Here is a 41,172-nt window from a genome sequence, read left to right as displayed (position 1 = left end):
GCATGCGACCACCCCCAACAGAGGAAGCACCCCAACCACCACCGGACGACGACCCCCCGCCCTTCTAGTCCTCCGCAGGAAGTCGCTGGCTGCGGCACGGGCGGCGTCCCTACCCTGCGCGGCGTGGAGATCCAGTGGCGTGGGCCGTTCACCAGCAGCGAGGCCAACCAGCTGCACGCGGAGGCCTTCGGCACCCGGGTCTTCAGTGACGCCGAGTGGAACTGGCCCGACCAGGTGGCCGCGCACAGCCTCGGCTGGGTCACCGCCCGGGACGGCGAGGCGCTGGTCGGCTTCGTCAACGTGCTCTGGGACGGCGAGGTGCACGCCTGGCTGCAGGACGTGATGGTCGCGGCAGCCAGCCGGCATCAGGGCGTCGGACGCCGGCTGGTCGACGCCGCCCGCGACGGCGCTCGCGCGGCCGGCTGCGACTGGCTCCACGTCGACTTCGCCGACGAGCTGGCGCCCTTCTACCTCGACGCCTGCGGCTTCCGCCCCACCCCAGCAGGGCTGATGGCGCTGTGAACCCGCTGCCTGCCGGCACACCAGCGAGCCGGGCTGCTTGACTGACCGTCATGGACCTGCCCGTGATGCCCCCGGTCAAGCCGATGCTCGCCAAGCCCGCGGCAAAGCTGCCCACCGGCGAGGGCTGGTTCTACGAGCCGAAGTGGGACGGGTTCCGCTGCATCGTCTTCCGGGACGGCGACGAGGTCGAACTGGGCAGCCGCAATGAGCGCCCGCTGACGCGGTACTTCCCCGACGTCGCCGAGGCGGTCAAGGCCCACCTGCCCGAACGGTGCGTCGTCGACGGCGAGATCGTCGTCCCCCGCGGTGACCGGCTGGACTTCGAGTCGCTGCTGCAGCGCATCCACCCGGCCGCCTCCCGGGTGACCAAGCTGGCCACCGAGACACCGGCCTCCTTCGTCGCCTTCGACCTGCTCGCGCTGGGTGATGAGTCGCTGCTGGAGACCCCCTACGCCGAGCGGCAGGCCCGGCTGCGCGAGGCGCTGGCCGGCGTCCGGGCGCCGGTCTACGTCTCCACCGTCACCGAGGACGCCGAGGTCGGGCAGCGCTGGTTCGCCGAGTTCGAGGGCGCCGGCCTCGACGGCGTCATCGCCAAGCGCGGTGACCAGGTCTACGCCCCCGACCAGCGGCTGATGACCAAGGTCAAGCACGTGCGGACGGCGGACTGCGTCGTCGCCGGGTTCCGTTGGCACAAGAGCGGCCCGATCGTCGGATCGCTGCTGCTCGGGCTCTACGACGACGCCGGGAGCCTGCAGCACATCGGCGTCGCCGCCTCCTTCCCGATGGCGCGCCGGGCGGAGCTGGTCGAGGAGCTCGCTCCCTACCGGGCCGAGGCGCTGGACGGGCACCCCTGGCAGGACTGGGCCAACGCGCAGACCGACGCCGACGGCGAGCACCGGATGCCCGGCGCCACCAGCCGCTGGAATGCCGGCAAGGACCTGTCCTGGGTGCCGTTGCGTCCGGAACTCGTGGTCGAGATCCGCTACGACCAGCTCGAGGGCAGCCGGCTCCGGCACACCGGGCAGTTCCAGCGCTGGCGGACCGACCGGGACGCCCGGTCGTGCACGTACGACCAGCTCGAGGTGCCGGTGAAGTACGACCTCGCCGAGGTGCTGGGCGGCTGACCGGGCCGGGCCTGGCGGGTTCCCGGGACTCGCTGAGCGGTTCCTCACGGTCCCGCGGGCTGCCGCATCCCGGCTGGGCTCCTACTCTGGTTGATCATGACCGTGCACCGCCGCCTGGCCGCCACCGGAGGAGCCCTCCTCGCACTCGCCCTCACGCTCGCGGGCTGCACGTCGTCCGGGGACGACGCGGAGGAGGCCGCCGCCAGCTCCTCCGCGGCGGCCGCGAGCTCCGCGGAGGCGGCCGCGGCCAAGCCGATCGAGTGGCGTGACTGCAGCAGCGACATCGCCGCCCTGATCGCTGGGCGTCCCGGCGCCGACCGACCGCTGTCCTTCCAGTGCGGTACGACGACGGTCCCGGTCAGCTATGCCGACCCGACCGGTGGCACGCTGACGCTCTCCCTGGTCAAGGCCACGCTGGCCGGCCAGGCCAACCGGATCGGCTCACTGGTGGTCAACCCGGGCGGGCCGGGCCAGCCCGCCACCTTCGAGGCCATCCAGTCCGCGCTGACCCTGCCGACCGACGTCCTCGGCCGTTTCGACGTCGTCGGCGTCGACCCCCGAGGCGTGGGGCTCTCCGACCCCGCGGTCACCTGCATCGGCGACCAGCAGAAGGACGAGCTGTTCGCCGCCGACCCCCGCGCCACCGATGCGGCCTCGCTGGCCACCGCGTTCGGCCGGGTGGACGCCGTGGCCGCTGGCTGCACGGAGAAGTACGAGGACGCACTCGGCGCCTTCGACACCGTGGACACCGCCCGGGACATGGACCTGGTCCGCCAGTCGCTCGGCGACGAGCAGCTGACCTACCTGGGCTACTCGTACGGGACGACGCTCGGCTCGACCTACGCCGAGCTGTTCCCCGACCGGGTGCGGGCGATGGTCCTCGACGGCGCCGTCGACCCCGATGTGGGGCAGCAGCAGTTCGCCGAGGGGCAGGCGCAGGCCTTCGAGGCAGCGTTCGACGCCTTCGCCGCGAACTGCACCGCACTGGTCAGCGGCTGCCCGCTCGGCTTCGACCCGCGGCTGTTCGTCACCGACCTGCTCGACCAGGCCGCGGCCGCCCCGATCCCCAGCAGCCGACCGGGCGAGACCCGGCAGGCCACGCCCGGACTCGTCCTTGAGGGCATCCGGTCGGCGCTGTACCAGCCCAGCGCCTGGCCCCAGCTGACCCAGTCGCTGGCGAACGCCCGCAACGGCGACGCCGCCGGGGTCCTCACCCTCGCCGACACCTACACCGGCCGGAACGACGACGGCACCTACACCAACGTCGTCGACGCCAACGTCGCGGTGACGTGCGCGGACACCGACGAGGAGTTCACCCAGCAGCAGGTGAGCGCGCTGGTCACCGACTGGGCCACCCGCTACCCGCTGTTCGGGGCGGACGCCGCGCTGGGTCTGTACACCTGCTCGGCCTGGGACGCCCCGCGCACCCCGCTGCCGGACCGGGACGCCGCGGGCAGTGCGCCCATCGTGGTGGTCGGCACGCAGGGCGACCCGGTGACCCCCGCGGTCGGCGCCGCTGACATGGCCGCGGACCTGACCAGCGGGGTGCTCCTCACCTGGCAGGGCACCGGGCACACCGCCTACCCCAGGACCGAGTGCGTCACCGCGGCGGTCAACGCTTACCTGATCGACCTCGTCGTCCCACAGGACGGACTGACCTGCCCGGCCTGATCGCGTCCTGGGGTCGACCGGCTGGCGGCATCGCCCGGGTTCTCCGGCGTGGTCCGGCGTCTGCAGGAGCTGCTCACCCCCTGAGGGGAGGGTGCTGCCGCGGCGGCCGACGGCGGGGCAGACTGCTCTCCCCGGGCACGCCCCGCCCGCCGGAGAGAACGGAGCCCCTCGTGGCCAGCAGCAAGGACGCCGTGGTCCTGGACGTCGCCGGGCACGAGGTGCGGGTCAGCAGCCCGGAGAAGCCCTACTTCGGCGACAAGGGCATCCGCAAGATCGACGTCGTCAACTACTTCGTCTCCGTGGGCGAGGGCATCCTGTTCGCGCTGCGCGACCGGCCGACGACGCTGGAGCGCTGGCCCGGTGGCGTGTTCGAGGGTGCCCGGCTCTCCACCCGGATGGACAACACCGGCGACGCGTTCTACCAGAAGCGGGTGCCCAAGAACGCGCCCGAGTGGGTGCCGACGGCGCACATCACCTTCCCCAGCGGGCGGACCGCCGACGAGATCGCGCCGGACTCGGTGGCCGTCGTCGCGTGGTGCGCGAACCTGGGGACGCTGACCTTCCACCCGTGGCCGGTGTCGAAGACCGACGTCGAGTCCCCCGACCAGATTCGCATCGACCTCGACCCGCAGCCGGGCACCGACTTCTCCGACGCGGTGTGGGTGGCCCCGCACGTGCGCGAACTGCTGCACGAGCTCGGCATGGAGGGCTGGCCCAAGACCTCCGGCGGCCGCGGCGTGCACGTGTACGTGCCCATCCAGCCGCGGTGGACCTTCCCCGAGGTGCGCCGGGCGGTGATCGCGTTCGGCCGCGAGCTGGAACGGCGGATCCCCGACCGCGTGACGATGAACTGGTGGAAGGAGGAGCGCGGCGAAAAGATCTTCATCGACTACAACCAGATGGCCAGGGACCGGACGATCGCGTCGGCTTACTCCATCCGGGCGAAGTCGCACGCCCCGGTCAGCGCCCCGCTCGACTGGGACGAGCTGTCCGACGTCTCACCGTTCGACTTCGACGTCCTCACCATGCCGGCCCGGTTCGCCGCCGTCGGCGACAAGCACGCCGGGCTGGCCGACCACGCCTTCGGCATCGAGCCGCTCATCGAGCTGGCCGACAAGCAGGAACGCGACCTCGGGCTGGGCGAGATGCCCTATCCCCCGGACTACCCGAAGATGCCGGGCGAGCCGATGCGGGTGCAACCCAGCCGTGCCAAGCGTCCTGACAGCGAGAACGGCACCTGAAGTCGTGGTTCGAGGGCTAGCTGTACTGACCGGGGACGTTGGTCGAGGAGCTGTGACGACAGGATCTGATTGAGATCTTGTCCGGGGAGGACCTCCGGGCGTGGACTGGAGCTCCCGAAGGCATCCACCCACGACCCCGAGGTCCGTCCTCGTGTCCCACGCCGATTCCGACGCCGACCGACCCGACGCCACCGGCTGCACCCCCGCTGGACGTCGTCGACGTCGTCCACCGGGACCGGCGCGGTCACCGGCCAGCAGCCGGCCAAGAGCTCGGCGCGCACCCTCGCCTCGTCACTCCGGGCGACCCGCAGCAGGAACGCTCCCTTGTTCCCACCGGCAGCTGCGCCAACCCGACGGAGCGCTCCGTGAGCCTGTCGTCGACGGCCATGGGAGCGCTGCGTCCGCGGCCACGGCAGGCCGGTCGGCGTCGATGCGCGGGAAGTCGACGACCATGCGCAGGGCGGCGCTCGACTGGCCCGGTCCCGGAGGGGACGAGTGGCTCGACCGCCTTCTCGTCGACCTCACGGTTGCCGACCTGGACCAGCCACGCCGAGTGGAGCAGACGCAGGTCCCCCGCCATCAGTTCGGCGCGGCGAGGCACTGACCCACCCGGGGCACCGGCTTGGAGTGGGTGAGGGTCGACCAATGGTGGCCAAATCGCGGCACGAAGCAGAGAAGCTCGTTTGGATTCCTCCCACGCAAGCCTCTGAGCTGGGGTTTTTCCCGTCGACTGACAGGATTCGGGCCTGCGACCCTTGACCTTGAGCTCCAGGCGAGCCATCCACCAGCGTCCCTGCTCGTGTCGGTCGCCGGCCACCTCCTGAGTCCACTGTGCGCGACTGCGGGCACGCTGGGAAGACGATCGGGTCGCCCGTCTGACCGGGCGAGACGCGCGGCTGCGCGGACCACCGAGACGGGCCGCCTCCTCACCGGGGGCAGCGGATGTGCCGCCGCCCCCGGTGGAGGAGCGGGGTGTCACGAGATCCGATCGGCGTCCGTCCGCGTCACGCCGCCTCCTGCTCCACGGGGTCGGCGGACTCGACGAGCCGCTCGAGCTCCTCCAGGTCGAACGCGTGGCCCATCGCGAGGAACCCGGCACGGTTGGGGTGCAGGTGGTCGCCGGGTCCACCCACCGACGAGTTGGTGTCGTAGGACGGCAGGAGCCGGCCGGGGTTGGCCGGGTCCTCGGTGGCCGCCGCGAAGTCGGCGACCGCGTCGAACATCCCGCTGGTCCGGATGAAGTCGTTGACCGCGCGTCGCCGTGCGTCGGTCTCGGCCGTGCCGTAGTTCGCCAGCCCCTCCTCGGCGCCGCCCGAGGGCGTCAGCGTCGCGCCGATGATGGGGATCCCGCGGGCGTGGACCCGGTCGATGATCTCCTGCATGCCGGCGATGACCTGGTCGGCGGTCGCGCCGCCGCCGCCGATGTCGTTGATGCCCTCGAAGAGGATGACCGCGCCCAGGCCGGGTTGACTGAGCACGTCCTCGTCGAGCCGGTCGATGGCCGGAGGGCCGTCGCACGGCTGACATCCGCCCGGAAGACGCCCCACCCGGGTGACCATGTTGCCGGCAATGCCCTGGTTGACCACTGAGAGCACGCGGTCGTCACGCTCGGCCAGCAGGCGGCGCTGCAGCACGTCCGGCCAGCGGTCGTTGCCGTTGATGGTGGAGAAGAACCCGTCGGTGATGGAGTCGCCGAGGGCGACCACCGTCGCGGCGTCCTCCCGCTGGACCTCCAGCCCGGTCAGGAAGAACCAGCTCGTGGTGGAGTGCGGGAACGCCTCGTCCGTCACGTCGTCGGTGTGGTCGCCCGCACCCGGGTCGGAGACGTAGGAGGTGGTGAAGGACGCCGCGTGCCAGGTCATCGGTCCGCTGTCACCCTGCACGTGGAGGCTCACCGCGAGGTTGGACCGCTGCGCCTCCTCGTCGCTGAGTGTGATGGCGACCGGGTCGCTGTACAGCTCCTCACCCGGCTGCAGCGTCACCGACGGCTGCCCGTCGAAGGCGAGCCGCCGGCTGCTGCCCGGGACGACCGTGGCGCCGCTCTGCTGCAGGGCGACCGTCGCCGGGCCGAAGGTCACCGGCTGGGTGCCGAATCTGTTGCTCAGCCGCACCCGCCACGCGTCACCGCCGATGCTCGGGTGCACGACCATGCGCAGGGTCTGGTCGTGCGCCTGCTCGTCGGGGAAGGCGTACTCGAGCAGCGGCTGCTCGATCCCGGGCGCCACCTCCCCGAGCGGCCCGGGCTGCCCCACCGCGTAGCCGATCGGGTAGACGCCCTGCGGCGAGGTGGTCCACGACCCCACCCACGGCGCCGCACCGGAGTCTTGCGATGCCGCCGCGGGACGTGCGTGCAGTGGCGTCACCCCCGAGGCCGGTGCCGCGAACAACAGGCACAGGATCGCCGCGACGGCGGCTGTGGTCACAGGTCGCACTCTCATGCTGTTCCCCCTTGAAGCAGCGACCCCCCGGGGGGTCCAGAGCGTGCCGGAAGCATAGGAAGGCCACAGGAGTCTGACAATGGCCCTCGTCCGACGCCGCCGAGCCCTCCCGTCCTCCAGTGAGGAAGGGCGGGGTGTGCGACTGACGACCTCGTGCGGGGTCAGCGGGATGCCTTGCTGTGCCCCGCTCCCGCGGACGGTGTCGGTGAACGGGACATCTACGCCTCGCTCGTGGCCCATCCGGCGCTGCGCATCACCATCTACGACGCCACCCCGTTCCGCCCAGCTGCAGCAGCTTCGCCGTCACCCTGGGAGCCGCCCGGAATCCCCTCACCGCCGCCGGGGGCGCGGCACCTATCGGACGTATGTGGCCCTACGCGTCGACGAGGTGAAGTACGCGGCGAGCCTCGTCGAGATCCCACACCCACACCCACAGCCGATAGGGCGGGTCGATCCGATGGTGGCTGAATCGACCGAGCTTCTTCCGGTCGCGGATGTCCACGCACGCACCCAGCCGTTGCTCCGACCAGCGACATCTGTGCGAACTGACATGAGTTGGCCGACGGGTCGGCCAGGGCGGCGATGGTCGCCACGGCAGCGCGTGACGCGGGCCGGGCGTTGCAGGCGACCTCAGGTGAAGTCACCATTCAGGTACGCAGGTACCGAGTTTCTCCAACATCAGACTGCAGTGCGTGCTGAGCGGATCCCCAGTGCCGAGCAGCCGGTTGGGTCAGGAGGCGATGGGTTCGATGTCGCGGGTGCAGAACATGCAAACCGAGGCATCGACCGGGACGAAGCTCTTGCAGTGATCGCACTCGCGACTGCCCTGCGCCCCGGCCGCCTCCCTGCCGGTCGCGCGACGAATCGCCTGCACCAGGAGCATGATCGTGAACGCCAGTAGGAGGAACGACACGAACGCCGTCAGGAATGCCCCGTAGCGGATCTGAGAACCGTTCACCGTCAGGACCAAGGCATCGAAGTTCGGCGCGCCGAAGATGGCGGCGACCAGAGGGAGGATGACGTCGCCAACCAAGGACTCCACGACGGCTGCGAAGGCGACGCCGATGGCGAGTCCTACGGCGAGGTCGACCAAGCTGCCTGAGAAGGCGAAGTTCTTGAAGCTGGTCAGCAGCGCGCGCATGACATCTCCTCGCCAGGAAAGCCGAGCCCGCAGACTAACGAATGTTGATCGTGACTGTCGGCGGCGCCACCACGACCAGTCCGCGGTGTCGTCTGGATCGGGTCGTTGGGCGCGGATGAGCCGTTGAGCAACCGCCGGAGCTCGGGCACGGTCAGCGCAATGAGCTGCTCGGTTCCGGCTGCGGGGCCCCCTCTTCTGCGGTAGCGCGGGTGGCACTCAGACAGGCGTGGGCGAACATGGCCAAGGTGATGTGCCGATACCAGGCGGTGTAGTCGCGCATCTGAAAGGTGGCCGAGCCGGCCTCGTTCTTGGCCGCCTGGAAACACTCCTCGATGCGCCAGCGACCGCCGGCCACGGCGATCAGCTGCTCGAGGGTGGTCCCGGCCAGCCCGGCGCAGACGCAACAGGCCAGTTCGGCCGGCTCGTCAAAGCCTGTCGGGATGGCGCGCCGGGCGAGCACATGGCGCGCCCGACCGGGGTCGAAGCTGGCCAGCAGTCCAGGCGCGCCCAGTCGTCGCGGTACCGGTCCCAACCGGAGGTAATCCGGAACTGCTGAACGGGCATCAGCTGGACCACAGGGACGGACCCCTGACCGGGAACACCGGGGCGCAGGGTGCCGGGGCGCGAGGAGTTGCCACCGTGACCGCGCCTCGGCCGCGGAGGGCATGGTGACTGCATGGTCCTGTGCGCCCACGGACCGAAGGGCAGGTGCTGGCGCCCAGTGCTCACGTCAGCCCAACAGAGGAGCGGGCGCATCGGACGGGAGATGTCTCCACTGCCGCCCCGCGGGCGGTGTCTCGCAGCGGTCCATCAGCGACAGGGTGACTGCGTGGCAGGGCCGCTTTCAGCGAGCCAGTATCCGGGCCCGCCCGACTCGCAGGGCGAGGTACAGCCATACATGTCAGCCGACCGCCACGATGTGCGTCCAGTTCGAAGCGACGCCGCTGCTGTGCCGCTCCACCAGATGTCCGGAACTGTCGATGTGCCCGACCGAGAAGGTCCCGTCGTGGCTGCGGTAACACAGGACGTTGTGGCCGACCGCCACGATGTGCGTCCAGTTCGGGGCTGCGACGTTGCTGTGCGTCTCGACCAGGTGCCCAGAACTGTCGATGTGTGCGACGAAGAAGGTCCCGTCGTCGCTGCGGTAGAACAGGACATTCGAGCCGATCGTCACGATGTGCGTCCAGTTCGGAGCTGTGCTGCCGTTCTGGCTCCCGCTGAGATGCCCAGAAGTGTCGATGTGCGCGACGAAGAAGGTCCCGTCGTCGCTGCGGTAGAACAGGACGTCGGAGCCGATCGTCACGATGTGTGTCCGGTCGGGGGCTGCGCCGCCGCTCTGGTCCTCGAGGAGGAGCACCGAGCCGTCGATGTGACCGACGGACGATGTTCCGTCGTCACCGCGATAGAACGTGACGTGCAGGCCCATCTCGATTCTCCTCGTGCCGTGTGGCTCATGCCTCCCACCGCGGCGAACGGCGCAAGAGCGGATCCGCTCACCCCCTCGCCCTTCGTCTCGGTGATCGGCGGGAAGTCAACGCCTCGGCCGTCACCGACCTGTCACGCTGGGCATCAGAACGGTGAGTGTTGCGATCGGCGTCGACCGTCTCCATCGAAGTGGGAGCAGCCCCGTCCGCAGGGCCGAGAACTGCTGCGGCTCCGTCACCCGCGCCGCAGCGGATCTCCCGACGCCTCCACGTCCGGGCGCTGGGTCTACATCGCCACCACGTCGGGCACCGGCCCCTCGAGTGCGATGCGAAAACGCGCTGAACACGTGTGCAACCCGCCCGCGAGCGGTCGGCTCGAAGGTACGACAGTGCCCCTGTACGGCTGGCACGGTCGAGAGGATGCTGCTGCGCCACCGAGCAGTTCTCTGCGTCACAGAGGGGCCCGACATGGCGAATACCGCGCTGGGGATGCGGAAACGAACACTGGTGCAGTCCATGGGCGCGAGCGCTGCCCTCTTCGGGATCGCCGGCGTCCTCGCCCCGCAAGCGCTCGGAACGGCCTACGGCGTCCCGCCGTCGCCCCACACCACGCAGCTGCTCCGCCTGTTCGGAAGCCGCATGCTCGCTCTCGCCGCGTGGACCTTCACCGCCCGGACGAAGGAGGAGACCGATCGTGTGCTGGGCGTTGCGGCGGCCATGAACCTCGTCGACGTGCTGATCGGGCTCGCCGCGGCGCGCACTACGGGGACCACTGCGGTGCGAGCCGCAACCACGAGCGCGATCTTCGCCGCCCTCGGCCTGGCCGTCCGCTCGCTGGAGGACTGAGCCGTCGGCTCAGCGCTCGCCAGGTGGGTGTCGTACTGGGCCGCGAGAACGAACCTGCTCGTGCTGGAGACACCTCCAGCGGCCCAGTGACGTCGAGGATCTGCGCGGAGTCGAGGGGTGACGGTGACCATCCGCTGTCACTCATGGAGGATCCATCGGCCGACCGTGGACCCACCGCGTCGCGCACAGCTGATGTCGCCTGCTCGTCGTCCTCCTTCGCGCGGTGAGGGGCCCACAGTGGAACTACCAGGCCTCCTCTCCACCCCGATCGCCATCCCGGACCAGACGGCACGACTACGCACGAGCGCATCGCCGGGTCGTCGGCCGCAGCACCTCGGCGGGGTGCGCTCGGGGATGGACTGAACGGTCGCCATCGGGGAGTCATCGCTGGCTGCTGACCGCCGCCCTCGACCTGCGGGTCATCGGCCGAGGAAGGCCAGGACGGCCAGCACGCGCCGGTTGTCGTCCGCGCCCTGCTGCAGGCCGAGCTTGGTGAAGACCCCGCGGACGTAGGCCTCGACGGTCTTGGGACTCAGATGGAGCCGCTCGGAGATGGCCTGGTTGGAGCGGCCTTCCGCCATCACCGACAGGACGTCGCGCTCGCGGTCGGTGAGGTCGTCGAGGGGATTGCGCAGCCGCTTGCGGGCCACCAGGCTCGCCACCACGGACGGATCGATCACCAGGCCGCCCGCGGCGACGCGGCGGACGGCGTCGCTGAGCTCGCCGAGGTCGGAGACGCGCTCCTTGAGCAGATAGCCGGCTCCCACTGCGCCGTCCTCGATCAGCTGGAGCGCGTAGGCCGCCTCGACGTGCGCGGAGAGCACCAGGACGCCGATCGCGGGATGGTCGTCGTGGATCGCCCGGGCCGCGTCGAGCCCCTCTGTGGTGTGCGTCGGAGGCATCCGGATGTCGACGACGACCACGTCAGGTGGATCGGCCCGCACCTGTGCGAGCAGCGACGGTCCGTCCCCTACCCGGGCGGTCACCTCGAATCCCGCCTCGGCGAGCAGCCGGGACAGTCCCTCCCGGAACAGGACGGCGTCGTCGGCCACGGCAATGCGCATCTGGGGACCTCCCGCGCCGGTCCGCGAATGGTACTGACGATCCGGTGCAGGCCAGCCCCCTACGCGCCCGGCGCGCGGCCGAGAACCATGAGGTCATGGACCCGCGGCTGCTGATCGTCGACGACCAGTGCTCCTGGACGTGCAGCTCCCCGACATCGACGGCTTCCGCGTCTCCGAAGCGCTCACCGCGATGGCCGGGGCACCGGCCGTCGTACTGGTTTCCAGCCGCTCCCGCGACGACTACGGAGATCAGGTCACGGGAAGCGGCGCCCGCGGGTTCGTCGCCAAGGCGGAAGTGAGCGGGAACACCCTCCGCGCGGTGCTCGCGCAGGTGACGGCGAACAGACCGTGAAGGGCGGGACCACGGGGCCAGCCCTGTAAGGACCGCAGGGACCACCTGCTGGTCCCGGGCGGGTGCACGGCGAACTCTCGAGACCGTCGAACCGATCCGCTGTTGCTGGAGGCTCTGATGTCCCGCACCCTGCGCCCGATCCCGACGCTGTTCCGAGCCGGAGTAGCCGGCGCGGTCGCCGTCGTCCTGCTGACCGCCTGCGGCGGTGACAGCGGGAACACCGCGACCGACTCGCCGCAGACCTCCAGCGCCGCCGGTGACAACGAGTCCGCCCCGACCGCCGCGCCGGATGCAGCCGACTTCTGCAACCAGGCCGCCACCATCGACGAGCGAGTCGACACCGCCCTCTCCGACCTGGACGACGGCGACGCGTCGCTCTCCGACGCGTTCCACCAGATCGCCGTCGAGCTGCGCGGCATCACCGCGCCAGCCGCGATCACCTCCGATTGGGATGCGATGGCGGCCGGCCTCGACCGGATGGCCGATGCGCTGGGCGACGTCGACGTCACCGACCTCGGCTCGCTGGAGTCCCTGGACGAGGCCGAGGGCGACCTCACCGCCTCCAGTGACAGCGTGGACACCTACCTCAGCGACGAGTGCGGGATCTGACCGTGGGCCGTCCCGAGACCCAGGTCGTCGTCGGCGGCGCCCCGATCTGCTCATCCACACCGTGCGCACGGTGACCGGGCGACCGGCGCTAGTGCGAGACGTCCGCCTGGTCCCGGTGGGGCAGCTCGGCGGTGACGACAGTCCCGCCGTCGACCGGACTGGCCAGCCGCAGCCGTCCGCCGAGCGCCTCGACGCGATCGGTGAGACCGCGCAGGCCTGAGCCGCGCGTCGGATCGGCACCACCCACGCCATCGTCGGCGATCTCGATGACGACCCCGCCGTCGTCGCGGGTGACCCGGACGGTGACGGCCGTGGCGTTCGCGTACTTGGCCACGTTCGTGAGCGCCTCGGACGCCACGAGGTAGGCGGCGAACTGCACCGGCTCCGGCAGCCGGTCACCAGGGACGACGGACAGCGTGGTGGGCACCGCCGAACGGAGGACCAACGCGTCGAGGGCGGGCTCCAGCCCACTGTCGAGAGCTGCCGGGTGGATTCCACGGGCCAGCTCCCGCAGCTCCTCCAGGGACCGCGACAGCTCGTCGCCTGCCGAGGTCAGAAGCAGCTCGGCGTCCCCGGGGTCGCGGCGGATCTGCCGCTGGATCAGCGACAACTGGAGGGCGAGGGTGACCAGACGCTGCTGGGCGCCGTCGTGCAGGTTGCGTTCGATGCGGCGCCGTTCACCGTCGGCGGCGGCGATGATCCGTTCCCGCGATGCCTCGAGCTCCGCCAGCCGCGCTTGAGCCTCGGCGTGCAACTGGGCGTTCTCCAGGGCCAGGGCCGCCGCGCCGCCGATCGCCTCCACCAGTTCAGGGTCGTCGTCGAGAGAGCTGTCGTAGACGAGGACCGCGACCACGTCACCGTCGCGCTCCACCCTGGAGAACGACCGCTCCCCGTCCGCATCAGGCAGGACGACGGAGGCACCGTCCCCGTCGACGTAGCCCAGATCGCCGTGACGCGGGTACGCGATCAGCAGGGCCGGATCACCCAGCGCGCGCGCCAGCGCCGCCTGCAGGTCGCCTGGACGCATGGTGCGCAGGCCGCGGAACAGGTCGGCGAGGCCACCGCGCGCCAGGCGGGAGCGCAGCAGCCCCCAGAGGAACGCCGCCGGAACGCTGACGAGCGAGCAGGCTGCGACCCACAGCAGGAGCTGTGAGCGCTCTCCGGTGACGAGGCCGACGACCACCAGCAGGGCGAACAGCAGCAGGCAGGCCGCCCCTGCCACGCCCGGCAGCAGCGCCCGGCGACCCGGTGCCGACGCCGCGCGCCACCGGGCAGCGAGCACCCCGGCAGTGGCGACCGGTACGGCCACGAACACCGCGCGCTGGGCGGTGTCGACGACGCCGGCGATCCGTTCATCCGGGGCGACGAGGAAGAGGTTGCCCTGCTCGGGGGAGAACATCAGCCACAGCGGAGCGAGGACGAGCAGCTCGAACACGATCACGCCGACCAGCGCCCTGTCCGACCTGGTCCGGAGCCGCCCGCCGGTGAGCAGCGTCAGCACGAGCGGCACGAAGAAGAGGACCCAGAGGTCGGGCAGCCAGAGCGCGACGGTCCGGGCGAGCGGCGCCCCGAGCTGGCTGAACAGGGGGGTCACGAACAACGCGAAGCCGGTGGCGGTCATCAACCTGCCGCTGTGATTGTCCGGGCGCCGGTGCCAGGCGATGAGCCCGCACGCCGCGAACGACCCGCCCACGAGGCGGAAGACGACGTCGACTGGCTCGAACGGCACGTGCCGGAACAGGACCGGCGCGAGCGCACCGAACTCCGCCGCCGCAGCAGCGGCCCACAACCCGAGCCAGAAGGTACGGCGCCGGACCGGCGTCGCGAACCGGTTCGCCAGCCGCGCGCTGCCGTGACTCAGCGGCCCCGCGACCAGCTCGCTCGTCATCACGCCGCCCGGGACGATCCTCGACAGGCTCCTCGCCGGCGTGCCCTCCCGCCCCCGTCGACGTCGGCCGCGCAACCCTATCCGGTGCGACAGCCGTGCAGGGACAACTGGCTGGCCGAGGCGGCGAACCGCGGCCCCTGCCGGATGGGCAGAGGCCGCGGAGGAGGAACGGTGCCCGTCAGCGCCGGACCGCCTCGGCCGGCTCGACCTCGACCACCGTCCGGGGCGGGGTCCGCCACGCCGTCCGGTCGAGCAAGATCGTGGCGGCCACGGCGACCACCAGGGCCCCGAGGTAGACGACGTCCGCGCGCCGCTCGTCGACCCCCTCGAAGCCGAGCATCCCGTAGGTGAACGCGCCCTGGCTGGCGTGGAACAGGAGGGCCATGAGCAGACTCCCGCCGGTGCGGTTGAACAACCAGACGTAGAGGAAGGTGATCGCCACGGTCGACGGCAGCCCGACCAGCGCCAGGTCACCGAACACGACGAGGGGCACGTGCCATCCGGCCACCAGGACGCCGAGCACAGCGGCAGCGGCCAGCGGGGACAGCCGGGACTGGAGAGCAGGTGTGGCGTAGCCCCGCCATCCCGGCTCCTCGCCGAGCGCCCCGTCCAACGGATTGACCAAGCGCACCGCGAGCACGAGGGCCACGTCCACCCAGACGATCGACGAGAAGTCCGGCGTGGGGGCGCCGAGCCAGGAGTTGACCACTCCGGTCACGACAACGAGCACCACCGGGAATCCCAGCGCCACGGCGTACCAGACCCAGCCCACGCGCCAGTGGAGCAGCCTGGACAGCAGTATCCGGAAACCGGCCCGGCCGTCGGTGAGGGCGATGACCACGACCGCGGCGACCAGCGGCCCGCAGGTCAGGAACATCGACTCGGGCAGCACCCTCGCGGCGTAGAAGGGCCACGGCGCCCACGCGACGAGGTAGGCCAGGAGGAAGAACGCGGTCAGACGGTGCTGCTGGACCCAGGTGACGGTGCGGGACATGGCGACCTCCGGTGCACAGGTGGACTGACCGACCCAAGGCTTCGCCCGGCCAGCGGGAGGCCACCAGCAGGACAGCCCCGTGCCTCCGACAGGGCTGACCCGGTAGACCGGAACGAGAAGGCACTGCGAACCTCGACCAACCGCCACACCGGTCCGGACGGCCATCGCTGGACGGGCAGACGGAGACCAACTCGACAACCGACAGGGCACGGGCTCGCGGAAGACTCCCGTACCGGGGACCGTGACCGGCGGCCAGGACGTCACGAGACGCGTCGCTGCCGCTGAGCAGCCGGTCCGGAACCACCACCCCAGCGCGGCCGTGTGCCTCCGGCGGACCGCCTCGGGCCCGGCTCGTCCTCCTTGCGGGTGGCGCGCCGACGACGGGCCAGGGCCACGCCGGCCGCACCGAGCAGTACGTGCCCGACGCGGCCGGCTGAGGACGTCCTGGTAGATCGCGCTTCCGGCAGGGGTCGGGTCAGCTCGCCGGCGCGGCGGACATGTCGGCCCCGGCCGGTCGGAACGACTCGGCCGTCGCGGCGCGCGGGGTGGGGATGGTGTCAATCCCTTCCATGGCCTTGCTGAACTCGACTGCCCGGTTGTCCATGAGCGCTCGCGGATCGAACGAGGAGTGCGCCATGACGCCGTGGATGCGGCGGCGCTGCATGCCGAAGTTCCCCGCGTCGTAGAGCGGCAGGATGGACGCCTCGCGCAGGTGACGCTCGAACATGTGCTTGCGGTCCACAGAGTTCACCCCGACGACCTGCATGCACTTGTAGACACAGTCGAAGAGCATCTCCGTGCACAGCACCTTGTTCATCGCCCCGATGAGCTCACCGTGATAGTCGTGCTCGTCGAGGTAGTGCGCGCCCTTCCAGCAGAAGTACCGCGCCGCCTCGATCTTCGTCGCCACGTCACCGAGGACGTACCCGGGGTACTGGTACTCGACGATGGGCTGCGGACCGCCTGCGGTGTAGGTCTTCGCCCAGTCCAGCGCCTCCTCGTAGGCCGCGCGCGCCACCCCGACGGCCGCGATCCCGGCGACAGGGCCGGACCACGCGAAGTTTCGGTTGATGAGCAGGTCGCCGTTGCCGCGCGTCCCCTCGATCAGGTTGCCCGCGGGAACCCGCGCGTTGTCGAAGACGATCTCGCAGTTGGGAGCCAGTCGCTGACCCGACGTGCTGATCGACGAGTAGGTGACGCCGGGCGTTCCGCGTTCCACGATGAGAGCCGACAGGGCTCGGGTCCCCCCGGCCTCCCGGTCGGTGCGGACGACGACCAGGTTCAGGTCGGCGCCCTGGTTGTCCCAGCCGCCGACGTTGCAGGGCCAGTACTTGCGACCGTTCACCACGTACTCGTCGCCGTCCAGCGTCGCGGTCACCGACATGCCGGCGCCGTTCACCGCTGGGGCGTCGAAGTTGGCCGTCCCGCCGGGCGAGCCGGGGGGCTCACTGGCCGCATAGCCGACGATGAACTCACCGGAGGTGTCCGACGTGGCCCGGGAGATGAAGCGTTCTCTCTGTTCCTCCGTGCCGTAATACCAGACGGGCATGAGCCCCAGCCCGTTCACCAGGATGGTGGTGGCGAAACCGGGATCGACCGCGCAGATCTCCTCAGCGGCGATGACGAAGTCCACGTTCGAGAGGCCGCCGCCGCCGTACTGCTTGGGGAGCATCGAGAACGCGATGCCGCGCTCCACCGCCTCGCGGTAAGCCGGCTTCGTGAGGTTGAAGGCGCGCAGTGGATCGGGCTCTTCGTCTGCTTCCCGCACCACCGGCCGGAGGACGTTCTCCGCAAAGTCGCGAGCCGCCTCTTGGAGGACCTTCTGCTCGGGCGTGAGCGTGAAGTCGATGGCCATGACGATCTCCCCCTACGAGATGTGAGGGCGACGAAACGACGATGACGGGATGTGCCCGTTCCGTCGGTCGAGGCCCGACCGGACCCGGCCGACTGTCCTCACCGCCGGAGGGGGCCGGAAGTGCCCCGGCGCGCGGCCACGGCGACCCAGGCAGACGGAAGCGGGCCGCGCACGCTCCGCGCGCGTTCCCCCTCGGCAGGGTCACCTCAGCTCGGGAACAGGCACCGCTACTGGCACGCGCGATGGACCCGTCGCCGCGCTCACTGGCGGCAAGCCGTGGACCGGCGTGACCGGATCGGCGCGGACCAGGTCAACGCCGCGGTCGACGACGACCATGCCGACCCGCGTTCCGACCCCCCTTCATCGCCGACGACCGCGGCGGCGTGACTGAGGCCAACCTCATGCCGTCGAGCGCACGCGTAGCTGGGAGCGCAGCTCGGCTGTGCAGACTGGCAGGCCACTCAGCGCAGTTTCGAGCTGTTCGCCCGCCACGTGATCCCGGCCTTCCAGCCCTCTCAGAAGCGGCTGCTCGCCTCGGAGGCGTGGGCGCGCAGCAAGCACAGCGAGCTCGACGCCAAGAACGGCGCCGCCATCCAGGCCGCGACCGACCGGTACGCGCAGGAGAGGGCCAGTCAACAGCCCACGGGCGCCGGCCAGTCCTGACCAGCGGGTGGCTCCCCGGCGGGGTGTTGCCCGAACCCGACGCACCGACGACCCGATCAGCCGTCGTGCGGGGCGCGTTGCTGTACTCGGCGCGACCGCCGGCCTCACCGCCGCTGCCCGAGGAGGTCGCTGAGCACCTCGAGCCCGAAGGCGTATCCCCGTATGCCCGCGCCGGCGATGACGGCATGCGCGACATCTGAGAGCAAGGAGGTGTGCCGGAACGGCTCACGCTTGTGCACGTTGGTGATGTGCACTTCGACGAAGGGCAGCTCCGAGGCCGCCACCGCGTCGCGCAGCACCACAGACGTGTGCGTCAGCCCAGCGGCGTTCAGCACGAGGCCGGCATGCGTGCCCCGGGCTGCGTGCAGCGTGTCGATGAGCTCACCTTCGGAGTTGCTCTGGAAACAGGTGACGTCGAGCCCCAGCTCACGGCCCTTCGTCGCCACCAGCTCCTCGACATCACGCAGGGTGTGCGTCCCGTAGATCGCTGGCTCACGGGTGCCCAACATGTTCAGGTTCGGGCCGTTGAGCACGAGGACCCGGAGCCGATCGGCGTCGATCATGGAGCAGCACTCCTCACAGACGTGCGTTGGCAGAGGTGACGACCTGACGTGCCCACCGTGAGCCGGTCCACGAGGAACGTCGTGGTCCGCACATCACCGCCGGGGTCAGTCGGCTCGAGAGGTCCGTGCCTGCCGGTGCGCGGCCATCCGGACGGGTGCGTCGGCGCTGCCGTAGCCGTCGTACCCGCCCAGCCGCTGGACCACCTCGAAGAACACCCGGTCACCGAGCACGAGGGTGGCCAGGTGGAGGTAGCCGCCACGCTCGTCCTGGTCGTACATCAGGCCGTGCTCGCGGATCGCACCGAGGAGTTCCGGCGCGAGCTCGAGCCGGGCTTCCAGGTCGTCGGCGTAGTTGGCCGGTACCGGGAGCAGCGGCGCGTCGGCTGCCCGCAGCCGGGCGGCCGTGGACGCGATGTCGTCGGTGGCGAAGGCGACGTACTGGGGGTCCGGCACCGCCGGCGACCAGCCGCCGCGGCGCAGCGTGGCGACGCTCAGCGCGAGCCGCACCGCGCGCTCGGGCCCGGTGACCGCGCGGCTGCGCACCAGTCCGAACGGGGCGGCGAACTCGGTGACCGCCTGAGGCGCCAGCCCGAGCACAGCACGGTAGAACAGCCCGGCCTCGTCGAAGGCGTCGAAGGGCTGGGTGAGGCCGACGTGGTCGATGCTGGCCAGCCCCGCGGCGCCCCCGTCCGGCTCGTCGGTGGGCAGGAAGTCCGCGGGCCACCCGCCGGGGCCGGTCCGGGTGAAGAACACCTGGGTGCCGTCGGGCGCCTCGACCGCTGACAGGTGGGCCTCGGCCGTGCCACGGTCCCGGGGCAGGACCGGCGCGTGCAGTGCCTCCGCGCGGGCAGCCGACGCGCCGGGGTCCACGCTCTCCAGCCCCAGCGCGGTGACCGCGGCGATGCCGGCGGCAGCCGGGCGGACGACGGAGGCATTGAGGAGCACCCGGGCGCGCCCCTGCTCCCACAGCTGGACCGGCTTGGAACGGTGCTGTCCGGTGTGTGCGAAGCCGAGCTCGTGCAGTGTCTGCGCGACCTGCGGTCCGGAGACCCCGTCGACGCCGAGCTCGACGAACGAGTGGCCGGTCAGCTCGGGGGCCGCAGGGACGGCGGCCGGGCCGGGCAACTGCTCCTCCAGCCACATCAGCGAGCGGAGCGCGTCCACCGCCGTGCGGGCCGGGTCCGACTGCCGGAAGACGTCGTTGAACACCTCGAGCGACAGCGGCCCGGCGTAACCGGCGTCGAGCACGCAGCGCAGGAACTCGGGCAGGTCGAAGGCTCCCTGTCCCGGGAAGAGCCGGTGGTGGCGGCTCCACTGCAGCACGTCCATCCGCAGGTGCGGGGCGTCGGCGAGCTGCAGGAAGAAGAGCTTCTCGGCGGGGACGACGGCGAAGCCGGCCGGGTCCCCGCCGCGGGACAGCACGTGGAAGCTGTCGAGGCACAAGCCCAGCGCCGGGTGGTCCGCCCGGGCGACCGCCTCCCAGGAGCGTTCCCAGGTGGAGACGTGCCGGCCCCATGCCAGGGCCTCGTAGGCGATCCGCAGCCCGCGCTCGCCGGCCCGGGAGGCCGCGATGGCCAGCTGCTCGGCGACCTGGTCGACGTCGGCGACGGCGTCGTCGGACACCGACGAGCAGACCAGCACGGTGTCCACGCCGAGGTCGGCCATGACGTCGAACTTGCGGTCGGCACGGCGCAGGTTGCGGGCGAACGTGGCTGGGTCGGTGGAGTCGAGGTCGCGGAAGGGCTGGTAGAGCTCGATGCCCAGGCCGAGGTCGGCGCACCGGGCCGCCAGCTCGCGGGGGCGCCACGGGGAGGCGATCAGGTCGGGCTCGAACACCTCGATGCCGTCGAAGCCGGCCCCGGCAGCAGCGGCGAGCTTGTCCTCCAGCGTGCCGGACAGGCAGACGGTGGCGACGGACCGACGGAACGGCATCCGGTCAGCCGACCCGTGCGTCGGGAACGGGCTCGCCGACCAGGGTGGTGAAGTGGGCGAGCATCCGGTCGGCGTCCGGCTCCACGTCGGTGAACAGCCGGAACGCGTCCACCGCCTGGTAGACCGCCATGCCCCCGCCGTCGAGCACCCGGCAGCCCGCGGCCCGGGCGGTGCGGACGAGCTCGGTCTCCAGCGGTCGGTAGACGACGTCGGCCACCCACAGTGGCGGCCGGAGCAGGGCGGCCGGCACGGGCAGGCCAGGGTGCGCGGCCATCCCGGTGGGCGTGGCGTGCACCAGTCCGTCCGCCGCTGCCAGCGACGGCTCCAGGCTGTCGAGGTCGCCGCTGACCGCCCGGTCGGCGGCGAAGCGCGCCGACAGCGCGTCGACCAGGGACCGGGCGCGTTCGCCGTCGACGTCCAGCACGGTGAGCCGGCCGACGCCGAGCGTCAGCAGAGCATGGGCGACGGCCGCGCCGGCCCCGCCGGCACCGAGCAGGACGACGTCGTCGAGGGCGGCCTCGGGCAGCCCGCGGTCGAAGGACCGGGCGAAGCCGGACCAGTCGGTGTTGTGCCCGATGGCCCGCCCGTCCCGGAAGACGACCGTGTTGACCGCTCCCAGCGCTGCGGCGTCGGCGGTGAGCTCGTCGAGGTGCGGCAGCACGAGCTGCTTGCACGGGTGGGTGACGTTGAGCCCGTCGAACCCCGCGAGCCGGGTGGCGGCCAGCAGGTCCCCGACCGCCTCCGCGGGCAGCTGCAGGTCGTCGAGGTCGAACCGCCGGTAGAGGTAGCGGATGCCGAGCTGGTCAGCCTCCCGCTCGTGCATCGGCGGGGTCAGCGACGGGCCGATGCCGCTGCCGACCAGGCCGACGAGAACACTGCGGGAGGGTGGGGTCACGAGGGCCTCCGACTGGTAACCAGTTGGTGAGTTGCGTCTCCAGAGGACCACACCCGGAGCGCCGGCGCCAGCCCCGACGCGCCGCGCTCCACACGCCGGGTCACGAGCCGCCCAGCCGCCGAGCCCGTGCCCGGGGGTGCTCCAGCATCTCGTCGACGAGCGCGTGCAGCCGGCGCAGCCGTGGTGCCGGGTCCTCGGCCAGCAGCCCTTGGGAGTCGTCGCCGCCGAGCGCGACCGGGACGTGCGGCGGGAGGGTGGCCAGCAGACCGGCGGCGGCCCCTGCGGCCGCCTCCACTCCCCGGGCGCTCAGCCGGACGTAGCCGAGGTGCTCCCACACCAGCTCGACAGCCTCCTCGACCTGGTCGGCCGTGGTCGACGTCGCCGCGACGTCCAGCACCAGCCCGCCCCGGGAGGGGGCCACCACCGCGAGCGCGTCGGTGAGCAGATCGAGCCGGTCGGCCGGCACCGGGGCCAGCAGCGGGCGCAGCCGGTAGGGCCGGGCCTGGTCGGCCAGTTGCCCGAAGAGCTCCACCCGCTCGGCGAGGCCGCGGCCGGCCGGCGTGCTCGGGGCGCCGAAGCGGGCGGTCACGAAGCGCGCTCCGAAGCGCGCACCGAGGTCGAGGACCCGGCCGTGTGCGGCGTGCACGTCGTCCGCCGGGAGCGGGCCGTCCAGGCGCACCCGGCCGACGTCGAGGACCGTCACCCGGGTCTGCAGCAGCAGGTCCACCAGGCGGGCGAGGTTCTGCTCACCCGTCCCACCCGACCACCAGTGCTCGACCTCCTCGGCGGCCCCGACGTGCAGGCCCAGGGAGTCCCAGCCGGTGCCGGGCAGCAGCTCGGTCAACTGCAGTGGATCGAGCGGGTGGACGACGGACTGGTGGACGACCATGCGGTTCACGTCGGTGCCGCCTCTCTGCGCCGTGCGGCGCCCGGGTGCGGTCCGCGAGCGTACTGACCGAGCACCCGGGCCGCCGTCCTAGGCTCCGTGCGTGACCGCGCAGCCGTCCGACGCCGAGGCAGTCCACCGCGACCCCGCCGCCGCCGGTCCCGGTGAGCGGACCCGGGACGCCGACCGCACCCGGGCCGACATCCTGGCCGTGGCCACCAGCGAGTTCGCCGACCGGGGCTACGCCGGTGCCCGGATCAACGAGATCGCGGACAAGACCAGCACCACCAAGCGGATGATCTACTACTACTTCGGCGGCAAGGAGCAGCTCTACGTCGCCGTCCTGGAGCAGGCGTACAGCCGGATCCGCAGCCTGGAACAGCAACTGGACGTCGAGCACCTCGACCCGGTGGAAGCGATCCGCGAGCTCGCCGGGCTCACCTTCGACCACCACGAGTCGCACCCGGAGTTCATCCGGCTGGTCAGCATCGAGAACATCCACCACGCCGAGCACATCGCGCACTCGGAGGTCCTCACCGGGCTGGCCAACCCCGCGGTCGACGTGCTCGGCACCATCCTGGAGCGGGGCTGGACCGCCGGGCTCTTCCGGGACGACGTGGACGCCCTCGACGTGCACCAGGTGATCAGCGCGTTCTGCGTCTTCCGGACCGCCAACCGGCACACGTTCGGTGCCATCTTCGGCCGCGACCTGCTCGACCCGGCCCGGCGGGACCACCAGCGGAGCATGCTCGGCGACCTCGTGGTCGCCTACCTGACCGCCGGCTGACCCCGCCCGGCCGGCGCACCGCCGTCCACCTGCACCTTTCCGTCCGTTGCATCCGGGTCAGGCCGTGCCCGCTTGACATCGTGACCGCCATCACCTCACCATCTGGTACGTAACCAGTTGGTACATACCGCTGGGAGCACCAGCCCGAGAAGGGCGGGCGTGCCGAGCCGGGGACCCCGGACCGCACGCACAGCTCTGCAACGCCGCACCGCTGACCGCACCGGGAGCCCCCCGGTCGCCCACCCCGCAGGGACACCGGTCCCTGCCGCTGGCCCCCAGGAGAACTCATGAGCTCGACCCCCGAGCCGGGCGGCGCCGCGCCCGTGCACGTGCCACGCAAGGCGGCGCTCGCCAGTTTCGTCGGCAGCGCGCTGGAGTACTACGACTTCTTCATCTACGGGGCCGCCGCCGGGCTGGTCTTCCCGGAGGTGTTCTTCCCCGACAGCGACCCGGCGACGGCAACTCTGCTCTCACTGGCGACCTTCGGCGTCGCCTACGTCGCCCGCCCGGTCGGCGCGGTGATCATCGGCCACTACGGCGACAAGCTGGGCCGCAAGAAGATGCTGGTGGCGACGCTGCTGCTGATGGGCGTCTCCACGTTCGCCATCGGACTGGTCCCGTCGTATGAGTCCATCGGCGTCGCCGCGCCGATCCTGTTGGTGCTGCTCCGCGTGCTCCAGGGGCTCTCAGCCGCCGGTGAGCAGAGCGGTGCCAACTCGATGACGCTGGAACACGCGCCGGAAGGCAGGCGTGGCTTCTTCACCAGCTTCACCCTGGAGGGCACCCAGGCCGGCCTCATCCTGGCCAACCTGGTGTTCCTCGCCGTCGCCCAGCTCCCCGAGGACCAGCTGCTCAGCTGGGGCTGGCGGATCCCCTTCTTCCTGTCCGCCCTCGTCGTCGCGGTCGGCTACTGGGTGCGGCGTTCGCTGCCGGAGACCCCCGAGTTCGAGAAGGCCGAGCAGGCCCACGAGGTCGCCAAGCTGCCCGTCGCCGTGCTCTTCCGCGACCACTCGCCGGCCGTGATCCGGGTGGTCCTCTGCGCGCTGGTCTCGACCGTGAGCACGATCGTCGGCACCTGGTCGCTCGCCCACGGGACCAACGTGGTGGGTCTGGAGCGGACGACGCTGCTGTGGATGGTCATCCTGTCCAACGTGCTGGCGCTCGCCGCGCTCCCGCTCTGGGCGATGCTGTCGGACCGGATCGGCCGACGCCCGGTGTTCGCCATCGGGGCGCTGGGCTCCGCGGTGATGGTCTTCCCGTTCCTCTGGGCGCTGCAGCACGGCCGGGTCGGGCTCATCTTCCTGTTCGGGATCCTGCTGGCCGGGCTCGTCTACTCCGCGGCCAACGGAGTCTGGCCGGCCCTGTACGGCGAGATGTTCGACACGAAGGTGCGCTACTCCGGAACCGCCATCGGCACGCAGATCGGCTTCGCTCTGGGCGGCTTCTCCCCGACGATCGCCGCTGCCATCGTCGGCGACGGCGTGGACGGCTGGCTGCCGGTCGCCCTGCTGACCGCGGGCGCGGCGACCGTGGCCGGCCTCTGCGCGCTCACCGCCCGGGAGACCGCGCACGTGCCGCTCGCCGACCTGGGCACCCGGGCCGCCGACCGGGATCAGCAGCTGACCCACGCCTGACCGCTCACCCTGCGGGCCCCGGCCGTGCCGGGGCCCGCAGTCGCGTCCATCCCCGGAGGTAGCCCGTGTCCCTCGTCCCCACCGGCTCCGGACCGGTCGTCGGCCGCGTGGCCGGGACCGTCCGCAGCTGGCGCGGAATCGCCTACGCCACGGCCGAGCGCTTCGGGCCGGCCGGCCCGGCGCCGAGCTGGGCCGGCACGCGCGACGCCACCGCTCCCGGCCCGGTCGGCGTGCAGTGGACACCTGCCGGGTCGCTCACCGGTACCGAGGACTGCCTGACCCTCGACGTGTACGCGCCGGACGACGTCCCTGGCCCGCTGCCCGTGCTGTTCTGGGTGCACGGCGGGGCGTTCCAGACCGGGGCGGCGGCCGACTACGACGGCTCGGTGCTCGCTGCCGCCGGGCCGGCGGTCGTCGTGGCGGTGTCCTACCGGCTCGGCCCCTTCGGGTTCCTGCAGCTGGGCACCGCCGAGGCGCCCGACCCGAGCCCGGCCCTCACAGACCTGCTGGCCGCCCTGGACTGGGTCGGCCGGGAGATCGCCGCCTTCGGTGGCGATCCGGACCGGATCACCCTGGTCGGCCAGTCGGCCGGGGCGAGCCTGGTGTGCGCCCTGCTCGCCACCTCGGCCGGGCAACGGGCGCGCGCCGCGGTGGCCTTCTCGGTCGGGGGCCCCGTGCTGGAGCCCGCGGAGGCGGTGGACGTCGCTGCGCGCACGCTGCACCAGCTCGGCGTGCCGCGCACCGACCTGGCCGCTCTGCGGACCCTGCCGGCCGAGGCGGTCATGGCAGCGGCGGCGACCGTCGCTCGCGAGTCGCGCCGGCAGCGGCTCGGCGGGGTGGTGTGGGGCCCGGTGCTCGACGGCACCGTGCTGGCGGTCCAGCCCGCCGTGGCGGTCGCCACCGGCGCGCTGCGGGACACCGCGTTGTGGTTCGGCTCCTGCCGCGACGAGATGACGATGTTCCTGCAGCACGGGAGCGGCGACGCCGTCGCGGTCGCCCGGGCGCGGGTGGGCGGCGCTCGCTTTGACCGGCTGCACGCGGTCTACGCAGCAACCGCCCGGCCGGGAGAGGACCCGGTCCAGGCCCTGCTCACCGACGAGATGTGGGTGCAGCCGGTGTGGGAGCTGGCGCAGGCCCAGGTGTCGGCGGGTGGCCGGGCCTGGGTGAGCCGCTGGGACCACTCCCCCGGTCTGCCGCCGTACGACCGTCTGGGCCCGACGCACGGCGCGGACAACGCCTGCCTGTGGGCCCACCCGCCGCGCTTCGTGGAGCGCCCGCTGCTGGCCCGGCCCGCCGCGGACATGACCGACGCCGACCAGGCGGTGACCGCCGTGCTGCACGACGCCGTCCTCGGCATGGTGCGCGCCGGCACACCGGCGACCGGTGAGCTGGTGGACTGGGTACCGTACGAGCCCGCCGCCCGCTGCACCGCCGTCTTCGACGCGACGTCGCGGGTCGAGTCGGACCCCGCCGGACAGCGGCGGCGGGCCTGGGACACGTCCACCTGAGCTGACCCCTGTCGCTTGCTGGTCGAGGACACGTGCCCGCACCGTCGACCCAGCGCAGGCAGCTGCGACACCGCCATGAGTCGGGACCCACCATCCAGCGCCACCTGGCCACGTCGCTGCACTGACTTGGATGCCGCTGTCCGGGCGCAGGTAGCGTTGCCGGGGTGGGGTCAGCGTGAGCCGGCGGGCACAGGTGCTCGACGCCGCCTTGGACCTCCTGGGTGAGGCCGGCATCCGAGCCCTGACGCACGGAGCGGTCGACCGGCACGGGGGACTCCCTCCCGGTACTGCGTCGAACTACTTCCGCACCCGCGACGCCCTGTTGTCCGGCGTCCTGGAGCACCTCGCGCGCCGGGAACTGCGTCTCATCGCCTCCCTGGGAACCGATCAGCACAGCGGATCATCGGTCGCATCACTCGTGGACGAGGCGGCCAGCATGGTCGCCTTCCTGCTGGGCCCAGGGCGGACGCAGACTCTCGCCCGCCACGCGATCTTCCTCGAGGCCGCGTGGCGGCCAGAGCTCCGCCCGAGCCTCTTGGCCGCAACCGTCCCGTTCTGGGAGCTGCTGGCTGACCGGTTGACCAGCATCGGAGCGCCGACTCCCCAGGCGGCGGCACGCACGCTGCTGTCCTGCATCGACGGGGTCATCATCGACCAGCTGATCCGGCCACAGCAGGACTTCGATGCCCGGTCGACACTCGAGCCCCTCGTGACCGCCTTGGCCGGCTCGGTCTCGGAGACGCTGGACAGCCGCTGAGCGGAGCAGCGGGACACCAGCAGCACACCACCGCTCCCTGGCACAGCGCCCATGGACGGGGTTCAGCGGGCGACGGGAGCGCTCATGCGCAACACGGCTGATCGCAGGCCGAGCCACTGCTCCGCCAGACCGATGCGGGAGGCCCGGGCCGAGCCGACCACGAGACGCTGCGTCGGCCGACGACGCTCGTCGTCGTAGGCGCGGAGCGCGGCTGCCACGTCATCCCCCTGGGCCAGTGCGCCGGCCAGCGCAACACCATCGATGACCGCCTGGCATGCCCCTTGTCCGAGCGATGGCGTCATGGCATGCGCCGCGTCACCGACGAGGACCGCGTTGCCGCGGACGTAGGACGGGAGCGGGGGCGTCAGGTCGAAGACCTGGTGCTGGAGCAGCGCCTCCGGCTTGCTCGAGGACAGGACTTCCTCGATGGGCGCCGGCCAGCCCTCGTACAAGGCCAGCAGGTGCTGCAGCGCCAGACCCGCGTCGTCTCGGGGACTCTCGTGCCGAACGGCCGCGTACCAGTTGGTCCGCCCGGGCTCCATCGGCGTGATGCCGAAGATCTGCCCCTTCCCCCACGTTTCTCCGTACCAGTTCGTCTCGGTCTCCACGGAGCCACGCCAGGCCGTGAACTGCGCATCCCGTGGCGCTGTGGCATCGCCGAAGTACGCCCGACGGACGGCGCTGCGCAGGCCATCGGCGCCGACGACCACATCGTGCTCGGTCGCGAGCTGCTGCGGGTCGGTGATGCGGACGTCGGTCTCGACCGTCACGCCGTGCCGAGTCACGGCCCCCAAAAGCATGTTCATCAGCGACGTCCGAGACAGCAGCAGTACGAACCTCCCGGTCGTGCGACGGATGCGGGAAACGGGGAGGGGCGTCAGTCGTCGGCCCTCGGAGGTACGGATCTCGCCGTGCTCGTACGGCACAGCGGTCCGCCGCAGCTCATCGCCCAACCCCAGCCGCTCCAACGCCGATTGGGCGTCGGGCCACAATCCCAGTGCGGCGCCCGTGCCGACCACCTGTGGCCACTTCTCCAGCACGGACACCCGCCAACCGGCACGGCTCAATCCCAGCGCCGCCGACAGGCCGCCCACGCCCGCTCCCACGATCGCAGCTGAACGCGTCATGCACCGACGCTACTACGTTCATAGTAGAGACGCCATGGCGACGTCCCCCTCGACACCGCGCTCGACTGCCAAGGTCAACGGCCCGCCTCCCCATCGGTGAGCGACCGCATGCTCTGCGAGACTCCCCAGCGCTCCTGACCCACACAACGGCCCTTGTCTCGACCTGAGGGAGGCGCCGTCGCAGTCGAGGGCGTCACACGCCAGGCGGCCCGCCGAGGGTCGCGTCCGCCACCTTCGACATGGCCTGGACCAGGAGCTCCTGGTACTTCGCCACCATCACCACGGTGCTCACCGCAGCCAGGCCACCGAGCGCGGCCCAGCCCTGGACGTCGCCCCGCTCGGGGTCGTCGCCCAGCGCACGCCGGGCGACGGCGGTGAGGCGGGCGTTCGTACATCGGATCAAGGCGCGCAACGCTCCTCCTTCGTCGTGACCGCTCGCCCACGAGGGCGACGGTCGGTGGACGGAGACTAGGCAGCCCCGGCGCCCCCCGATCAGGTGTTCCACCCACTTGCGTGCTCGCTTTCCCACCACCGAGCGTCACACTTCGCCGATCGGGTGACACCCCTGCGAGTTCTTCAGCCCATCGAGGTCACGCAGGGTCATCAACCCGTGAGGAGGTCCCCGGGTCGACAGTCCGAGGGGGAACGACGCTCCGCCCGACGCGTGACCTCACATCGGCTGCCACAGCGGTGCTGGGGATGCACATCGCTCAGCGGGTCCGCTCCCCGAAGATGCCGGGAGAACCGATGAGGGTGCAGCCGAGCCGTGCCGAGATGCCGGCCAGCGAGGACGCCTGACACCACCACCCGCTCGTGCGCCGGGATGGCCGGGTGGAGGAGCAGATGGGTCCACGGTCCGTCCGTTCGGGGCCGCGGGTCCGGGTGCCGGCCACCGGGCGCAGCACGCATCTGTCCGCGGTCGCCCGGGGCCACCGCGGCGTGCGGGAACCGATCCGCCGTCAGCGGACGCACAACCCCATGTCGGCCAGCCCCGCGAGGATCATGGGCAGTGCTTCGGGAGTGTGTGCTCCGGTGCCGTCGTGCAGCAGGATGGTGCTGTCCGGCCGCACCGCCTGCAGCACGCGGTCCCGGACGGTCGTCGCCGGCGGATCCGCCCAGTCACGCGGGTCCACCGTCCACAGCACCATCGAGGTCAGCCCGACATCCGCGGCCGCAGCCTCCACCGCAGAGTTCGTCGCCCCGTACGGCGGGCGCCACTGCGTCGGAGTCGTACCGGTCACCTGTTCGATCACGTCGTTGGTCTCCTGCAGCTCCGTGACCACCCGGGCCCGGTCCAGCGTGGTGAGGTCCGGGTGGTCCCACGAGTGGTTGCCGACGGTGTGGCCCTCGTGGTCTTCGCGCCGCACGAGAGCGGGATGGGCACCGGCCATCCGGCCGACCACGAAGAACGTCGCGGTCACCCCGTGCTCCGCGAGGGTGTCGAGGATGTCCGGCGTAGCGGTGGGGTGGGGACCGTCGTCGAAGGTCAGGCGGACGTGGCCGGCCGCACACGGCTCCGGTGCCGCCTGAGCGGGAACGGCTGGCAGCACCAGTCCCCAGGCTGCCGCGACGACGACCACCGTGCGAGGCCTCATGAGCCACGGTGGCACACTGCGCCGAGTCGCGGCGGACCGATCACCGCGACAACTGGCGCAGGTGGTGTCCGCTGGCGGTGACCCCAGCTGGGGATGGTGTGGGTTGTAGCCGACCTCCGGCGGATGCCGCTCCGGCTCGAGGACCTGCTTGCCTCCGTCCGGTGGCTCATGCGTACCGCCGCCTGCACCGGCGGTGCAGGGCTCCATGACCAGTGCGCGTGCCGCTCCCCGGGATGCCGGTGATCGACGACGCGGTCAGCGACCGGGACGGGCACCAACGCCAGGAGTACCGCCCCCCGCGTCCGCTTCTCCGGTCGACTCGTCCACGGCGAGACCGGCTTCGTGCTGGCCCACCCCGGCATCGCCGTGCGGGCCCGCTGACCGGTCGCCCGACGGGCGACGTCTCCGAGCGGCCCATCCAGGGACACCACGGGAACCTGCTCAGCGTCTGCGAGATGGCTACCCTTCGGCGATGGCGCGCATCGAGGCGACCTTCGAGATCGTGGACGACTCCGAGGAGGTCTACGACCAGCCCGAGGCCGGTCCGCGCCTCACTCGGGTCACGATCCGCAAGCGCTACTCCGGGGTCATCGAGGGACACGGCGTCGCGCACGTGCTCACCGCCCAGGGCGAGGGTGGCGCCGGGTACGTCGCGAGCGAGCGTGTCGTCGGCAGCCTGGACGGCAGGCGGGGCAGCTTCGTCATCCAGCACGGCGGCTCGATGGACGCGGGGACACCGTCCACCTTCGGCGCCGTCGTGCCCGCCTCCGGCACGGACGAGCTCGCAGGGCTCCGGGGCCAGGCCAGCGAGATGCAGGCTGGGGTCCTGACCCTCGACTACAGCCTGGACCAGTAGCGAGACCTGGCTGGAGGGAGCGGCACCGTTCCCGAGGCCGCCGGAGCAGTCGTCACCTGAGCTTGAGACCCGGCACACCGCTGGGACGTTCGACGCGGTCGGCACCGACCTGCGCCGCGACCAGGTGGCCGGCGACAGCGTCCAGGGCCTGGAGGACTGCTGCCCGGCCGTGCGCTGTGTCCGGGCCGGTGTCGAAGCCGTGCTGTGCCGCCGGCACGTCGATGGTCGTCAGGCCGACGGGCCGCGCCTCGAGCAGCGCCCGCTGACCGGCTGCGAACGCGGGGAGCTCGTGCTCGACCAGGGTGAGCACCACAGGGGTGTCATCCAGCGCCCGCACGGCGTCGGACAGTGACGGCCAGCCGGGGATGTCCTCGGTGGGCAGCAGGGGGTAGGTCAGTGCGACACAACGCAGCCAGTCGTGGCCGGCGGCGAGGGGTGGGTAGGCGAGCGGACCGCCGCCGGAGAAGAACCAGAGCGCCACCGTGTCACCGTCGACGTCGCTGCTGCCGCGCACCGCGGACAGCACCCGGTCGAGCGTCGCTGCGGCCTCGGGATAGCGCACACCGCCGGTCAGCTCGTGGTCGAACACCACGGCGGCCATGCCGCGGTGCGCGAGCTGCGAGGCGTAGGCACGGAAGAACGGCGTCCAACGCGGGCTCACCGGCGGTGGTTGCTGGAACAGGCCGTGCACCAGCAGGACGACGGGCGGTCGTCCGCCCCGCTCAGGCAGGTAGAGGTCGAAGTCGCCGTGGTCCACCGGATCGATGAGGCGGGTCGGGAGGATGAGGTCAGGTTGCTGGTTCACGAGGGCTCCTGGTCCTGGTCGTCGATCTGGCGGATGCGGTCGGTGAGGACCGCCAGCACGCGGGCGCACGCTGCGAGGTCCTCGACGTCGAAGTCGGCGGTGACGCGGTCGAGGTTCGCGAGTTCGCGTCGGTGGACCTCGGTGAAGGTCCGCCTGCCGCGCTCGGTCGCCCCGACCAGGCGGGAGCGCCGGTGCTGCGGGTTGTCCTCGAACCCGACGAGCCCACGGGCTGCACCGGTGTCGACGAGCGCCTGGACGCTCTGCCGCGTGATCCCGAACTCCCGGGCGACCTGCGGGACGGTCATCGACCCCCGAGTCAGCACGAGTTCCAGCACCGCGCGCAGCGGCACCGTCACGTCGGTGCCGCGCAGCACATGGTCCACAGCGCGTTCGGAGGCCTGGTAGAGCGGGCGCACCTGCCTGAGCACCTGGTACGCGGTGCCGCCGGTGCCGGGGCCGTCACTGGCGTCCTCCGCTCCGGGCGTCCCCGCCCCGGCCAGGACGTCAGGGTCATCCGCCGTCGTCAGCTTCATGACAGGCAGTCTGTCGCCATGACAGCTAGCCTGTCAAGGGCGCACCCACACCACCTGGGGCAGCGCACGGGCGCCCCGCGGGCACACCGGGAAGAGCAGGCACGGGTGTTCCGGTGCCCCCTCCCCGAGCCCGCGAGGTGGCAGCCTCCATCTGGTCACCGAGCGAGGGAGCGTCCAGATGCGCATGCGGGAGTTCGAGGTGAACGGCACGACGGCCGCCTCTCCGACGGCCGTGTGGCGACTGCTCGGGGACAGCGCCACCTGGCCCGACTGGACGCCGATCGACACCCACCGGCAGGAGCGAGCAGGCGGCGCCGACGGCAGCGGCGAGGTACGCGTGTTCCGGAACGGCCGGTACACGCTCCGCGAGGAGGTCATCGAGTCCCGGCCCCTGCGGCGCCTGAGCTACACGCTGCTGTCCGGTCTGGCGGTGCGCGACTACCGCGCCGACGTCGACCTGTCCGAGCGTGCGGACGGCGGGACCGACGTCCGCTGGCACACGACGTTCGTCCCGAAGGTGCCAGGCACCGGGCGCTTCTACGTCAGCGCCCTCCGGCGGGCGACCGAGCAGTTCGTCGCTGGGCTCACCGACTCCGCGGCACTGGCCGGCGGCCCGGGCGCCGACGTCCGGGAAGGATGAGCCCGACAGCCTGCACACGACGCCTGCCGCGGTGCGGGAGACGTCGTGATGGGCAGCCGGGAGCGCCTCAGCCCCGGTCGTGGACGGTGACGGCGTAGCCGTCCGGGTCGGCGAAGGTGAAGGTCCGCCCGAAGGGGCTGTCGGACGGTGCAGCGAGGACCGGCACGCCGGCGTCCACCAGGTCGTCGTGCAGCGCCTGCGCGTCATCGGCAGCCAGCCACAGCGCGACCCCGGCGCCCGGCCGGGGGGTGACGGCATCCAGGTCGGTGCCCGGGAGCGGTGTCCGGACCGCGAAGGCGATCGGTTCGGTGGCGAAGACGACCGCCCCTGGTGGAGCGACCGGCGTGCGGCGCAGGCCGAGCCGCTCCTCGTAGAACGTGGCTGCGGCCTCGACGTCGCGCACCTGCAGGGCGATGAAGTCCGGTCCGGTGACGGGCATGGTTCCTCCACGGTGTTGATGTCAGGATCCTGACATCAACACCGTATGTCAGGATCCTGACGTGAAGCAAGTGGGGAACCTGGGGGAATCAGTCGGCTATGCGCTCAAGCAGGCCGCCTCGGCGTTGCGGAGCGCGCTGGACGACGCGCTGCGACCGCTCGACCTGTCGGTGCCGCAGTACTCCTTGCTGGAGGTGCTCGGACAACACCCCGGGCTCTCCGCCGCCGCGCTCGCTCGACGCACCTTCGTCACCCGGCAGTCGATGCAGGGCGTGCTCCAGGGGCTGGCCGCACGCGGTCTGCTGACCCGACCGCAGACCGCACTGCACGGACGCGCACTGCCCACCGAGCTCACGTCCGCCGGCCACGCCCTCCTGCGGGAGGCGAGCTCTGTCGTCGCGGAGGTGGAGCAGCGCATGCTCGCGGCCTTCTCCGCCGACGAGGAACGCCGACTGCACGGCGACCTGCTCCGCTGCGTCACCGCCCTGCAGAGACCCTCGGGCTAGCGGCCCGGCCCGGCAGGAGCCGGGGGGAGCGCGTCCAGGACGTCGGCGAACGGACAGCGACCCCCACCCGCGGACGGGTGGGGGTCGCTGTCAGTGCTGGAGCTGGGTGGCTCAGCCCTCGTAGTTCACGTGGACGTGGTCCATGTGGTTCGCCGTGATGCCGCCCCGGTCCTCCATCTGCTTCCAGGAGCCGGTCGGCGAGGTGAGGATCCGCTGCTCCCAGATGATGTAGTCCACGCCGAGCTCGTCCCAGTGGGCGAGGTGGTAGGCGACGATCTCGTCGCCGAGGGTGGCGTTGCTGAGCACCATGTAGTCCACGGCCAGCCCGGACGGGTGGCCGCCCGGGTCGACGGCGCTGGCGCGGGTGCCGCCGAGGGTGATGCTGTCGGCGCCCGGCACGTTGCTGACGACGGCGTCGGCAGCGGCCTGCGCCTGCGGCTTCACGGCACCGGCGCTGTTGGTGATGTGCGCGTCGGTGGTGGTCGCGACGAGGGTGTGGGTCGTGACGGCGGCGGGCGCGACCGCGGCAGGCGCGGCGGCCGGCGCGACCCCGGAGGTCACCAGCACCTGACCCGGGACGAGCACGTTCGGGTTGCTGCCGATGACGCCGACGTTGAGCTGGTAGAGCTCGTGCCAGGACTGCCCGTGGGCGGCGGCGATCTTCGCGAGGGTGTCCCCACGGACCACGGTGTAGCTGCCCGCGTCGGCCGCGATCGCCACCGGTGCTGCGGCAGGCGCGGGAGCAGGCACGGCAGCAGGCGCGGCGACGGCGGCTGCGGTGGTGCCGTCCGTCAGGCGCTTGCCACAGGTGGGCCAGGCGCCGACACCCTGGCCGACGAGGACCTTCTCGGCGATCTGGACCTGCTCGGCCGGGGTCGCCAGGTCCGCGCGGGGCGCGAGGGCGGTGCCGCCGTACCCGGCCCACGTCGACTGGCTGAACTGCAGGCCGCCGTAGTAGCCGTTGCCGGTGTTGATGTCCCAGTCGCCGCCGGACTCGCACTGGGCGACCCCGGTCCAGTCGTGGGTGGTGGCGGCCTGTGCCGCCGGGGTGCTCAGGACGCTGAGCCCGACGACGGTCGCGCCTGCGGCGACGGGGACGCCGGCGAGAGCGTGCTTGGTGCGGACATAGCGGGGTGCGCGGTGCTTGGCCATGGTGATCTCCGATCACCGCCTGCGGGGTCAGCTGTCGGGTTCGGGCGATCGGTGCCCGGCCGCGGTCTGCGGCTTCACCCCGAGGCGCGCTGCCGTGGGCATGCGCGCCGAGTTCGTGGGTCCCCCACCCCTGCCCTGGGTTCTGATGAGGCGGCCGGTGGGCAGAGCTCGGCGGTCCGGCGCCACGCTCACGTGTTGGGTGAGCGCCACAAGAAGTTATGAGTCGACTTGTCGACTGTCGTCGTGATGCGCGTCACTTTTCCGTCTCGTGCGGCGTTTCTGCTGGTCCGGGACGCAGCCTCGCGAGGCGCCGACCGGTCACGCCTGGCGAGTCGTCCCGGCGTGTCGGCTGACCGTGCGATGCCTCACCCGGACAGCGGGTCCCGCAGGGACGCCAGGAGGTCGGCGAAGGCGCGGTCGACGCGGTCGGTGTCGCCGGTGGCGTCCAGGTCCATGATCAACCCGCGGATGACGGCGAGGACGAGCGTCGCGAGCTCCGGACGCCCGAGGGTGCGCAGCCCGTCCTCCAACGGTCCCAGCCAGTCCGTCGTCGCCTCCCGCCGGAAGCCGGGCCACAGCCGCTGCTCGGCGTCCTCGCGCAACCGCCCGAACATGTCCAGGTAGCGCCGCCCCTGCGCGCTGGTCATGCCGGCCCACGCGCGGCTCAGCGTCGTCAGGTAGTCCTCGTCCGGCTGCACCCGCAGCAGCGCCTCGAAGTCCTGCCGCTGGCGCCCTCGGGCTCGCTGCAGCACCGCGCGGAGCAGCGCCTCCTTGGTACCGAAGTGGTACAGCAGCATCCGGGGCGAGGTGCCGGAGGCGACGGCGAACGCCTCGAGGCGGTCGGGCAGGCCGCCGGCCAGTGCGTGGTCGGTGCACGCGTCCAGCAGGCGTTCCCGGATCTCCGGCTGCTTGGCCCGCCCCATGGCGGGATTTTTTCGCGTAACGCCCGGTACGTCTAGCGTTCAGGGCGTTCTGCCGCCCTTCCCGAGGAGGTCCCGATGCGAGTGGTGTTCGTGCACGGAGCGTGCGTCCGGGACGGGGCGTGGTGGTGGCACCGCACCGCCGCCCTGCTGGACCGGCGCGGGATCGCGAGCGTGGCGCCCGGGCTGCCCAGCTGCGGCGAGACCGGTTCGGCACCAGGTCCCGACGGACCAGGACTCGGCGAGGACGTCGCCGCGGTCCGGCAGGTGCTGCGGGACGGCGACGAGCCGACCGTCGTGGTGGCGCACAGCTACGGCGGCATCGTGACCGCCGAGGCCGCGGTGGGCGTGGACTCGGTGCGGCACCTGGTCCTGGTGTCCAGCTACCTGCCCGAGGTCGGCGAGAGCCTGTCCACCTTCAGCTCCTCGGAACCGGCGCCGTTCCTCGACATCGACGTCCGGGCCGGCACCCTCGGCGTCCGCCCGGAGCTCCTCACCGACACGTTCCTGCAGGACTGCCCCGAGGTGGCCGCCGACGCCGGCAGGCGGCTGGCCCGGCAGAGCCTGTCGATCGTGGGACAGCCGGTGACGGCGGCGGCGTGGCAGCACGTGCCGTCGACCTACCTGGTCTGCGCTCAGGACAGGGGGACGCCCGCCTCGGCGCAGCGGGACTTCGCGCGGCGCGCCGGCGCCGTCGTCGAGCTCGACACCGGGCACCACCCCTTCCTCTCCCAGCCGCAGGCGATCGCCGACCTCCTCGGAGGCCTGCCGACCTGACCGGCGACCCGCGCCGGCTCAGCGGCTGTCCGCGGCCACCCGGGCGACGTCCTGGTGCTCCCGCTGGTCCTGGCGCTGCCGGTGCAGGCGCAGCCGGTGGCGGCGGGCCTCGGGCGAGTGGACCACGGTGACCGGGCAGGTGGCGTGCGTCGCGCACTGGATGCTCGTCGAGCCGAGCAGCATGGTGTGGAAGCCACCGTGCCCCCGGCTGCCCACCACCAGCAGGTCCGCGCCGTCCGACTCGCGGACGAGCACGTCCGCCGGTGAACCGGGCACCGCACGGACCTGCACGTCCCGCAGCGCGTCGGCCGACCCGCGCCCGGCCGCGTCGACCACCACGCGGACCCTGTCCACGCACTGGCTCCTCAGCGTGTCCCGGATCCGCGCCTCCTCGGTCGCGCCGAGTCCGCTGAACTCCCCCTGCCAGTCCGGCACCCGGTAGGCGATGACCGCCACGACCGGCACGCCGCGCCGCGCCGCGTCCTCCAGGGCGAACCTCATCGCCGCCTCCGAGCCCGCCGAGCCGTCGACCGCCACCACCACCCGGGGCCCACTCATGACCTCGTGTCCGGCCGAGGGCCGGTCCACGTACAGGGACTCCTCCTCGTCGTGCACCACGCCACCTCCTCCGCTCCGCCGCACCGGTCGGGTCGGACGGGGGCCTCCGGGGCGGAGCCGTCGGGCCGGCCACCACGTCGACGGTTCACGGGTACCGCCCGCGTGCCGTCACCCGGATGGTCCTCCGACCGCGCGGGTCCCACCAGGGTCATCGGCCCCCGTCGTCGAGCCGGCCGGGCCGCCGACCACTCGCCCCGTGGCGGCGTTCAGGCGAACAGCTCGCAGCTCCCGTCCCCGTCGATGATCAGGACCCTGCCCCCGGTCAGGGCCACGGCGAGGTGGGTCAGGCGGGGATGCGTGAGTGAGTCGGCGCTGCTCCAGGAGTCGCTGTCGAGGTCGTAGGTGTGGCAGTCGGACCGCACTCCGCTGGGACCCTCCCCGCCGGTGACCAGGACCGAGCCGCCCGGCAACACGGTGGTGGTGTGCGCGTCCCGCCGCTGCGTCAGCGGCTCCTTGGTGTCCCACCCGCCCGTGGCGCTCGTCCAACGCTCCACCACGTCGGTGTAGTTCGGGGCACCCAGGCCGCTGCCGGCCACCATCAGGGCGCCGCCGTCGGGGAGTGCGACCAGGCTCTGTCCGGACCTGTCGGTGCTCATGTGGGGCACGGTCAGGTCGCCGACCGCGTCCCATCCCCCTGCCCCGGGGTCGTACACCTCGCACTCACGGGTCACGAACTCGACCGGCCCGCCACCTCCGCCGAGCCCGTAGGACACTCCCGCGGTGAGCAGGACCCGGCCGTCGGACAACTGGCAGTTCAGCGAGTTGTGGCGAGCGGTGATCGGCGACGGCAGCTTGTCGAGCTGGCCGGTCGTGAGGTCGACGGCGCGGAACTCCATGTCGTCCAGCAGCCCCTCCGGGAGGCACAGGACCAGCAGGTGGTCGCCGTCGCGCCACGCTCCGTCGACGCGGGACATGAACGGCGGCACGATCGTCGGCGTCCACAGCTCGGTGGCCGAGCTCCAGGTCTCCAGGAACGTGTCCTCCCCCGGCTCGTCCCCACCGACGAGGGCGGCTCCGTCCGCCGTCGCGACGAGGAGCCCGCGCTCGTGGGAGCGGTGCAGGGACCCCGTCGGAGCCCACTGGCCCGCCTGCGGGTCGTAGACCTCCGCCGTCAGGAGCGGCGGGCCCTGCAGGTCACGGCCACCGGCGACCAGGACCCGCCCGTCCGCGAGGAGCGCGGCGGACCGCAGGTGTCGGCCGGCGCTCATGGAGCCGGTGAGCGTGAAGCCCGCCATCAGAGGCCCCCCTCGGTCTGGACGCTTGCGGTCGGCCTCGTTCGGAGTTGGGCGAGGTGTAGCGGCACAGGCGTCACCACCGCGTCACCGCTGACCGCACCGGCCGCGCCCGACGGCGCGCGGTCCTCAGGCCCCCCGGGCGTCGCCGTCCCGTGCTGCGGATGCGTCATCGCGGAGGTGCTCGGCGAAGAACGCCTCGATGCGCGTCCAGGCATCGGCGGCGGCGACCGGGTCGGGCTCGAACTTCAGCACCCGGCGCAGCAGCGGGCGCAGCACCCGGGGACCGGGGTCGGCGTCGTCGAGGAACCCGTGCCCGGCCGTCGGGTACTCGCGGACGTCGTGCGGCACGCCCAGCCGGGTCAGCACCCCCTTCAGCTGCGCCGCGGTCCCGCGCAGCGCGGGGTCGCGACCGCCGTAGCTCGCCACGATCGGGCAGGCGCCGGCCAGGGCACGGTCCGGGTCCTCCGGCAGACGGGCGTAGTTGGCCGAGGAGACGTCGAAGCCTCGCGGCGCGGTCAGCAGCGCGAAGCCGCCGCCCATGCAGAACCCGAGCACCCCGATCCGCCCGGTGCAGTCCGGCAGCGCCGCCAGGTGGGTGCGGGCCGCCTCCACGTCGACGAACGCCCGGCCGGACCCGGCGGCGATCGCGCGGAACGTCGGCACCAGGCAGCGCCGCACCCCGCCGGCGGTGAACAGGTCGGGCATCAGCGACAGGTAGCCGGCAGCGGCCATCCGCTGCACCTGCCGGCGCATGACGTCGTCGATGCCGAACAGCTCGTGCACCAGCACCACGCCCGGCCAGGGTCCCGGACCCGGAGGGATGCCGAGCACGCCCCGCAGTCCCGGCGTCCCGCCCGCGCCACTGGTCAGCTCGACGTCCTGCAGTCGCGGACCCTGGGGATCGGTCATCGTCCGGCCTCCCTGCTGCCTGCTCCCGCTGCGGAGAGGAGCGATGCTGGCAGAGGCTCGCCCGCGTGTCACCCCGCACGGCGCGCCGCAGGGGCTGGCAGCGGGTGGCCGGGTGTGGGGGAATGCACCCGGCTCCCTCGGGGGCGGACTCGACGCGGGATCGGGGGGACGCGATGAGAGCACTCGTGGTGGGTGGTGGGGTGGCCGGACCGGTCGCCGCCATGGCCCTGCAGAAGGCGGGCATCGGGGCCACCGTCCACGAGGCGCACCCCGCTCCCGCCGGCGACGTCGGGGCGTGGCTGGGCGTCCAGGTCAACGGCCTGGACGCGCTGCGGGTGATCGAGGCGGACACGGTGGTCCGCGAGGTCGGCCACCCGACGCCGGTGATCGAGTTCCGCAGCGGCACCGGCAGGCGGCTGGGCGAGCTCCCGACCGGTCGCGACGGTGTCGTCGGTGTCTCCGTGCAGCGCTCCGAGCTGTACCGGGCGCTGCACGCGGAGGCGCTGCGCCGGGGCATCGAGGTGCGCTACGGCTCCCGGCTGGTCGACGCCCGCAGCACCCCCGACGGCGTGACCGCGACCTTCGCCGACGGCACCACCGAGTCGGCCGACCTGCTCGTCGGTGCCGACGGCGTCCGCTCGTCGGTGCGCGCACTGCTCGACCCGGACGCCCCACCGCCCCGCTTCGTCCCGGTGCTGAACACCGCCGGCTACTCGGACCACACGCCGGCCGGCGCGGAGGTGGGCCGGCTGACGATGGTCATGGGCCGTCGGTCCTTCTTCGGCTGGCTCCCCTCACCGGACGGCCGGACGTGGTGGTTCGCCAACCCGCCCGCGCGACAGGAGCCGGCGGACGGCGCGGTCGCCGCCCGGTCCGACGCGGAGTGGCGCGCCCTGCTGCGCGACCTCCACGGAGTCGACCGATCCCCCGCCGTCGCCCTCGTCGACGCGACGCCGCACGAGCTGCGGGGGTGGTCGACGTACGACGTCCCCTCTGTGCGCCGCTGGCACGACGGGCGGCGCGTGGTGCTCATCGGGGACGCCGCGCACGCCACCTCCCCGGCCGCCGGTCAGGGGTCGTCGCTGGCCATCGAGGACGCCGTCGTCCTCGCCCGCTGTCTCCGCGACCTGCCCGTGCCCGAGGCGCTGTCGGCGTACGAGCACGCGCGACGCGACCGCGCCCAGCGGGTCGTCGCCCAGGGCTTCCGGACCAGCAGTGCCAAGTCGCCGCCGGCAGTGGGGCGGGTCGTCCGCGACCTGGTCATGCCGGTGGTGCTGCGGTACCGGGACCCGCGTGCCTGGGTGCGCGAGCACCACGTCGACTGGGACGCCGGCGCCGCTCCCGGCCGGACACCGGCCTGAGACCAGCGCGGCTCAAAAGACGGTGTAGCCGCCGTCGACCACCAGGACCGAGCCGGTCATGAACGACGACGCCGGGCTGGCCAGGAACACCACCGCCGGGGCGATCTCCTCGGGCTCGGCCGCGCGCTGCAGCGGTGCGTCGTCGACCCACTGCCGCTTGAACTGCGGTTGGTCGATCGGCGTCATGTCGGTGCGGACGTAGCCCGGGGCGACGGCGTTGACCCGGACGCCGTGCGGTGCCCACTCGGCGGCCAGCGACTTCGTCAGGTGGTGCACCGCGGCCTTGGAGGTGTTGTAGGCCGGCTGCCACTGCGGGCGGTTCACGATCTGCCCGGACATCGACCCGATGTTGACGATCACGCCGCCGCCCGCGCCGATCATCTGCTCGCCGAACACCTGGCAGCCGTGCCAGACACCGTTGACGTTGACCCGCATGACCTCGTCCCACTCGTCCTCGGTCACCTCGAGCGCCGGCCGGTGGATGCACGCACCGGCGTTGTTGACCAGCACGTCGACCCGGCCCAGCTCCGCCGCGATCTCCCCGGCGACCGCCACGACGGACCCCCGGTCACCGACGTCGGCGCGGAACGCCGCGGCCCGGACGCCCGCCGCGGTCAGCTCGTCGACGACCGCGCTGCTCGCTGCGGCGTCCCGTGCCACGATCGCGATCGCCGCACCGGCCTCCCCCAGCGCCCGGGCGAAGGCACGACCCAGGCCGCGGTTCCCGCCGGTGACCACGGCCACCTTGCCGTCGAGCCTGAAGCTGTCGAGGACTGTCATGCGCCGACCGTCCCACACCCTCCGACTGCGCCGGACGCGCCGTCCTGGCCGAACGGCGGCGCACACCGTTGTGGAGCGGCAGCGGCGCGAGGAGCCTGGCCGACATGACCACCACACCGCCTCCCG

At 72.3% G+C, this 41,172-nt stretch carries 42 protein-coding genes and 1 riboswitch; of the genes, 17 read left to right on the top strand and 25 right to left on the bottom strand.

The genetic code is table 11. The features are described from left to right. Positions 1 to 123 precede the first annotated feature (123 nt). The 4 genes from FHL79_RS16340 (at position 124) to ligD (ending at position 4,558) form a co-directional block, all read left to right on the top strand. Complete coding sequence (locus FHL79_RS16340) at positions 124 to 522, top strand: GNAT family N-acetyltransferase (protein WP_138759646.1); 399 nt, start codon at positions 124 to 126, stop codon at positions 520 to 522. Positions 523 to 572: 50 nt separating this feature from the next. After that, on the top strand, positions 573 to 1,646 hold the full coding sequence (locus tag FHL79_RS16335) for an ATP-dependent DNA ligase (RefSeq protein ID WP_138759645.1): 1,074 nt from the start codon (positions 573 to 575) through the stop codon (positions 1,644 to 1,646). A gap of 96 nt (positions 1,647 to 1,742) precedes the next feature. Next, positions 1,743 to 3,317: an alpha/beta hydrolase gene (locus tag FHL79_RS16330; RefSeq protein WP_138759644.1), complete on the top strand. Its 1,575-nt coding sequence runs from the start codon at positions 1,743 to 1,745 to the stop codon at positions 3,315 to 3,317. Positions 3,318 to 3,487: 170 nt separating this feature from the next. After that, the gene (gene ligD / locus FHL79_RS16325) at positions 3,488 to 4,558 is read left to right on the top strand and encodes a non-homologous end-joining DNA ligase (RefSeq protein WP_138759643.1); all 1,071 of its coding nucleotides are present in this window, start codon (positions 3,488 to 3,490) and stop codon (positions 4,556 to 4,558) included. Positions 4,559 to 5,562: 1,004 nt separating this feature from the next. On the opposite strand, the gene FHL79_RS16320 is transcribed toward ligD, so the two are convergent. From FHL79_RS16320 to FHL79_RS16305, 5 genes are all read right to left on the bottom strand, one after another. After that, positions 5,563 to 6,981, bottom strand: a complete 1,419-nt coding sequence (locus FHL79_RS16320) for an SGNH/GDSL hydrolase family protein (RefSeq protein WP_171058197.1) — start codon at positions 6,979 to 6,981, stop codon at positions 5,563 to 5,565. Positions 6,982 to 7,369: 388 nt separating this feature from the next. Then, positions 7,370 to 7,498: a hypothetical protein gene (locus FHL79_RS26190; protein WP_281283877.1), complete on the bottom strand. Its 129-nt coding sequence runs from the start codon at positions 7,496 to 7,498 to the stop codon at positions 7,370 to 7,372. Between the two features lie 228 nt (positions 7,499 to 7,726). After that, positions 7,727 to 8,137 carry a large conductance mechanosensitive channel protein MscL gene (gene mscL / locus FHL79_RS16315; RefSeq protein ID WP_138759641.1) on the bottom strand — a complete coding sequence of 137 codons (411 nt, stop codon included), beginning with the start codon at positions 8,135 to 8,137 and terminating at the stop codon, positions 7,727 to 7,729. A 151-nt stretch (positions 8,138 to 8,288) separates the two neighbouring features. Beyond that, positions 8,289 to 8,597, bottom strand: a complete 309-nt coding sequence (locus FHL79_RS26620) for a hypothetical protein (RefSeq protein ID WP_179966098.1) — start codon at positions 8,595 to 8,597, stop codon at positions 8,289 to 8,291. 441 nt (positions 8,598 to 9,038) lie between these two features. After that, positions 9,039 to 9,563, bottom strand: coding sequence for a hypothetical protein (locus FHL79_RS16305; protein ID WP_138759640.1), 525 nt, complete (start codon positions 9,561 to 9,563; stop codon positions 9,039 to 9,041). 418 nt (positions 9,564 to 9,981) lie between these two features. Here FHL79_RS16305 and FHL79_RS16300 point away from each other — a divergent pair, with 418 nt between their 5' ends. Next, entirely contained in the window at positions 9,982 to 10,407 is a 426-nt protein-coding gene (locus FHL79_RS16300) for a DUF4267 domain-containing protein (RefSeq protein WP_138759639.1), read from the top strand. A gap of 419 nt (positions 10,408 to 10,826) precedes the next feature. Here FHL79_RS16300 and FHL79_RS16295 read toward each other — a convergent pair whose 3' ends face one another. Then, positions 10,827 to 11,471 (bottom strand): response regulator transcription factor, encoded by a 645-nt coding sequence (locus FHL79_RS16295; RefSeq protein ID WP_138759638.1) that lies wholly within the window; start codon positions 11,469 to 11,471, stop codon positions 10,827 to 10,829. 127 nt (positions 11,472 to 11,598) lie between these two features. Here FHL79_RS16295 and FHL79_RS16290 point away from each other — a divergent pair, with 127 nt between their 5' ends. Together FHL79_RS16290 and FHL79_RS16285 are read left to right on the top strand one after the other, a co-directional pair. Continuing rightward, a complete protein-coding gene (locus FHL79_RS16290; protein ID WP_138759637.1) occupies positions 11,599 to 11,823 on the top strand; it encodes a response regulator in 225 nt (74 codons plus the stop codon). Positions 11,824 to 11,940: 117 nt separating this feature from the next. Further along, entirely contained in the window at positions 11,941 to 12,432 is a 492-nt protein-coding gene (locus FHL79_RS16285; RefSeq protein WP_138759636.1) for a hypothetical protein, read from the top strand. 88 nt (positions 12,433 to 12,520) lie between these two features. Here the strand turns inward: FHL79_RS16285 and FHL79_RS16280 are convergent, their stop codons facing one another. The 3 genes from FHL79_RS16280 to FHL79_RS16270 form a co-directional block, all read right to left on the bottom strand. Beyond that, positions 12,521 to 14,320 (bottom strand): sensor histidine kinase, encoded by a 1,800-nt coding sequence (locus FHL79_RS16280; RefSeq protein ID WP_171058196.1) that lies wholly within the window; start codon positions 14,318 to 14,320, stop codon positions 12,521 to 12,523. A gap of 178 nt (positions 14,321 to 14,498) precedes the next feature. Beyond that, positions 14,499 to 15,314, bottom strand: coding sequence for a CPBP family intramembrane glutamic endopeptidase (locus tag FHL79_RS16275; RefSeq protein WP_171058195.1), 816 nt, complete (start codon positions 15,312 to 15,314; stop codon positions 14,499 to 14,501). 475 nt (positions 15,315 to 15,789) lie between these two features. Beyond that, a complete protein-coding gene (locus FHL79_RS16270) occupies positions 15,790 to 17,169 on the bottom strand; it encodes an acyl-CoA dehydrogenase family protein (protein WP_138759633.1) in 1,380 nt (459 codons plus the stop codon). A gap of 492 nt (positions 17,170 to 17,661) precedes the next feature. Between FHL79_RS16270 and FHL79_RS16265 the strand changes: the two genes are divergently transcribed. Further along, the gene (locus FHL79_RS16265; RefSeq protein WP_246080865.1) at positions 17,662 to 17,832 is read left to right on the top strand and encodes a hypothetical protein; all 171 of its coding nucleotides are present in this window, start codon (positions 17,662 to 17,664) and stop codon (positions 17,830 to 17,832) included. Positions 17,833 to 17,936: 104 nt separating this feature from the next. On the opposite strand, the gene aroQ is transcribed toward FHL79_RS16265, so the two are convergent. The 4 genes from aroQ to FHL79_RS16245 all read right to left on the bottom strand — a co-directional run bounded on the left by aroQ (position 17,937) and on the right by FHL79_RS16245 (position 22,111). After that, on the bottom strand, positions 17,937 to 18,395 hold the full coding sequence (gene aroQ / locus FHL79_RS16260) for a type II 3-dehydroquinate dehydratase (RefSeq protein ID WP_138759632.1): 459 nt from the start codon (positions 18,393 to 18,395) through the stop codon (positions 17,937 to 17,939). A 105-nt stretch (positions 18,396 to 18,500) separates the two neighbouring features. Beyond that, positions 18,501 to 20,327: a sugar phosphate isomerase/epimerase and 4-hydroxyphenylpyruvate domain-containing protein gene (locus FHL79_RS16255; RefSeq protein WP_138759631.1), complete on the bottom strand. Its 1,827-nt coding sequence runs from the start codon at positions 20,325 to 20,327 to the stop codon at positions 18,501 to 18,503. A gap of 4 nt (positions 20,328 to 20,331) precedes the next feature. Next, positions 20,332 to 21,222, bottom strand: coding sequence for a shikimate dehydrogenase (locus FHL79_RS16250; protein WP_138759630.1), 891 nt, complete (start codon positions 21,220 to 21,222; stop codon positions 20,332 to 20,334). A gap of 100 nt (positions 21,223 to 21,322) precedes the next feature. Further along, a complete protein-coding gene (locus tag FHL79_RS16245; protein WP_138759629.1) occupies positions 21,323 to 22,111 on the bottom strand; it encodes a hypothetical protein in 789 nt (262 codons plus the stop codon). A gap of 100 nt (positions 22,112 to 22,211) precedes the next feature. Between FHL79_RS16245 and FHL79_RS16240 the strand changes: the two genes are divergently transcribed. From FHL79_RS16240 to FHL79_RS16225, 4 genes are all read left to right on the top strand, one after another. Continuing rightward, the gene (locus FHL79_RS16240) at positions 22,212 to 22,895 is read left to right on the top strand and encodes a TetR/AcrR family transcriptional regulator (protein ID WP_218938492.1); all 684 of its coding nucleotides are present in this window, start codon (positions 22,212 to 22,214) and stop codon (positions 22,893 to 22,895) included. A gap of 287 nt (positions 22,896 to 23,182) precedes the next feature. After that, positions 23,183 to 24,529, top strand: a complete 1,347-nt coding sequence (locus tag FHL79_RS16235) for an MFS transporter (protein WP_138759628.1) — start codon at positions 23,183 to 23,185, stop codon at positions 24,527 to 24,529. Positions 24,530 to 24,594: 65 nt separating this feature from the next. Beyond that, positions 24,595 to 26,037 (top strand): carboxylesterase family protein, encoded by a 1,443-nt coding sequence (locus tag FHL79_RS16230; RefSeq protein ID WP_138759627.1) that lies wholly within the window; start codon positions 24,595 to 24,597, stop codon positions 26,035 to 26,037. Positions 26,038 to 26,230: 193 nt separating this feature from the next. Then, positions 26,231 to 26,794, top strand: a complete 564-nt coding sequence (locus tag FHL79_RS16225) for a TetR/AcrR family transcriptional regulator (protein ID WP_171058194.1) — start codon at positions 26,231 to 26,233, stop codon at positions 26,792 to 26,794. A gap of 62 nt (positions 26,795 to 26,856) precedes the next feature. Here FHL79_RS16225 and FHL79_RS16220 read toward each other — a convergent pair whose 3' ends face one another. From FHL79_RS16220 to FHL79_RS16210, 3 genes are all read right to left on the bottom strand, one after another. Then, on the bottom strand, positions 26,857 to 27,921 hold the full coding sequence (locus FHL79_RS16220; RefSeq protein ID WP_138759625.1) for an FAD-dependent monooxygenase: 1,065 nt from the start codon (positions 27,919 to 27,921) through the stop codon (positions 26,857 to 26,859). Between the two features lie 193 nt (positions 27,922 to 28,114). Beyond that, a complete protein-coding gene (locus FHL79_RS16215) occupies positions 28,115 to 28,333 on the bottom strand; it encodes a hypothetical protein (protein WP_138759624.1) in 219 nt (72 codons plus the stop codon). Positions 28,334 to 28,880: 547 nt separating this feature from the next. After that, positions 28,881 to 29,516, bottom strand: a complete 636-nt coding sequence (locus tag FHL79_RS16210; RefSeq protein WP_171058193.1) for a polysaccharide deacetylase family protein — start codon at positions 29,514 to 29,516, stop codon at positions 28,881 to 28,883. 472 nt (positions 29,517 to 29,988) lie between these two features. Between FHL79_RS16210 and FHL79_RS16205 the strand changes: the two genes are divergently transcribed. Beyond that, a complete protein-coding gene (locus tag FHL79_RS16205) occupies positions 29,989 to 30,372 on the top strand; it encodes a DUF3224 domain-containing protein (protein WP_138759622.1) in 384 nt (127 codons plus the stop codon). 52 nt (positions 30,373 to 30,424) lie between these two features. Here the strand turns inward: FHL79_RS16205 and FHL79_RS16200 are convergent, their stop codons facing one another. Together FHL79_RS16200 and FHL79_RS16195 are read right to left on the bottom strand one after the other, a co-directional pair. After that, entirely contained in the window at positions 30,425 to 31,177 is a 753-nt protein-coding gene (locus tag FHL79_RS16200; RefSeq protein ID WP_138759621.1) for a dienelactone hydrolase family protein, read from the bottom strand. Next, entirely contained in the window at positions 31,174 to 31,710 is a 537-nt protein-coding gene (locus tag FHL79_RS16195) for a MarR family winged helix-turn-helix transcriptional regulator (protein ID WP_138759620.1), read from the bottom strand. Before FHL79_RS16195 ends, FHL79_RS16200 begins: the two co-directional genes overlap by 4 nt. Before the next feature lie 178 nt (positions 31,711 to 31,888). Here FHL79_RS16195 and FHL79_RS16190 point away from each other — a divergent pair, with 178 nt between their 5' ends. Beyond that, a complete protein-coding gene (locus tag FHL79_RS16190; protein WP_138759619.1) occupies positions 31,889 to 32,350 on the top strand; it encodes an SRPBCC family protein in 462 nt (153 codons plus the stop codon). A gap of 67 nt (positions 32,351 to 32,417) precedes the next feature. Here the strand turns inward: FHL79_RS16190 and FHL79_RS16185 are convergent, their stop codons facing one another. Next, complete coding sequence (locus tag FHL79_RS16185; protein WP_138759618.1) at positions 32,418 to 32,789, bottom strand: VOC family protein; 372 nt, start codon at positions 32,787 to 32,789, stop codon at positions 32,418 to 32,420. A 61-nt stretch (positions 32,790 to 32,850) separates the two neighbouring features. Between FHL79_RS16185 and FHL79_RS16180 the strand changes: the two genes are divergently transcribed. After that, on the top strand, positions 32,851 to 33,294 hold the full coding sequence (locus FHL79_RS16180; protein ID WP_138759617.1) for a MarR family winged helix-turn-helix transcriptional regulator: 444 nt from the start codon (positions 32,851 to 32,853) through the stop codon (positions 33,292 to 33,294). Positions 33,295 to 33,405: 111 nt separating this feature from the next. On the opposite strand, the gene FHL79_RS26185 is transcribed toward FHL79_RS16180, so the two are convergent. Both FHL79_RS26185 and FHL79_RS16165 read right to left on the bottom strand, forming a co-directional pair. After that, positions 33,406 to 34,446, bottom strand: coding sequence for a LysM peptidoglycan-binding domain-containing protein (locus FHL79_RS26185; protein ID WP_218938491.1), 1,041 nt, complete (start codon positions 34,444 to 34,446; stop codon positions 33,406 to 33,408). Between the two features lies 1 nt (position 34,447). After that, a riboswitch (cyclic di-AMP (ydaO/yuaA leader) is annotated at positions 34,448 to 34,609 on the bottom strand. 202 nt (positions 34,610 to 34,811) lie between these two features. After that, on the bottom strand, positions 34,812 to 35,369 hold the full coding sequence (locus tag FHL79_RS16165; RefSeq protein WP_138759616.1) for a TetR/AcrR family transcriptional regulator: 558 nt from the start codon (positions 35,367 to 35,369) through the stop codon (positions 34,812 to 34,814). Between the two features lie 75 nt (positions 35,370 to 35,444). Here FHL79_RS16165 and FHL79_RS16160 point away from each other — a divergent pair, with 75 nt between their 5' ends. Continuing rightward, positions 35,445 to 36,143 (top strand): alpha/beta fold hydrolase, encoded by a 699-nt coding sequence (locus tag FHL79_RS16160; RefSeq protein ID WP_138759615.1) that lies wholly within the window; start codon positions 35,445 to 35,447, stop codon positions 36,141 to 36,143. Between the two features lie 18 nt (positions 36,144 to 36,161). Here FHL79_RS16160 and FHL79_RS16155 read toward each other — a convergent pair whose 3' ends face one another. The 3 genes from FHL79_RS16155 to FHL79_RS16145 all read right to left on the bottom strand — a co-directional run bounded on the left by FHL79_RS16155 (position 36,162) and on the right by FHL79_RS16145 (position 38,905). Beyond that, positions 36,162 to 36,761: a universal stress protein gene (locus tag FHL79_RS16155; RefSeq protein ID WP_138759614.1), complete on the bottom strand. Its 600-nt coding sequence runs from the start codon at positions 36,759 to 36,761 to the stop codon at positions 36,162 to 36,164. Positions 36,762 to 36,967: 206 nt separating this feature from the next. Next, positions 36,968 to 37,969, bottom strand: coding sequence for a Kelch repeat-containing protein (locus FHL79_RS16150; RefSeq protein WP_138759613.1), 1,002 nt, complete (start codon positions 37,967 to 37,969; stop codon positions 36,968 to 36,970). A gap of 153 nt (positions 37,970 to 38,122) precedes the next feature. Continuing rightward, a complete protein-coding gene (locus tag FHL79_RS16145; RefSeq protein WP_138759612.1) occupies positions 38,123 to 38,905 on the bottom strand; it encodes a dienelactone hydrolase family protein in 783 nt (260 codons plus the stop codon). 173 nt (positions 38,906 to 39,078) lie between these two features. On the opposite strand from FHL79_RS16145, the gene FHL79_RS16140 reads away from it, so the two are divergent. Further along, positions 39,079 to 40,266, top strand: coding sequence for an FAD-dependent oxidoreductase (locus FHL79_RS16140; protein ID WP_138759611.1), 1,188 nt, complete (start codon positions 39,079 to 39,081; stop codon positions 40,264 to 40,266). A gap of 12 nt (positions 40,267 to 40,278) precedes the next feature. Here FHL79_RS16140 and FHL79_RS16135 read toward each other — a convergent pair whose 3' ends face one another. After that, positions 40,279 to 41,046: an SDR family NAD(P)-dependent oxidoreductase gene (locus tag FHL79_RS16135; protein WP_138759610.1), complete on the bottom strand. Its 768-nt coding sequence runs from the start codon at positions 41,044 to 41,046 to the stop codon at positions 40,279 to 40,281. Positions 41,047 to 41,172 lie beyond the last annotated feature (126 nt).

The organism is Modestobacter altitudinis (assembly GCF_005930475.1).
Taxonomy (GTDB): Bacteria; Actinomycetota; Actinomycetes; order Mycobacteriales; family Geodermatophilaceae; genus Modestobacter; species Modestobacter altitudinis.
The sequence above is the reverse complement of the archived record's forward strand: the minus strand, read 5'-3'. Positions and strand labels throughout refer to the sequence as shown.

Coding starts and splice junctions, on each gene's coding strand:
- FHL79_RS16150 (WP_138759613.1), bottom strand. CDS start 37,969: ATGAGCGCCGGCCGACACCTGCGGTCCGCCGCGCTCCTCGCGGACGGG.
- FHL79_RS16255 (WP_138759631.1), bottom strand. CDS start 20,327: ATGCCGTTCCGTCGGTCCGTCGCCACCGTCTGCCTGTCCGGCACGCTG.
- FHL79_RS16140 (WP_138759611.1), top strand. CDS start 39,079: ATGAGAGCACTCGTGGTGGGTGGTGGGGTGGCCGGACCGGTCGCCGCC.
- FHL79_RS16305 (WP_138759640.1), bottom strand. CDS start 9,563: ATGGGCCTGCACGTCACGTTCTATCGCGGTGACGACGGAACATCGTCC.
- FHL79_RS16165 (WP_138759616.1), bottom strand. CDS start 35,369: ATGGGGCGGGCCAAGCAGCCGGAGATCCGGGAACGCCTGCTGGACGCG.
- FHL79_RS16295 (WP_138759638.1), bottom strand. CDS start 11,471: ATGCGCATTGCCGTGGCCGACGACGCCGTCCTGTTCCGGGAGGGACTG.
- FHL79_RS16330 (WP_138759644.1), top strand. CDS start 1,743: ATGACCGTGCACCGCCGCCTGGCCGCCACCGGAGGAGCCCTCCTCGCA.
- FHL79_RS16160 (WP_138759615.1), top strand. CDS start 35,445: ATGCGAGTGGTGTTCGTGCACGGAGCGTGCGTCCGGGACGGGGCGTGG.
- FHL79_RS16275 (WP_171058195.1), bottom strand. CDS start 15,314: ATGTCCCGCACCGTCACCTGGGTCCAGCAGCACCGTCTGACCGCGTTC.
- FHL79_RS26185 (WP_218938491.1), bottom strand. CDS start 34,446: ATGGCCAAGCACCGCGCACCCCGCTATGTCCGCACCAAGCACGCTCTC.
- aroQ (WP_138759632.1), bottom strand. CDS start 18,395: ATGATCGACGCCGATCGGCTCCGGGTCCTCGTGCTCAACGGCCCGAAC.
- FHL79_RS16185 (WP_138759618.1), bottom strand. CDS start 32,789: ATGCCCGTCACCGGACCGGACTTCATCGCCCTGCAGGTGCGCGACGTC.
- FHL79_RS16210 (WP_171058193.1), bottom strand. CDS start 29,516: ATGAGGCCTCGCACGGTGGTCGTCGTCGCGGCAGCCTGGGGACTGGTG.
- mscL (WP_138759641.1), bottom strand. CDS start 8,137: ATGCGCGCGCTGCTGACCAGCTTCAAGAACTTCGCCTTCTCAGGCAGC.
- FHL79_RS16145 (WP_138759612.1), bottom strand. CDS start 38,905: ATGACCGATCCCCAGGGTCCGCGACTGCAGGACGTCGAGCTGACCAGT.
- FHL79_RS16335 (WP_138759645.1), top strand. CDS start 573: ATGGACCTGCCCGTGATGCCCCCGGTCAAGCCGATGCTCGCCAAGCCC.
- FHL79_RS16300 (WP_138759639.1), top strand. CDS start 9,982: ATGCTGCTGCGCCACCGAGCAGTTCTCTGCGTCACAGAGGGGCCCGAC.
- FHL79_RS16280 (WP_171058196.1), bottom strand. CDS start 14,320: ATGACGAGCGAGCTGGTCGCGGGGCCGCTGAGTCACGGCAGCGCGCGG.
- FHL79_RS16235 (WP_138759628.1), top strand. CDS start 23,183: ATGAGCTCGACCCCCGAGCCGGGCGGCGCCGCGCCCGTGCACGTGCCA.
- FHL79_RS16270 (WP_138759633.1), bottom strand. CDS start 17,169: ATGGCCATCGACTTCACGCTCACGCCCGAGCAGAAGGTCCTCCAAGAG.
- FHL79_RS16245 (WP_138759629.1), bottom strand. CDS start 22,111: ATGGTCGTCCACCAGTCCGTCGTCCACCCGCTCGATCCACTGCAGTTG.
- FHL79_RS16135 (WP_138759610.1), bottom strand. CDS start 41,046: ATGACAGTCCTCGACAGCTTCAGGCTCGACGGCAAGGTGGCCGTGGTC.
- FHL79_RS16220 (WP_138759625.1), bottom strand. CDS start 27,921: ATGACGCGTTCAGCTGCGATCGTGGGAGCGGGCGTGGGCGGCCTGTCG.
- FHL79_RS16190 (WP_138759619.1), top strand. CDS start 31,889: ATGCGCATGCGGGAGTTCGAGGTGAACGGCACGACGGCCGCCTCTCCG.
- FHL79_RS16195 (WP_138759620.1), bottom strand. CDS start 31,710: ATGAAGCTGACGACGGCGGATGACCCTGACGTCCTGGCCGGGGCGGGG.
- FHL79_RS16205 (WP_138759622.1), top strand. CDS start 29,989: ATGGCGCGCATCGAGGCGACCTTCGAGATCGTGGACGACTCCGAGGAG.
- FHL79_RS16285 (WP_138759636.1), top strand. CDS start 11,941: ATGTCCCGCACCCTGCGCCCGATCCCGACGCTGTTCCGAGCCGGAGTA.